This is a genomic window from Paenibacillus sp. 4624, from assembly GCF_050435065.1.
In the GTDB taxonomy this organism is placed as follows: domain Bacteria; phylum Bacillota; class Bacilli; order Paenibacillales; family Paenibacillaceae; genus Paenibacillus; species Paenibacillus amylolyticus_D.
Window position 1 is genome coordinate 576,715 of record NZ_JBNDJR010000002.1, and the last position, 57,671, is coordinate 634,385.

A 57,671-nucleotide genomic window follows, 5' to 3' on the forward strand; every position below is an offset into this window, starting at 1 on the left:
CAGATGTGTAGCCATCTTATTGACCGTAAGGGAAGGCATTTCGGTAAACCAGATTTTGACGTACGACAGGAAAAGTCCATGTGTCAGCAGGATAAGATCAATCGTATAAGGCTCGATCTCGGAGCCGTACAGATCTTCCAGTTTACTTTTGAACCAATGCAACGTACGTATCTCAATATCTCTTTGCTGAGGGGTGCAGTGCTCCTTGCGCTGTTGTTCATCATCCATCATCATGCTGCGTAGCTGGACACGTAAAAATTCCTTCAATTCCGCGACATGCGTTAGCAGCACCTCAATCTGTTTATGTAGCCGTTCTCTGGAAGTCAGGCTGCTTTCATGTTCAATCTGGGACATCTCGTCCATAAGAATGTATACACAGTACTCCAGCGTACTGGCCTCCAGTTCCTCTTTGGATTTGAACATCAGATATAAGCTGCCTTTAGACATCCCGCATAATTCGGCAATCTCCTGCATGGAGGTTGCGGCGCTGCCCTTGGCCGAAAACAGCTTGAGTGCTGTGGTGATAACCAGTTTTCTTTTTTCATTCATCCCATGGATCGGGTTCATTAAGGGTATGTTCACCTCGCTGGGAACTCTTGAGTTCTTATATTGACTTTGTGGTCAAACTAAGTATAAACGATGTGTATGGAGGATTACAAATGTGCACGATATAGGGGGGGAGAATCGAAAAGTCGATTCAGAGAAGAACGGAGAATAGAACTCAGAAAGAATTGCTAAAGAATTGCTAAAAAACTGAGAAAAGAATTGAGATAAGACATCTAGAAAAGAACTGAGATAAGAATTGAGAAAATAAAGTACATTATACAAGATACAAGCCGTAAACTTATACGTTGCACTTTTGGGAGATGGGGATGGAAGAATGCATAAAGGGCGCATCGAAGACGCATAAAGGAAGCATCGAAAACGCATCAAGAAGGATTCAAGTATGCAGGCCTGGCCGCACGGCTGATCATCTTGATGCGCCAAACTCATTACATCACGTGCCAGGAGATGCGTACGGTGCAAACACAACGAAAACACATCAACACATCAATAACATCAAGAACGTTAAGAACACATCAAGAAAGCTTCAAGGGCGACTCAAGAACATATCGAAAATTTATTCTAACGATCACGGCAGAGCTTATTTGAGCAATATACATCCTTTTGAAATTCTAACGATCACCAGAAACCTTATTTTGCAGAAAACACAAGTTAAACGTGCACTTTCGCATCAAAATCCTTAAATAAGCTCTCCTGTGATCGTTAGAAATATAAAACTTGTAATTTGGCCCAAATAGCGTTACTGGTGATCGTTAGAATTAAAATGCATGCACCGCGCTACTTCGGAAAGGAAAGGAAAAGAGAGAACAAATGAAGGAATATCGAATGAAGGGAAGTAAGCCAAGCAAAACAGAAAAACAAGAAAGGGTAAGTAAAGTAAAGTAAAGTGAAGTATAGAAGTAAAGTGAAGTACAGAAGTATAGAAGTATAGAAGTATAGAAGTATAGAAGTATAGAAGTAAAGAAAAGAAGAACAGAAGAAAAGAAAAGAAGAAAAGGAAGTGGGGCGAAAGCGAAGGAGAGCGCAAACAGAAAGAAATGAAAGTAAACCAATGTAATTAAAATAGATTAGAGTAATTAAAGAAGATATAGAAAGAAGATATAGTACAGTCTCAATAAAAGAAATTAAAAAATAAAAAAGGAATAAATGAAAATCCAAGCAAAGCATTGCGAGTCTAAGCAAAAAGAGCAAGTAAACGGAAGAGAAGATGAAAGGAAAGACAGAGAAGCAGACTATGTTCCTCCCTGGAAATCGTATATAGCGAGCATGATAATCACTGCCAGGAAGAAGAGATAGAAGAGTGCCAGTGCGATCAGGAACGAATAACCGGTATATGCGCCGATACGTACCAACCATTTTTTCATAAAAATTACCCTCCTTCATTCCCATCAGCTTAATGGCAAGACTATTTTTTATATTACATTATACCCCAAATTACCTGTTGTACTTAAAACATTTCGCCCAAAATTTGTACCTGCATAAAAGAACCTAAACAAACCTATCTCCACAAACCTATCTCCATAAATGTATCTACACAATCGCACTTAAGCAATCGTACACAAAAAAGACGACTCCCTGAATGAAGTCGCCTTTCTTAGTGTTAAATTACATCCATTATGTTGAATGGTATTCATTACATTACGTAATGATTTTCAATCCTACTGCTGCTACCAAAATCATTGCAATGAACAGCAGCCGCTTCGCTTCTTTCCGTTCACCAAATAGAAGCATGCCCGTCACCGTACTTCCTACTGTACCAATTCCTGTCCATACCGCGTAGGCTGTGCCCATAGGGATAGATGTCATAGCGTAAGATAACAGCGAGAAGCTGAATACAAACGATACCAGCATCAGGACAATGTAAGGCCAACCCTTACGCGTAGAAGCTCCATTGATGCCGATGACTCCAAATATTTCACATATCCCAGCACCTACTATAGCAAGCCAAGCCATCAGACGGCACCTCCTTTAACTTGGGGTTTCTGGCTTTCCTGCTGATCGGTGACCAGCTTCAGTCCGATGACGCCACAGAGCAACAGTCCAATCAGCAGCATTTTAGCCAGACGGAACGGCTCGCCGAACAGCAGCATTTCGGTCAACACCGTACCAGCTGTGCCGATCCCGGTAAACACGGCATAGACCGTACCCACGGGCAGTCTTTTGGCAGCAGCAATAATCAGGCCAAAGCTGATAAATATGGCGAGTCCCGTCAATGCCCATTCCCAAGCATTCGAGGCATGTTTAAGTCCGCTAACCCAGACAATTTCAATGATGCCTCCTACAAAAACGTATAACCAGTTGCGGTTCATGATGTTCAATCTCCTTCTGTCACAATAGGGCGTGCCTGTTCATTCAAGCTGTGTATACCATTCCAAAAGACGGGCCAGGACGCATCCAGCCGTCTCTTGTACCGACGTGAGCTTCCATAGATAATTTCAACCGTAATGCCATCGAGAAAGGTCATAAAAGCAATGGCGGCCTGCTCGGCAGGAATAGGTGGAACATCCCCCCCGCGAATCGCTCGCTGCAACAGCCGAGACAATGTACGCTCCATGCCGTCCAGAAATGGATACACCAGATCCATCACCTGGCTGTACAGATCGGGAGGTGGATAATAACAATTGCGCAACATCAACCTGGCAGAGGCATGATCCTGATACTCCTGCTCGAACCACGTGAGCAACCCTCGCAACCGTTCTTCCAGTGGCAGGTGGGCGTGGTCGCGGAAATACTCCAAGGTATGTCGCCGCACTTCGTCAAATGCATACTCAAGCGTGTGCATAAACAAGTCTTCTTTACAACTGAAATGCGCATATATAGAGGGTTTCTTAATCCCCACTTCATCAGCTATCGCTCTTAGCGAAGCCCCTTCATAACCGTCTCTAGCAAAATGAAACAGGGCCGCATCCCGGATAGAATAACCAGTCATTATATTCACCTTCCTAACGGTCGTTAGGTAACATCTTTTCACACATTACATCCTCTGTCAAGACAGAACAGCAATCACAAAATACACCCGCCGCACATAAAGATTACAGACGGATGCATTTAGTTAAATGGATGTATGGGTTAAGTTGTGATCTGGAGTCACTGTATAGGCTGAACGAATCATTTACCAAAAACGGGCCTTCATTCAAGCGGAAATAAATACGTCAATTAGAATGTTGTAAACCCAAGAATGAGCTGCAGTTTATACAGAATGCCTTTCAAGAAGGTGGTCTTCTCCTGGAATTCTTCCAGATTCAGAGTGAATTCAGCATCCTCGTTTGTCCAAATGCGCTTGAAATAATTCGCAACGTCTAACGTAAACTTGTTGTCTGCCGGAGCTGCAATCCACACATTGTTCTCTAGATTGTAGTCATTCAGATTCCGGGGAGTGAAGTTGGTTGATCCACCGAGCACGATATGATCTCCGTTAGCCTTCGCGATATACATCATTTTGGTATGGTATTGCTCTTTGGTCGTGTTGTACCAACGAATCTGGATTTTGCCGTTCGATTTATCATGTAATTCGGCTGCTACGGGACGATTGGGAATGCCGATTTTCTCCTGACCAAAGGCATTTTCATTAGGATCGAGCACAAGCCGAATGTCCGTTCCTCGCTCTGAGGCATCCAGCAATGCTTCCAGTACTTTCGGTGAAGCGATATAGAACATTCCCATCCATAGGGTATCCCCTTTCCCGACCTGGCTTAACTCATCGAGCAAGGCATCATTGACTTTGCCTTCGGTCACATAACGAAGGCGAATAGGCCCATCATTTTCACTCGATTTCCCGGATGGGAAGGCCTTGGAAGTTTCGGTATAGTCGGGGAGTTGACCTCCTCCGGATATGTCCACAACAGCTTGCTCCGATTGAAGGATATCCCCAATAATCGGGCCAGTAATCTCAAATCCAATATTGGAGTGATATGCACTTGGATCATGAATGTTGCCTGATGACACGATAGCGGTTTTTTCGCTGACAACAACCTTGCGGTGATTTGCCTTCACATTGAGTAATTTCAGGTAAGATCTCACCGTAACATCCGGGCCATCGGTCGCCATCAGGTTAGGAATCCAACCTTTCCCTGACTGACCGAACCATTGGAAAAACGTACGCCAGACCGCAGAATACACCGGTGTAGAATCCCTCAGTGGAGCATCATTCGTGACGACGACATGAATGTTAGCCTGTTTCATCTGTTCCAGCAGCGGATTGGGGGCCGAGTTATAGTTGGTGTTCACCTCATCGGTAATGAACCAGATGTCCATGTCGGGATGCTGCATTTTTTTGCCTACGAGTGCATCCGTAAACTCCTGACTGACAGGTGGAAAGTTCTGTCCCTTGTGCTGGTAGTTGTTGAACAGAAACATATCTACAACGACAAACTGCTCGGCATCCTCAACTACCTGAAGCATCCGCTGGAAAATCTGCTGTTCATGCTGCATCTGTCCATCGGCAGATGGATACGTGAGATCATGCAGAAACTGCACGTTTTTCACCCGGTATTCCGGGCTCTCATAGGAGATCCCTGGCGGCAGGGGTTTATAGGTCTGATAGAGCATAACAGCAATAAGCCAAAGGATCATTACTGCCAATGCTGTACGTATGTATGGGAATTTGCTGCGAGAAGTTTTGCGGTTAGAGGTATGACGGCGTAATGAGAACAAGGCTGGACTCCCCCTTTCTATCTGTCTATGCTTGCTGACGTTTATTACCACAGGTGCCGCGATGTTGACGCAGGAGCCCTTGAAGGATGTTTATGACAAGCTGGTTCCACAATTTGGGCGTGTTCATCGACAGGTGCAAGGCCGTTGTGTATAATGAACGTATTATTTTTGTAGAACGTTTATGGAGAGAAAGTAGGTAATCACGTGTATTCCATCAAACAAGTCGTTGCCATGCTGGGCATTCAGGCGGTCACGCTCCGGGCTTGGGAAAATCGGTATAATGCAGTCACCCCTGAGCGGACAGAGTCGGGTTATCGCATGTATACGGAAGAGAATGTGGCGGATCTGCGTTGGCTGAAGGAGCAGATTGATCAGCATCAGGCCAATATTTCCGAGGCCGTACGCATGTTGAAGATTAGTAAAGCCAAACGGCCCGAGTCTTCTTCACCTGCGCCGATGGTGCCCCCGGTACCCGTGATGGAAGAGGCTTATGCACAGATGGCTGATCAGATCTATGACTCCCTCTATCATTTTCAGGGCGAGCGTGCCAACGGTTTGATTGATTTTGGTTTCACGATGTACGGATATGACAGCATGTTCTACCATGTGCTTGTTCCAATCTTGGTTCGGGTCGGAGACGCATGGGAAGCAGGACGTGCAACGGTAGCGCAGGAGCATTTCATGACTCAATTGATCTCCCAGCGCTTTTATCAGTTTTTCCATCTGTTCCCGATCTATCCGCATCTACCCAAAGTACTTGCTCTCTGTCCGGAAGGGGAGCATCATCAGGTTGGTTTATTGTTGTTCTCTTTATTTATGCGCAAAAATGGAGCGGAAGTCCTGTATCTCGGAGCCAATACACCGGAAGAAGGGGTATTTCCAATTCTCCGTGAGCAGAAAATCAAACTGGTTTGCCTATCGATCACGAGCCCTGAGCTTGTAGAAGCCTGTGACCAGTTGATTGGGCGGATTCAGGACGAGTTTCCTCATATCCGTTTTGTGCTGGGCGGCAAAGGGTTTGAACGTGCGAAGCATGCTCGTTACCCAGAGTGGATTATGCCTGAAGATTCGGCAGACTGGCAGTCTTGGATTGAACGGGAATATTTTACGGATCGCCCACCAGGTGCGGGATAATGATTGTATAGCAATCACACATAAAGCAGATAATGCGGGAATAGATTCATAACATAGCGGACATCCTTTGATCCAATGATCAAGGGATGTTTTTTTATATATCCATACATAGAAAAGATGATTAATTTGACCCGTGGGTCATTTTATGTTTTACTTGTCGTATAATATTTGTACACCATTTGTATAATGTTTTTTAGTTTACCCGCTTGAAGTGTTTCAATGCGGTTTAATAATAGGTTAGGGGCTTAAGAACTAGAGATATTCCCTACATAGAAAGGTGAGTGGCATGATACCGAATCAACAACGCAAACGTGCAGCTGTCATTGGCGCAGGCCCGGGTGGACTCGCGGCAGCCATGTTACTGTCCGGTCAGGGATACGAGGTCGATGTATACGAGAAACAGCCAGCCATTGGCGGACGATCTTCCCGTCTGGAGCTTGGTGAATACAAGTTTGACCGCGGGGCTACCTTTTTGATGATGCCTCAGTTGATTGAAGAGATGTTTGATGTGGTCGGACGCAAGCTGTCGGATTATGTAGATATGAAAGAACTGACCCCGCTGTACGCTTTGAACTTTGGAGATAAGGTGTTCACGCCTTCACGCAATCGGGAGGATACAGCAGCGCAGATCAAAGAGCTGTTCCCCGGCAATGAAGAGAATTACCTCCGGTACATGCGGGACGAAGAAGTAAAGTTTGGCAAAGTGATGCCACTGCTCCGCCGTCCGTTTGGCAAGCTCACCGATTATTTACGTAAAGATGCGATTACGGCTCTACCTAAACTTGATATAAATAATACGGTTTACGGCATTCTTTCCCGGTACTTTACCGACGAACGCCTGCGTTGGGCCTTTACATTCCAGTCCAAATATTTGGGGATGTCCGCATGGGATTGTCCGGGAACATTTACGATATTGTCGTTTATCGAACACCAATATGGACTGTTCCATCCGATCGGCGGCGTGAATCGGGTATTCCAGGCGATGGCCGATGTCGTTGAGGAGAATGGCGGACGTATTCACACGAGTACACCTGTGAAGCAGGTTATTGTTCGTGATGGTCGCGCCGAGGGTGTACTGCTTGAAAACGGAGAACGGATCGAAGCCGATCATGTCGTAGTCAATGCCGATTTTGCCCATGCAGTGAACCATTTGTTCGAACCTGGCGTACTGAAGAAGTACACACCTGAGAAAATGAAACGCAAAAAGTATTCCTGTTCTACAGCGATGTTGTATCTAGGCGTAGACGGCGAGATTGATCTGCCGCATCACTCCATCTATTTTCCAGAAGATTACCGGGTGAATGTGGATGAGATTACGAAGCACAAAATATTATCCGCTGATCCGTCTCTATATGTTCATAACCCATCCAGACTCGATCCGACACTCGCACCAGCAGGAAAATCTGCACTTTATGTACTGATGCCGACACCAAACCTTACAGGAGACATCGACTGGGAGGCTGAACGAGCGAAGGTACAGGAATCGATGTTGAAGCGGCTTGAAGCGATCCCTGAGCTGGCAGACATCCGTGGGCGGATTGAAGAATGCATGATGTTTACACCGCTGGATTGGCAAAATGAGCTGGATGTATACCAGGGAGCAACGTTTAATATGGCACATAACCTGGGTCAGATGATGTATCTCAGGCCGCACAATCAGTTCGAGGAATTGGAGCATGCCTGGCTGGTTGGTGGAGGAACGCATCCAGGCAGCGGTTTACCGACTATTTTTGAATCCGCACGAATCAGCGTGAGACTCATTCAGGAAGAGGATGCGCGAAGACGTACGAAACCATCCTCTTATGTGAAAACAGCGGAAGCTGGAGGCCACTCATGAAACGAGCTGCTGTTGTAGGTGCAGGGATTGGGGGACTGACCTCAGCTCTGCTGCTGAACCGTCAGGGATGGGATGTTACGGTGTACGAGCGGGGCTCCCGCGTGGGTGGCCGGATTGCTTTTGAACAGGAAGGCGAGTACCGGATTGATCAGGGGCCGACCATTGTACTGCTGCCCGAGATGCTGCTGGGCATTCTGGAAGAGGCGGGTGTCGATCGCTCCAAAGTCGAGCTGTTGCGCTGTGACCCGTTATACCGGGTGCACTACCACAGCGGACGTGTCATGACCAAGAAGACAGACCGGGCGGAGCAGACCGCCGAGATTGAAAGGTTATTCCCGGGAGAAGGCAGGGGCTTCAACAGGTTTATGAAGGATATGGACACGTTGTTTCCCGCAGGCCGAGCGGCGTTTCTGGAACAGATGTTTCCGCGCAAACGAGATTTCTTCACCCCTTCGCTCATGTCGCTTATGGGCAAGCTGCGTGCACACAAGAGTGTGCGGAAGGCTGTAGGGGATTACTTTGAACATGAAGAATTGCTGGATGCCTATTCGCTGCAAAGCTTGTATATCGGTGGGTCACCCTTTGGTACGCCGGGCATTTATTCATTGCTTCCTTACGCCGAGCACGAGTATGGCATCTGGATGGTGAAGGGCGGATATGCGGCTCTGCCCGCTATTCTGGAGCAGGAACTGCTCTCTCGCGGCGGCAAGATCAAGCTGAATACAGAAGTTACTGGATTGAAGATAAGTAATGGAGTGTGCGAAGGAATTGAAACGGCTGACGGTGCTGAAAAGGTGGATGCCGTGATCTATAACGGGGATTTTCCGAACTTGAATGGGCTACTGAAGCAGGTGCCGGAAATACCCGTGAAACGCAAGCCCTATCGCCCTTCATCGGGGTGCGTGCTGATCTATGCCGGAGCAGACAAAAGGTGGGAGGAGGCCACAACGCATCAGTTTTTCCTGCCACCAAGCCTGGATGGTAGCTTACGCCAAGTGTTCAACGAGCGCCGTATTCCGGCGAAGCCATCATTTTACGTATTCAACCCGGCTGCGGTGGACGAGACAGCTGCACCTCCGGGACAGAGTGTACTGTATTTCCTCATTCCGGTACCGGATGCAGAAGGCGTGAACTGGGAACACGAGAGTGAGGCACTGGCAGAACGTGTGCTGGAAGAGGCGGAGCGGCGGGGATTCCCGGGTTTACGTGCAGCGCTGCAATGGAAAAAGGTACGTACACCTGCTGACGCCGCGCGTGATGGTCTTTATGGTGGAGGAAGCTTTGGCATTGCTCCTGTCCTGTTTCAGTCAGGAGTATATCGCCCGCAGCCCAAGCCGTTTCCGAAGATACAAGGCTTGTACGCTGCCGGGGCTTCGGTACATCCAGGAGGCGGCGTGCCTATTGTGATGCAGGGCGCTAGGATGGCTGTCAATCAACTCATGAAGGAGATGGGGAAATGAACGAAGCAATTTTGAGCAGGTGTGAAGAGTTGATGCAGAAGGGTTCCTCGTCTTTTTATCAGGCATTTAAGGGCCTGCCGAGTCCCCGCCGCGAAGCGGTATATGTCATCTATGCGTTTTGCCGCATGATTGACGACAGTGTGGATGAGCCGGAGCAATCGACATATACGATTCATGAGATTCGTGATTTATTTGAACATCTCGAAGAAGCCGAGGGACATTTTATCTGGCCGGCACTGAGATGGCTGTTCGGCAGTTTTCCCCATCTGGACAAAGGTCCGTTTTTTCGTCAGATGGAGGGACAATTAACCGATCTGGAAGTGACCCACTATACAACACTGGAACAGCTGGAACACTATTGTTATCTGGTTGCCGGAACTGTTGGTGAGATGTTGCTGCCTGTGCTGCGTAATGATAACGGCGCAGAAGTGGCGATGAACGGCATTGCGCTGGGCAAAGGCATGCAGATTGTGAACATTATTCGAGACGTAGGAGAAGACCGGGCCAGAATGCGCCGCTATGTACCGCTGGAGATCATGGAGAGACACGGTTACTCCGAACAGGACTGGGAAGACGGTATTGTGGATGACCGATTTATTGCTATCATTCAGGATTTGAAAGCTGCAGCGCTTAACTGGTTCAGGATCGGCATGGATCGTCTGGACACCTATCCGGTTGAGAGTGCCTTTTCGATTGAGTTAGCCGCGGCCTTCTATTCAACTATCCTGCACGTCGTGGAGCGTAACGACTACGATGTGTACACGAAACGAGCGTATGTCAGCGATGAATTGAAACTGGAGATGCTGGGTGCGATTGTGAAACGTTATCCGATGCTGGCGTATCAAGCTTCCCGAATGGCGGTATCCTGATGGTTCAGTGGGTGTACTGGGTATGGTACGCCATTGGTGCTATCCTAATGCTTACAATTGGTGTGCCTGAGGCGTTATCCTTCTCTAATGGGCTATTTCTAGTGTTCTACTCGTTGTATGTGCTTGACCTTATATATCAGCAACATCGCCGATCTGACCTGTCCGACCAGTCAGTCAAGTGGCTACGGCCCGGCCTCTGGATATCGTCCTTTATCATCTGGCTGGGCGGTATGGGTGTGGAATGGATCGGTGTACATACACACTGGCCTTTTGGCGAGTATGCCTATTCCGACTTCTTTGGCATCCATCTGTTCAGTGTACCGGTAACACTTGGATTCGCCTGGATCGCAGTCGTTGGCAACTCGGCGCTGATTAGCGGCGGTGGATCGACTTGGGGTGGTAAGTTGGTACGGGCAATCAAGACGGGATTTTGGGCAATTGTGCTCGATTTCGTGCTTGACCCTGTCGCTCATGCAAGGGGATTCTGGGAATGGCAAGCACCGGGCGGATTTTACGGTGTCCCGTGGACAAACTACATCAGTTGGTTCATTATGGGTGCATTTCTGTCTCTCTTTTTGCCGGCCATGCCGAAGGATCGACGTTCCCTGCTACGGGCAAAATGGCTGTACCAACTGTTTATCCTTCTGTTCGGCCTGCTTGCGCTAGAAGAAGGCATAACAGGCAGCTTCATCATTGCCATCGCAGGTGTACTGCTTGCCGAGGGGAGCTGGCTGTATGATTCGCGCCGTAAAGTCCAAAGCGTTTGACCGGGTGTTCTCGCTGTACAACCATTATTATCTGCTGCGCAGACGCTTTCGTTCTTTCACGCTCTCGGGTTCCCTTGACCCGCAGATGATGGATGGCAACGGCATGGGCGGGATGGAGCCTATGGCGCCGGAACAGCCCGTTGTCTATTTCATGAACCATAGCTCGTGGTGGGATGGTCTGTTGCTGTATCATGCGGCGAAGCAAACTTCACGCGGGGATCATTATGTGATGATGGAGGAGCGGCAGCTTCGGCAGTATGCTTTTTTTCGCAAACTCGGAGCGTATTCAATCAACAAGGACAGTGCATCTGGTGTTCGGACATCGTTGCAATATACGAATGAGTTGCTGGCTGCTGGCAAAAGGGTCTGGATATTCCCGCAGGGTGAAATTCTACATCAGGAGGCTCGGCCGATTCAGTTCCGTCCGGGCATTGGACTCGTGCTTCGTCGTTTTCCGCAGGCTATTGCCGTGCCGGTCACCTTATGTCATGGCATGGTTCAGCATGACCTGCCTGAAATCTCAATGAAGGCTGGCCCGCCGATCGTGGAAGATTGGAACGTGTGGAAGAGCGAAGAGATTGCAGAGCGGCTGGGACATGTGCTGGAGCAACAACTGAATGATCATAGAGCAACGTTGATTCGACTTGGACAAGGAAGTCTGCCAGATGCAAGGTCATTGATTCGGGGCATGCGTTCCACTAGCGAAAAATATGATGAGGCACGAAAGCGGGTGAACCGATAACATGAATGAGAGTATGAATGCATCTGAGATATTGTGGATGTGTCTGGTGGGAGGGTTGCTGCTGCAACTGCTCTTTGCGGTGTGGAATGCCTCTTGCCTTCCCAAAGTACGATCATTCCGTAAGGGGAACATCGTGCCGCCCGATCAGCTTGTTTCGGTATTGATTCCCGCGCGAAATGAACGAATACATATTGAAGAATGTTTGCACAGTGTGCTTGCCAGCCAAACGAATGGGTTCCGCATGGAGGTACTTGTACTGGACGACCGCTCCGAAGATGAAACTGCCGCTTTGGTTCAGGCGATGGCTGATCGAGATTCACGTGTACGTTTGCTGCGTGGTACGGAGCTGCCTGCGGGTTGGATGGGTAAATCCCATGCCTGTAACCGATTGGTTCAGGAAGCGCAAGGAGACTGGTTTATGTTCGTGGATGCAGACGTCCGGGTCAAGCCGGATGCCATTCGGCATACACTTGCTGCCGGGTGTGCGCAGGGCGGCGGGCTGCTTACCGGCTTCCCGTATCAGGTTGCGAAGACCTGGATGGAAAAGCTTGTCGTGCCGATGATGATGTTTACGATCATCAGTCATTTGCCTATTTTCATGATACGCAGGTCAGCCAGTCCAATGTTTGTCGCCGCTACGGGGGCTTTTTTGCTTATTCATCGAACAAGTTATGAAGCATCCGGCGGTCATGCAGCGATTCAAGGGCATCTGGTGGATGACATGAGTCTCGCCAAAGCGGTGAAACGTGCGGGTCATCCCGTCATGCTTGCAGATGTCCACGATGTGACGAGTACACGAATGTATCAGAACGGTGCAGAGGTATGGAACGGATATAAGAAAAATATGTATGAAGGCATGGGGCGCAAAGACGTGCTGTTGCTGGGTACGATGCTAATGTATTTTGTTATGTATATCGTGCCGCCACTGGGTCTGGTTATAGGGCTATTAACGGGCAACGAAACGTCATTTCTGTATGGTTTCATAGGCATGTTGCTTGGCATGGCTGTAAAACGGGTATCCGATCATATCGGAGGTCAGCCGTGGTGGCTTGCTCTTTTGCAACCAATCAGTATGGCTTGTGTGATTGCTATTGGTCTAGCCTCATGGCAGGCAGGTCGATCTGGTAAAGGGTACGTATGGAAAGGCAGGCGGTATAGCTGATGCAGAGTGTACAAGGAAATGGTGAAGGTTCGGAAGGTGCAGGGAAAGGCAAAGGTACAGAGACAGGTCGAGGTATCACGGGAGGTAGTACAGGGACGGGGACAACGCTGGAAAAAGGAACGGAAATGCACACCTGGCACCAAGGGGAAGCTTCAAGTGGGAACTTAAAACAGGATGTCATTATAATCGGGGCAGGCTTCGGAGGTCTTTCCTGTGCGATTCGCCTTGCTACGGCTGGCTTGCGGGTAACGATTCTGGAGCGCCAGGCGCATGTGGGCGGCAAGCTGCAGCAGATCCAGCAGGACGGTTATCATTTTGACCGCGGGCCGAGCACGATTACGATGCCGGATGCGTTTCGCTCTGTTTTTGATCAGGCGGGAGTGGTGATGGAGAACTATGTGCAGCTGTACGAGCTGGAACCTCGGACACGTAATGTTTTTGCGGATGGAACGGTGGTCGATCTGTCTAGAAATCGCGGCTGGATGAAAGAGCAGATTGCTGTGTACAGTCCAGAGGATGCCTTGCGTTATGATGCGTTTATGGATGAGTCTGCTGCATTGTATGCGGAGGCTAATCGTCATTTTCTCGGCAAACTGCTGCTGAACCCGTCTGATAAATACAACTTCCAGATGCTGCGCAGTCTGCTTCGGGTGCGGCCTACGGTCAGGCTGGATAACCTGCTGCGCAAGTATTTCAGCCATCCGCATACACTCGCGATGTTCGGGCGGTACGCTACATATGTAGGGTCATCGCCGTATCTCTCTCCCTCCATTTTTGCCATGATGGGTCATGTGGAAGCAGAGGTAGGCGTCTATGGGGTCAAAGGCGGAACGTATCAGCTGATTGAAGGCATGACCCGGCTCGCGCAGGAAAAAGGCGTGCAGATTATGACGGGGGTAGAGGTACACCAGATCGCGGTTCGGCATGGCAAGGTGGTCGGCATGGATACGGATCGGGGCTTTATGGAAGCAGAGCAGGTTGTGGCTAACGGAGATGTGCTTAGTGTAAACAGGCTACTGCTCGCGCCGGAGCATCGGAAACGAATGAGTGATGCCCGGATTGCAAAATATGAACCGTCCATTTCAGGCTTTGTCACCCTGGCCGGGGTACGCAGGAAATACGATCAGTTGTTGCATCACACGGTCTTTTTTCCAGAACAGTACAAGCCGGAGTTTGATGATATTTTCCGTGACCGCAGGATGCCTTCCGATCCAACGATATACATCTGTTACTCCGGTTACTCCGAAGCAGGCATGGCTCCAGAAGGAGCCAGCAATCTGTTCATTCTGGTGAACGCGCCATATTTGTCTCAAGCGTGGAACTGGGAAGAGCAGAAGTATCGTTACGGTGAGTTTGTGCTGGAGCAATTGGAGGCGCGTGGTATTGGCGGGTTGATGCAATCGGAAGTGTTAATTTTTTATACACCGCGACATATTGAACGGGATACTCTTGCTCATCAAGGGTCGATCTATGGCATTTCCTCCAATTCGGTGAAACAGACTTTCATGCGGCCAGGCAATCAGAGCAAAGATGTTCAAGGGCTCTGGTACGTTGGCGGCACAACCCACCCTGGCGGCGGAACCCCGATTGTTACGTTGTCCGGACAGCTTGTGGGGGAGCAACTTGCAGCCGAGCTGGGGAGGTAGGGCAGGGTACGTGGAGGGCAGGTGTGCCGAACCTCGATTCTTTTAATCAATTCAATGAATTTAATGAGGCAGAACGAGGTGTTGCAAGACTCTAATGAAATACAATAGCTGCTCCATTGTTTGACTGAATGAGAACAAGGGTTGCAAGGACTAACAATGCAGCATAGTTGATCCGAGCTTTAATAAAGCAAATAGCTGCTCCAAAACTCTAATGAGTTCATGTTTGAGATCATGGGGTTTTGGAGTGTCCTTTCATTAGGTTGAGAGGAACGGTATACTAGATAGAGTTGTCCATTGATGGGCGCTACCCTATAGGGTTTGTCTAAGAACCGAATGGATAAGCCGAGCGGTTAGCGACACAGGATGATTTATTGGATAGGCGTGAGTAGATAGGACGATGAGTGATTGCCACTAGTCCATTGCACCGCATTTACATAGAAACAAGAGTTACAGAGCAACTCAGCATGGGGTAGGGAGTATGAAGCAAAACAACGCAAACAAGCCTATCCTGCACATCATTCTCACATAGGAGGTCTCATCATGAACGAACAAGAGCGAGCCGGCAAACGGCTGCTGCCCGAAGTGGCAACGGGGGAACGGAAGCTGGAGCACGTGCGCCTCTGTCTGGAGGAGAATGTGGCAGGAGAAGGCATAACGAGCGGATTGGAGAAGTATGCGTTTCGTCATCATCCGCTGCCGGAGCTGGACTTTGAAGAGGTTCATCTGGACACTTCGTTCCTTGGTAAAAAAATGCGTACACCCTTGCTCATCAGTTCGATGACGGGTGGAAGCAAAACGACAGGCGCCATCAATGAACGCCTGGCAAGGGTAGCCAACGCCAGAGGCTGGGCGCTCGGCGTAGGCTCGATCCGGGCTGCGGTGGAGCAGCCGGAACTCGCAAGCACATTTGATGTCCGCCGCTGGGCACCGGACATCCCGGTCATCGCGAACCTGGGCGCGGTTCAGCTGAACTACGGCTTCAGCACAGCTGATTTCCAGCGTGCCGTGGATATCGCCGGCGCAGATCTGCTCGTGCTGCATCTGAACACGCTGCAGGAAGTATTCCAGCCCGAAGGCAATACGAACTTCAGTGGTCTGTACCAACGAATCGAGAAATTGTGTCGTGAGCTGGAAGTGCCTGTTGGTGTCAAGGAAGTTGGTTTTGGCATCGATGGCGTGACGGCACAGCGACTATACGAAGCGGGCGTAGCCTTCATCGATGTGGCTGGTGCGGGCGGGACAAGCTGGGTACAGGTGGAGAAGTATCGTAACAATAACCCGGTACGCCGGGCGGCTGCGGAAGCTTTTGCCGATTGGGGCATTCCAACGGCTGAATGCATCCAGGACGTGCGCGCGCTGAACCCCGATGGGGCGATGATCGGTAGCGGCGGACTGTATACTGGCGTGGATGCCGCCAAAGCCCTCGCGCTCGGTGCCGACCTCGCAGGTTTTGGTCGCTCTTTGCTCGAATCCGCCGTCACCTCCGACGAAGCGCTGTCCGAACGGCTAGAGCAGGTCGAATTCGAGCTACGCACCGTCATGTTTGGCATCGGCGCAGGCAGCGTTGCAGATGTGAAACGGACAGAACGTCTGGTTGAGCGGCGGTAATGTTGGTGGACGGGGACGCCGAGGAGTCGGAGTGGAGGAACGAAGGTTAGTGAGCGGTGTGTTTGTATCGGTTCAGTAGCTCTAACGATCCCACAGAACCTTATTCTGCGCTTTTTGAGGTGTTTATAAATCTAACGATCACCAGAAGCGCTATTTGTGTGAAAACCTTCAAAAGTGGGCGAAAAACGTGGCTTTTCAAGTAAATAAGCTCCCTGGTGATCGTTAGAATCTCAAAGTGACCAAGAAGGGGCAAATAGCGTCGCTGGTGATCGTTAGAATTCGTGGAGTCCCATCGTAGCAATCGCTGATCGTTCTAAATCCGCTCAACTGGTATGGGGCGGTTTTTTTTGTATATTAAAGTAAAATATTTACAAGTAAAATATTGATGATACTTACCAAAATATTGTATGATCGCATTAAGCTTTATTTCTTGGGAAGGCGGTGTCCCGTTGAGCGAAAAAACTACAATTCGTGACCATTTAGAACATTTTTTAAAAAGGAATCGAATGACCATCAATCGCTTTTCCGAGATTTCTGGCGTGAATTCCGGGACATTGAGCGGCACGTTGAAAGGAAATCGTCCAATCGGGTTAAATCAATTGGATCGCATTACGGCTGGCATTGGGATGCCTGAAGGCGAATTATATGAACTGTACATAAATGAATATTTAGTGGACTCTAATCTGGATTGGAGAAGGCTTAGACCTTTTCTATATCGTTGTGCAGAGCTAGGCCATATAACACATATGGAGACAGCGGTGAACTATGTGATGGATAACCTTTCCTACATACCTATGTTGTTTGAATTGGCAGAGCAGCTGCATAGCGAAGGCAAGATGGAGGCTTGTAAACCGTTGTACCGCTGTGTCGCTGAAAGTGAGAAATTGCAACATTCGGAACGTCTGGCTTTATGCCAATATCGTCTGTTTTCGATAGGACTTTCGAATGACCAGGTTCATAATCTTACGCTAGCCACACGATTCGAACTATTTGTAGAACGTCTTGATGAGCAATATCAATTCGATGCGCTGAATGAACTGATCAATGTGTATGCATCCTTGCGCCGCTGGGGCAAAGTGAAAGAATTTGCCGACCAGTTACAGATCAAAGCTTTTATTCAATATGACGCCAAGAAAACATTACGAGAAGTGGAGACTAAAACGAAAAAGAAGATTGTGTATTATGCTTTGTATTCGTATCTTGCTCTTGCTGAGGTCAGTTATCAACATGGGAAATATGAAGAAACGCTTCAGTATGTCTCAAAATATGCTGATTACAGCTGGATCAAAGATCCTACAGAAGAGGAAAAGATGGTGATTCTTCAGTTTCAGGATTGGTCAGAAGGAAATAACTACTATTTCAGATTGCTGTCAGGTGAAACAGAGTTGATTCCAGAATATTTAACGTATATCTCTGACCGAAAAAAAGAAATATTTCCTGCACTATGCGCAATTGTGACCGCAGCAAATCGATATAATGTCAATATTGACGATGTACTTGAGCAGTATCAATCTCATCTGGATTACGAGGAACAGAGCAGTTGCTTCGGAAAAATGAGCAAACAATACACCAATGATCAATATGGTATTTTGCTTGCAGGGTTAGGTACGTATTATTTAAGAAATAACCACTATGACAGAGGCGTAGCTTATATTCGTCAAGGCATGGAATTTGCGATTGAAAACATGAATAAAGATGGACTTCTCGATTGTCTAGGCCTGTTTGATGATTTGCAGTACGTCGTCACTGGACTAGGGGTCAAGCCTAGCGCCGAGTTGCTTATTGAGAAGATACAGAGATTGTACAGTCCGGAACGATGAAAGGGTACAAAAAGTAGACAATAGATAAGGCTGAGTAACGTATCCACATGTAAGTATAGGCTAGGTGCTATCCCCTAAGGTCAAAATAGATTAGGCTCGTTGCACTCTGATGCATCCTCCGCTTTGAAATTCCTTATACAGACAGTTGCTTAGATTGTCAAAAGGTGTTTCAGAAAAGGGTGTTTTTTTGTCGTTTTCACTGTTGGAGTTTATTTGAATTTTTGCTAATTAGCAGGATGTTCTAAAATAATACAGCAGGGAGGGGTGTTATGGAGCGAGACGAACTCAAACTGCGGATCGAAGAAGCAAGGGAGAGACTCCACCAATTAAAGACGGAGTACGGCGAGCTTCTTCACCCTCAGGTGATCCGCCAATCTATGGTGCTGGATGAACTTATTAATATGTACAATCATGTTAAAAGGATAAAGCCGATGGAGTAATCCATCGACCTCTGGGCGAGAAACTTTGGCCGGTCGCTCGCCCTTCTATTTTAACATAAGTGGATGTGTAGAAAGAGAAACATTCAATTTAAGTACAATTTTCCTTCACAGTCACATTCTCGTTAGTTATCGTGATGAGGGAAGTTCCTGACACAGATTCTGTATATCCACAGGCTGTTTTTGTATAGGTATTGCCGCGACTGTCCTTAAATATGACGTAGACGGAACTTTCGCCTAAAAAATGCAATTTTGGAGTATACTTAATTTTTTTTCCGCTAACGATTTCTTCGCTAAAGGTATAGAGCAGGTCGGAATCTTCTTTTTTATCTGCTGTGCTCGAATCGAGAATGGGTTGCTTCCAATTCGTTATGCCTGTCTTAATCTGAGTAATGTCATAGTCTGACTGATTATCAATTGTAATTCTGAGTTTGCGGAACGGATCGATGGCATTTAGAAAACTCATCACTACAATGGTGCCCAGTGCAAGGAACAGGCCAAGGGCAATCATTATTTTTATTTTGGAAAAGGGACGACGTGGTTTGGTGTGCATGGTTAAACCGTCCTTTCAATTCGATTGTTTTATACGGGTGTCTCGTATTAAAGATATAAACGCAGGAATGCATGCAAAAGTTGGTGCAGGAGCATTATTTTACAGTGTATGTTCAATGAATAAGGTATAATTACGAAGGTGATACGAAGGAGAAACGGCAGATCAACAGGATATATGTTTGGAACGTGTGAAGTCGAATAGGATGAGTGCTCAAGATAATAAAAAGTTGAGGTGCCTGGAATAGGGTTCATTTGATGAGATTCATGCAATGCGGTGCTTTGAGGCGGTTCTTGAACTGTACATAAAGATAATTGTAGATCATCCTAACATTCACACCGAAGTGACCACACCTAGATCAGGAGGAAATAACATGGAACTGTCTCCAATGAATAAAGAACAATTTGCGAGTTTCCGCAGCCGTTCAATTGAAGATTTTGCACAGGAAAAAGTAGAAGCAGGAACGTGGGCGCCGGAGGAGGCGCTAGGACAGGCAGAGGAATCGTATGAGCGTTATCTGCCGGAAGGGTTAGAGACTCCAGGGGCATATGTGTTTAATCTGGTGCATCCGGTGGACGGCATTGTAGGATACATCTGGTTTAACATTACGGAGAATCGCCGGGGGAAAGAAGCCTTTCTGCTGGATATCGTGGTGGAAGAAGCATATCGCGGCAAAGGGTACGGTACAGAAACGATGAATGCACTCGAAAAGACCGCGAGAAGTCTTGGGGTGAATCGCATTGGGCTGCATGTGTTTGGACATAATGAGCGGGCAAGCAGCCTGTATCGCAAGATGGGTTATGAAGTGACGGACTTGACGATGTACAAGGAAATCAAAGGCTAGCATGAACCAGGGATTTGAAGAAGGAGATGGCTGCGGGTGAATCGGCGAAGTTCCTTGATGCCTTGGGGTTTGTCATATATAATGGATAGGATTATCCATACCGAACAAGTAATGAATGAGGAGTTGTCATATACATGGCTTTGAAAGCAGGAATAGTGGGGCTTCCGAACGTCGGAAAATCTACGTTGTTTAATGCAATTACACAAGCAGGTGCCGAGTCGGCAAACTATCCATTTTGTACGATTGACCCGAACGTGGGGATCGTCGAAGTACCAGACGAGCGTTTGGACAAATTGACAGAACTCGTTGTACCGAAAAAAACAGTGCCTACCGCATTTGAGTTTGTTGATATCGCCGGTCTGGTGCGCGGAGCGAGCAAAGGTGAAGGCCTGGGTAACAAGTTTCTTGCCCACATCCGTGAAGTGGATGCGATTGTGCACGTTGTACGTTGCTTTGTGGACGAGAACATCACTCACGTCGATGGCAAGATTGATCCTGTAAGTGACATTCAGACGATTAACCTGGAGTTGATCCTGGCAGATATCGAGAGTGTTGAGAAAAAAATCGACCGTTCCAAGAAAAACATGAAGGGTGGCAACAAAACGGCTGCTCAAGAAGTGGAAGTATTGGAGAAAGTCAAAGCGGTCCTTTATGAAGACAAGCCGGCACGCAGCATGGAGCTGACAGACGAAGAGCGTCTGATTGTACGTGACCTGCACTTGCTTACGCTGAAACCCGTTCTGTATGCGGCCAATGTGGCTGAAGACGAAATTGGTGATGTAGCGAACAATGCATATGTGCAAAAGGTAAGAGAGTTCGCAGCTGCTGAAAATGCCGAAGTGGTGCCGATCAGTGCAAAAGTGGAGGAAGAAATCTCCGAACTGGAAGGCGAAGATAAACAAATGTTCCTGGAAGAGCTCGGTATCGAGGATTCCGGTCTGAACCTGCTCATCAAAGCAGCTTATAAATTGCTCGGATTGTATACGTACTTTACAGCGGGTGTACAAGAGGTTCGTGCATGGACCATCCGTAAAGGAACAAAAGCGCCTGGCGCAGCGGGTGTTATTCACACGGACTTCGAACGCGGATTCATCCGTGCAGAGGTTGTTTCTTATGACGATCTGGTTGCTGCGGGCTCCATGAACGGTGCCAAAGAGCGCGGTCAACTGCGTCTGGAAGGTAAAGAGTACGTGGTGAATGACGGCGACGTTATGCATTTCCGTTTCAACGTGTAATTTTAAAAAGCGAGATTAAAGACGGGTCAGCCTTCAGAGGCTTACCGGTTAAAATAAAGAACAGCACTACTCTCTTTAGCGGGGGAATAGTGCTGTTTTTGTTTGCATTTCACTCCGAAACGACAGGTCAGTTTATGCAAGTTCGATTACGTTTTCACTGGATTGTTTACCCTTGATGGATATAATAAAAGAAAGAAGTACCCTTGGAGGAGGTGGCAAGAGTGGATATAACGTCCCGGTGTATTCGATACGATCCTCTGCTTGTAGAAAAAGCAAATTTATCCGAAGAAACGCAGGAGTTACTGCTTCATTCTGGCTTGTCACAGCCCACGTTGGACGGTGAAGATGTACTTGGTATTAGGTTCAACTCGTTGCCGGATATGGGGTTGATGAGGACATCGGATGATCTCAAAATGCTGTTACCCATCGGTTATGAATGGGATGAGCAGACGGCCATTCTTGGGGTGGAAGCTGGAACGGGCATACTGTATAGAGTAGATGTGCAGACCGAAGAGTATGATGTAATGAACAGCAGTCTCCATCTGTTTCTGGCGTTTCTGAGCAGGTACACGGCAATCGTACAGGAGTACTCCAAAGCCTATGAACCCACTGTCATGACACTGGAACAAGCGCAAGCGAAGCTGGAAGCATTTCGACGCGGAGAGATTAAACCTCGTTTACCGCAAAGTGAGCAATCTGGAAGAGATGATGCGGTGAAGCTACTCCGTTTATTTTATACAGAACAAGACCCTGTAAGTATGATTGATGAGGAAACGTGGTGGAGTGTTGTGCTGGAGCAGTTGGAGGACGAATTGCTCTAGCGACGCTGACAAGGAAGGCTGTTTCCAGGGGTGATGAAGGCTAAGTTGCAAATATTTCTTGTGGCTTTGTGGTTTTACGTAACAATATTCATGTTTGCACCATGAACTATTGCTGTTCAGAGGCATAAGAATATGCTATAATTAAGAGTCGTATACCCATGATGAACTATTCGTTGTAATCGATAAGATGAGGCGGCGGTCTTCAGGAGGTAGGCGATTTCTTTATATCACTTTAAAAGTAAAGGATTTGATGACGTTGTAGCGAGGTTATACGTCGATCATATAACACGGAATTCGAATGAGATGCTGCGGTCAGGGGATTCAGAGAATCCTGTGGTTTGTGGAATTTTGAATGATAGATATATACAGCAAATGTACATGTGGGATCGTTATGAAAGACGGGCATGTGCAAAGACAAAATAAAACGTGAGGTGACTATACATGTTGGATAAATTGCAGGCATTGGCCGATCGTTATGACAAGCTGAGCGAGCTTTTGTGTGACCCGGATGTAGCTAGTGATAACAAAAAGCTGCGTGAATATTCGAAGGAGCAATCCGATCTTCAGCCGACATACGATGCGTACAATGAGTACAAACAGGTAAGCGAGGATTTGGAAGCGGCGAAGGAAATGCAAGGCGAGAAGCTGGATGATGAGATGCGCGAGATGGTCAAAATGGAGATTGAAGAATTGTCCGCTCGCCAGAAAGAACTGGATGATCTGATTCGTGTACTCATGCTGCCCAAAGATCCGAATGACGACAAAAACGTTATTGTGGAAATTCGCGGCGCGGCTGGTGGAGATGAAGCGGCATTGTTTGCGGCGGATCTGTACCGGATGTATACCCGTTATGCGGATGCTCAGGGCTGGAAAGTCGAGCTGATGGATGTGAACACGAATGACCTCGGTGGGTTCAAAGAGGTTGTATTCATGATCAACGGACGCGGCGCGTATAGCAAAATGAAATACGAGAGCGGCGCACACCGTGTGCAACGTATCCCGACAACGGAATCCGGTGGACGGATTCATACATCGACTTCAACCGTAGCCGTAATGCCGGAAGCGGAAGATTTTGATATCGAAATTCATGATAAAGACATTCGTGTGGATACGTTCTGTTCCAGTGGTGCCGGTGGACAATCGGTTAACACAACGAAATCGGCAGTACGGGTAACTCACGTACCTACAGGTATCGTAGCAACATGTCAGGATGGGAAATCCCAGAACTCCAACAAAGAAAAAGCGTTGCAAGTTTTGCGTACACGTATCTTTGATATGAAACGTATGGAAGAAGAAGCGAAAATTTCCGTAGAGCGCAAAAGCAAAGTGGGAACGGGTGACCGCAGTGAGCGGATTCGTACGTACAACTTCCCGCAAAGCCGTGTAACCGATCACCGCATCGGCCTGACGATGCACAAGCTGGATCAAATCATGAACGGTGAGATTGAAGATATCTTGTCTGCACTGACGATTGCTCAGCAGACCGAGATGATGGACAGAGGAGAATAATCTGTGACGGGCGGACAATTTGTAATGACGCCGGAGCAGAGTTGCCGGGAAGCCTTCGTAGAGGCTTCCTCTTTTTTGGAGAAGTGCGGCGTGTACGAGCCGCATAACAATGCACGGCTGCTGCTGGAGCATGTGCTGGGCGTCTATGGCGCCCAGTATTACATGATGCAGCCGGAGCCGTTCCCCAGCGAGCTGCGCAGCCGCTGGGAAGACGCCGTCACGCGCAAGGCCGCGGGTGAGCCGGCGCAATACATTATCGGCAGCCAGGAATTTTACGGGCTGCCGTTCGAGGTCACGCCGGCCGTGCTGATTCCGCGGCCGGAGACCGAGCTGCTGGTCGAGGCTGTGCTACGCGCAGCAGACCGCGTGTTTGCCGGCGGTGCGGTGCGCGCCGTCGATATTGGCACGGGCAGCGGCACCATCGCGGTAACGATGGCTTCGCTTCGCCCGCAGTGGCAGGTGGCCGCCGGGGATCTCTCGGCGGATGCCCTGCAAGTGGCCGCGCGCAACGCGGCCGCGAACGGCGTGCAGATCGACTTCCGCGAAGGCGATCTGCTTGCTCCGTTCGCTGGGGAGCGGTTGGACATTCTGGTGTCCAACCCGCCCTACATCCCGGCGGACGATATCGCCGGGTTGCAGCAGGAGGTGCGCGATCATGAGCCGCGCCTCGCGCTGGATGGCGGTCCGGACGGGCTCGCCCCGTACCGCATCATGGTAGAGCAGCTGAAGCTGCTGCCTGCGCCACCGCAGATTGTCGGTTTTGAGCTGGGCATGGGCCAGGCTCAGGACGTGGCGGCATTGCTGGAATCGGCGGGGCACTGGCCGGAGATTATCATCGTTCCCGACCTTGCCGGAATTGAGCGGCATGTCCTGGGTGTTCGACCTTCGGAACAGGTGACAAAAATGTAAGGCAACTTAAGTTTTCTTTTTGCCGTAAAATCCTCTACAATGGGGTATGCCGAAGATTTTCTGAATGCTTGGGGGAACATAATTACATGCTGCACAAATTCAAAAAGATCGATTACTCCATCGTTTTTATTCTAATACTCCTGATGGTTATCAGCATTTTATCTATTTATAGCACCACGTTTGGTCGTCCGAAGCTGGAAGGTCTGACACGAAGTGCAGTTATCTTTTATATTCTGGGCTTCATCGTTTTCTTCGGAATGTCGATGATCAACTACAAATTCATTATTAAAAACTATTTGTATATCTACGGCGTGGGCATGCTGCTGCTGATCTTTGTCATGTTTTTTGGTAAAGAATATTATGGTGCCAAAGGCTGGTTATCTGTATTCGGTGTCAGCTTGCAGCCTGCTGAATTATTTAAACTATGTCTTATCGTTTTTTTGTCTGCCCTATTGGCTCGAAAGAAAAATCGGCCCTTGTATTTTGGACGTGATGTGATTCCGGTTTCTCTGTGCGTTTTGCCGCCTTTGCTGCTTGTGCTGCTACAAAATGACTTGGGTAACGCCCTGAGCTATATCATTATTCTGATTGGTCTGCTCTGGATCGGTAATATCAAGTTTACCCATGCATTAATCGGTTTTATGATTGCTGTAGCTGCATTTGTCGGGGGCACGCAGGCATACATCCATTATCATGATGAGATCGTGAAATTCCTTAAGGATATCGGCCGTTCGCACTGGGCGGATCGTTTTGACCCATGGCTTGTGCCAGATCAGACATCCCGGGATGTGCTGTGGCAGACATATAATGCGAAGCTGGCTATCGGTTCCGGCGGAATTACGGGCAAAGGGTACATGGAAGGCACAACCATCCAATCCAACCGTGTGCCACTGGCGTATGCCGATTCGATCTTTGTTCAGATCGGAGAAGAGTTTGGTTTTATCGGCGCCTCCGTGCTGTTACTCCTGTATTTTATCCTGATCCACCGGTTGGTTTTAATTGCATTGGAGTGTAAAGATCGAGCGGGGCCATACCTTATCGTAGGCATTATTGCCATGTTGCTCTATCAGATCTTTGTCAACATTGGACCCTTCATTGGACTGATGCCACTGACGGGGATTACGTTGCCGTTTATCAGCTCAGGGGGTACGTCACTCGTGCTGAATATGATCAGTATGGGCATTGTGATGAGCATCAAGGTGCATACTGAGGAAAACGAAGATATTCTGGGATCGGCGGAGCAACCGAGTATTTCAGAGTTGGTGATGAAGCTGTTTAGACGCAAACCTGTGCAGCAGGATCAACCGGAACAGTGAATCGAACTATCGTACACGAAGTCAGATCGACCTTGGAACCGTTCTTCCCGGCATTTGCTGGGGAACGGACTTTCAAGGTTTTTTGGTTATTTTACAGGCAAACCTCTGTGCAGGAACTTAAATCATTACGTTAACCACACCACATGTAAAAGTTAAAGTGAACCGGATTTCCATTCTCCCATCCAATTAGGTACAATGGTAATATTGATCAATATTGGTAAAGCGCGAGGTGTGAACTAGGGGGATATTCAAACATCATGTGGAAAATGGTAAAGAAGCTGGATGGCGTCATACTTTTTGTTCTGTTGTTGTTAATGATTATAAGTATACTTGCGATTTACAGTGGAACACGCTTTGATCCCAAGTTGGCCAATCACCATGTGAAAACGATCTATTTCTATGTGGTCGGATTCATCGCAATCATTGGAATTGGTTTGTTTAATTACAAGTTGTACGTGAAATATGCGTTTCTACTATACGGTATAGGCATTGTTTTTCTAATATTGGCAAATGTGGTTGGAAGTACGGTGAATAATGCGAATGGTTGGCTGAAGATCACCGAAACCATTTCGTTTCAACCTGCAGAATTGTTCAAAATGATCCTTGTTCTGTTCCTCGCCCATTTAATTGTGAAGCGTAAACGTGGGGAACTCGGGTTCTGGAGAGATGTCGTGCCGATTGGGCTCTGGACGTTTATTCCGTTTGCACTCGTTATGGCACAGAATGACCTGGGTAACGCTCTCGGTTATGTGGTTATTCTGGTTTCCGTTTTATGGATCGGCAATATGAAGCTGAAACATGCGTTAATCGTGCTTACGATTGTGGGTGCATTCTTTATTGGTTTCATCAAATCGTACACCTTCTACCATGACGAAGTGTTTACCTTTCTGGAAAAGATTAAACGTGAACACTGGGCTGAACGGATCGATCCGTGGCTTGTCCCCGAGAAAGCTACAGCCAAAGCGATGTGGCATACGAAAAATGCAGGGCTTGCCATCGGATCGGGCGGAATTACGGGCAAGGGATTTTTGGAAGGAACCTCGGTTCAAAGCGGACGTGTGCCTTATACGTATTCGGATTCCATCTTTGTGGTGGTGGCAGAAGAATTTGGTTTTGTCGGAGCTTCGCTGTTAATCCTGTTATATTTTATCCTTATCCACCGGATGGTATTGATCGCACTGGAGTGCAAAGAACGGGCTGGGCCCATTATCATTGTGGGCATTATCGGGATGCTGCTCTATCAGGTGTTTGAAAATGTAGGTGCATTTCTTGGCCTTATGCCGCTGACGGGCATTACGCTGCCATTTATTAGTTATGGCGGTACGTCTTTGCTGATCAACATGGCCTGTATTGGGCTGGTGATGAGCATTAAGCTGTATGGTGATGAAGACGAGGATGAATGGCTGCCGGAGGAACAGTCTCCGTCGTTGATACAGCGGATTTGGAGTCTACTGAAAAAGAAAAAAGAGAACAGCGCGATGTAGTTGTGTTTTTCACGAGTTGGAGGGATTATTCATGATGAATAATTTTCAAAAGATTGTGTCTGTATTACTCGTGTTAATAACGGTTTTACTGTGCCTAATCTATGTGGAAATGAAACATAGTAATCAAATGCAAGAGAGTGTTATCCACCACCTGTATAATTCAAATTAAAACGGCACTCTAATCCGTTGCTGTCCTCAAAGAAAGCTTAGTGAATACTAGGCTTTTTTTGTATGTCCAAGAAGAATTGTTCAGGGATGTTTACGAGTTGCTTGCAGGTCTATGGATAAGTCGGGGGTCGCCTCTTATCTATAGGGATTGAGGGGCTGGATTGTTCAAATGAGCTACATAAGAGATTGCATGTGTGCAGCGTTTAGAGTAGATAAGTAAGAATTTGATAAGGGTGCTCTTTTCGTGACGGGGATAATGAGTATGTCTGTGTTTCTGTATTTCTGTGCCCTGTTATGAAGCTGGTTCATCCGTTTCTATGAATAAATTTAATAGATTTCAGGCTTATACTAGGTTTACTTCTTCCTCTACCGGGCATACTGATAGACATGAGAGAGTTGCAGCTGGATATCGGAACCGAGGGGGAGAACGGGATGAACAGACGAATTGTAAAACAAATTGGACTTATCCTTGTATGTCTTATGATGATCATTATGATGTGGGAAGGTCAGAAAACCGATGCGGCTGTTGCTGCTACTACTATTCCGGAGCAGTCGATTCGTTTGCGGATTCTAGCGAATTCCGATGCGGCCGGAGATCAGCTCGTGAAACGTGAGATTCGGGATGCAGTCGTTGCACAGATGGGCGAATGGGTTGGAGCGCTGGAGAATCCGCAAAGTCTGGAGCAGGCAAGGCATGTCATTCGGGAGCATCTGTCCGAGATTGAGAATCGGGTAGGGGAAGAGTTAATGAAACGTGGTCTAACTTATGAATATCAGGTGGAGCTGGGCACGGTTCCTTTTCCAACAAAGCTCTATGGTGGTACGGTGTACCCTGCTGGCGAATACGAAGCAGTACGGATTACGCTGGGCGAAGGCAAAGGACAGAACTGGTGGTGTGTGTTGTTCCCGCCGCTCTGTTTCATCGATGCAAGCACAGGCGATGCGCTGGCGAAACCATCGACAGTCTCTGCGGCATCCGCGGATGCAGTAGAGGTGAAGGCAACTGTGCAAGGTGAGACGCCCGAAGCTAGATTTTTTCTATGGGACGTTGCCGTGAAAATATGGGATTGGGTAGCAGGATTATTCGCTTAACAACCAATTAGTGATATATTTATATGCAGTGCGATATAAAATAAAAACTAAGGGATGGAAGTTTCGTTGCAGGTGTGCAGGGAGCTTCCTTTTTACGTGAACAGGATATGCGGAGGAAGTACCTTATGATTGGATCGAACCTGAAACGTGACAGATATGGTATACTTATATGTACTGAAATTGAACCTACTTGAAGTTTAGGGATGATGATATATATGACCAGAGAGCACGAAAAGGTACAACAACCCTCGTTTGAGGACAAGCCCGATAATGCGGCGGTAGAGAGAGCCAAGGTGGAACACAACACAGCCTTTTGGGATGTCAGAGCACTGTTGCATGAGCAGGGTGAGGCCGAGAACATAAATGTGCACGTGCAAGAGATTTCCCCAGTATCGGATGTGAAAAAGGCGAGTGCCGCCCGCGAAGCGGCGCTCGCTGACTTGCAGGCAGCCGCGGCCTGCCTTCGTCAAGGGAAGACGGTTGCCTTCCCTACCGAGACGGTCTACGGCCTCGGCGCAGACGCGCGCAGCACAGAAGCGGTGGAGGCGGTATTTGCCGCCAAAGGGCGGCCATCCGATAATCCGCTGATTGTGCATATCGCGCACCGTGACCAGCTGCATGAACTGGTCACTGAGGTAAATGCAGCGGCGGAAGCGCTGATGGCAGCCTTCTGGCCAGGCCCGCTTACGCTGGTGCTGCCGGTTAGGCCAGGGGCAGTGTCCCCGCGGGTCACTGCCGGACTGGACACGGTGGCCGTGCGCATGCCCGACCACCCGGTGGCGCTGTCACTCATCGCGGCGGCGGCATGCCCCGTTGCTGCGCCAAGTGCGAACCGCTCCGGGCGGCCTAGCCCGACCCTCGCCGCACATGTGCGGGAGGATCTGGATGGCCGCATCGGCGGCATTGTGGACGGCGGCCCCACCGGGGTGGGCGTCGAGTCCACCGTGGTGCAGGCCGGTGACGACGGTACCGTCACCATCCTGCGCCCAGGCGGCATTACGGCGGAACAGCTGTCCGCCGTGGCCGCCCGTGTCGCCACGGACCCGGCGCTTCTCGCCGAAGGGTCCGGTGGCGACAGCAACAGCCCGGCGCCGCGCTCGCCGGGCATGAAGTACACGCACTACGCACCCGCAGGGTCGCTGTGCGTGGTAGAGGGGCCGCCCGTAGCGGTAGCGGCCTGGACCCGCGCCGCCCTGGCGGAGGCGGCGCAGCGCGGAGAGCGCACCGCGGTGCTGGCGTTCGCCGAGCACGCGGAGCAGTACCGCGCCAATGCCGTGTTCTCGCTGGGCGATGCCAGCGAGCTACAGGAAGCTGCGCGCAGGCTATACGCCGCGCTGCGCAGCTGCGATGAGCAGGGCGCCACATATATCGTGGCGGAAGCCTGCTCACGCGAAGGGCTGGGAGCAGCCGTTATGAATCGGCTGCTCAAGGCGGCAGGCAACCAACTTATTCAAGTTGGCTGAGCCGCCCACCTAAGCGCTCCTGCCGACAGGATCAGGAGAGAACCTCAACTTTCGCAAGCAGTCAACACGTTTGCAAGCAGACGTAATGTTTAACGTAACACTCTATTATTTTCATGTTAGCAAGGCGCACTTGATCTGTTTTTCAACGGAACGCTGTATCGACACTTCTGCCCTCCAGTTTCTCTGTATCCGTCATGTTTGAGTCCTTGTCCGCATATCGTGTACAAGAACCTTTATGTGACTTGGGGGTATGAGGATGTGGGATGTGTCTGCCCATGTAGGGCAGTTGGTAACCATTCTGATTATGGCGGTTGCGCTGGGGCTTGATGCATTCTCGCTGGGCATCGGCATCGGCATGAAGGGTATACGGCTGCGGGATGTATTGAAAATTAGTACCGTTACGGCACTGTTTCATGTCATCATGCCGTTTGCTGGCATGTATATGGGTAAGTATGTCAGTTCCTTGCTGGGCAATATTACGAATTATGCAGCAGGCGGACTGCTGGTACTGCTAGGCGGTCACATGATTTTGAATGCATTTCGTGAAGGGGAGACCAAGCTGGTTGATCATCGATCTTTGCTGGGTATTCTTTTGTTCTCGCTTAGTGTCAGCGTCGACTCCTTCTCTGTTGGGGTATCGCTCGGCATGTTCAGCAGTGATCTTGTCCTGACCATCTTGGCCTTTGGTTTCTGCGGCGGTTTGATGTCAATCATGGGGCTGCTTCTCGGACGTAGGGTGAGTCAGAATTTGGGGGATTACGGTGAAGCTGTAGGCGGGGCCATCTTGCTTGCCTTTGGACTTTTGTTTATATTTTAAAAATAATACATGTAGACGATAGGATAGGTAGTTCACATCTTGATCAATGGGGAGGCTAACATAATGAAACATATTTTATTCGTATGTACAGGCAATACGTGCCGCAGCCCCATGGCAGAAGGGCTTATGCGAAAACTTGCATCCGAGCGCGGCATTGAGGTACAGGTTCGTTCCGCAGGTGTGGCTGCGTCGTCAGGTATGCCGATATCACGCCATGCCGAAGCAGTTTTGAAAGATCATCAGGCAGAGGGTCCATCCCAGTCTACACAGCTTAGTGAAGAGTTGATCGAATGGGCAGATCTGATTCTGACGTTAACGAGGAGCCATAAGCAACATGTGATGCAGGTGTTCCCGAATTCTATTCAGAAGACGTACACGCTGAAAGAATATGCCGAGAATGATGCACAAGTGCTTCAAGACCTGGAGGAGTTGGACAGCCTTTTTGCTACACTGGAAATGAAACGAGCCTTGGGACAGGAAATTCTGGCATCAGAGCGAGAACGTGCGATTGAAATTCGGCAGCGCATCCCAAGTTTCGATATCTCCGATCCGTTTGGTGGTAGCCGGGACGATTACAATATTGCTGCGGCAGAGATTCGTACAGCGTTATCCAAGCTTTTGGATAAGCTTGAATAATTCATCTGCACAGAGACAAGATATAGAACATGGAATGTAAATTAACCATTGATTTTCAAGTAGGGTTGATTTATGATGAAGGGGAAAACAGGGATCCGGTGTAACTGGCGACGAAGTGGGCACAACCACAATGGAGCACCGGAACAAACGGCCGGTCGCCTGGGCAAAAGAGCAATTCTGCGATACCCGCAGACTGCTCTTTTTTTCGTCTTTCATCTGATTTTTCGCTATAATAGTACCTGAAATGCCATGCAGCGCATATGTAGAGCAAATATTCACTATAAGTTGAACTATTCATTTACACGTTAACGGAGAGGACAAAAAAACCGAAAGCGTAGCGGTCGCCTGAAAGCTTTCTGCAAGAAAGCTACATCGGAAGCATACGCTTATCTCCGGATTTTCCCCTTTGGAAAAGGGAATCGAAAAAAATCGGGGATAACAGCTACTCTCCAGGTTATTCTGTCATTGGAGTGGACTGTGTAAAATCTTTAATTCAACTTATATAGATAGCGGGCATGATTTTATCGGGAGGCGATAGGATGACTATTGAATTGGATTCGGAACAACCCGGATTGCAGCAACAGACCGCATCGATCCTGCGCGAACTGGCAATTGCCGGTAAGCTTGGGTCTGGCCATGTTGTTGTTATCGGCACGAGTACAAGCGAGGTAGCTGGCCAGCGCATTGGAACAAGTGGTGCCGTCGAAGTGGCAGAGCAGTTGCTTGCAGGAATTCGTGAGGTGCAGACGGAGTTTGGTTTCGACACTGTATTCCAGTGCTGTGAACACCTGAACCGGGCGCTTGTCATGGAACGTGCATTGCTTCATCGGCTCGGACTGACAGAGGTTGGCGCTGTACCTGTGCCAAAAGCGGGTGGTTCCATGGCATCTACCGCCTATCGTTCACTTTCCGATCCATGTCTGGCTGAACATATTCAAGCCCATGCAGGTCTGGATATCGGAGAGACAATGATTGGCATGCATCTTCGCCATGTCGCGGTTCCTTTTCGGACATCGCTTCGTTACATTGGAGAGGCTCGTGTCACAGCAGCACTTACACGTCCGAAGCTGATTGGCGGCGAACGTGCGGTTTATCGAATGGAAGAAGAGCCTAATGCTACTTTTTGTGACTAACGTATAAAGCAAAATGATGTTTACACGAAAACGGAGAGTGCAACACCAATCTGGAGAAGCGAAGCGCTCGCCTAAAAGCTTTCCGAAGGAATGCTACATCGGAAGCATAAGCTATCCCCAGATTTCCCCTTATATATAAGGGTTCAAAGAAATCTGGGGATAGCAGCGATCGTAAGATGGTGATGCAATTGAAGTCAGAAGTGTAACCTGATGATTTGCTTTATAACTTCATTATAATTTAGGAGGAATTTAATCATGGAACAATTGCGTAAAAATGACCCTGCAGTATTGGAAGCGATGAATCTTGAACTGAAACGTCAACAGAACAACATTGAGCTGATCGCATCAGAGAACATCGTAAGTGAAGCGGTAATTGAAGCACTCGGCTCCGTTCTGACGAATAAGTACGCTGAAGGTTATCCAGGCAAACGTTACTATGGCGGCTGTGAGCATGTCGATATCGTTGAAGATATCGCGCGCGATCGTGCGAAAGAATTGTTTGGTGCGGAGCATGCGAACGTGCAGCCGCACTCTGGCGCACAAGCAAACATGGCTGTATATCTGGCAGCATTGAAGCCTGGTGATACCGTTCTGGGTATGAATCTGGCACATGGCGGTCACTTGACGCATGGTAGCCCGGTTAATGCTTCTGGTTTGTTGTACAACTTCGTTGCGTATGGCGTTCAAGAAGACACATTCCTCATTGATTATGATGAAGTTCGCAAAGCGGCATTCAAACACCGCCCTCGTCTGATCGTAGCAGGCGCAAGTGCATACCCACGTACGATTGATTTTGAAAAGCTGGCTTCCATCGCCAATGATGTTGGCGCGCTGTTCATGGTCGATATGGCACACATTGCAGGACTTGTTGCAGCTGGACTGCATCCTAACCCGGTGCCTCATGCGCACTTCGTTACAACAACAACACACAAAACGCTGCGCGGACCCCGTGGCGGTATGATCCTGTGCCGGAAGTCATGGGCAGCTGCCATTGATAAAGCGGTATTCCCAGGTTCCCAAGGTGGACCTTTGATGCATGTGATCGCTTCAAAAGCTGTAGCGTTTGGTGAAGCTTTGCAGCCTTCGTTCAAAACGTATGCTCAGAACGTGGTAAAAAACGCACAAGTGTTGGCTGAAACATTGATCGGTGAAGGATTGAACATCGTATCCGGCGGTACAGACAACCACTTGATGCTGATCGATACTCGTAGCGTAAACATCACGGGTAAAGAAGCAGAACATGTGCTTGATTCCATCGGTATTACCGTGAACAAAAACGCGATTCCGTTTGATCCAACAAGTCCGTTTATCACGAGCGGTATCCGTATTGGTACACCTGCGGCGACTTCCCGCGGTATGGATGAGAAAGCAATGGTAGCGATCGGTAAGATCATTGCCAAGACGCTTAAAAATCCAAAAGACACAGCAACACTTGATCAGGCACGCGCAGAGGTAACTGCCTTGACTGACCAATACCCGCTCTACACCGACCTTAAATACTAGTATTACTTATAAATATTGCTCGTGCTGTTTGTCTTTGAAGGTTGTTAAAATGGAATACAAAGTAACGAAGTGAGCAGAATGAGGCCGTAGAAGCGGAGCGCTCGCATTTATCCCCGAATTTTCACCTTTCTAAGGTGATCATAAAATTTGGGGATAACGGCGATCGAAGGAGCATTCTGGTGGCGGAGTGGTATTGTATTTAACATTTTGCTATTCAACTCACACAACAGCACGAGCAAACAGGACCGGATGAATCATTTTCCGGTCCTATTTTTGTAGGATTTGCTTTTCTGTAATGATTAGGTGCCCTTTGATGGTGTAATTCAGTGTGGGTGATGATATAATATACAGGATTTATCGAGCCTGTGAATGACGGCTAGGTATATTTGGAAATGCTTAACTCATGAAGAACTTACCGGAGGGACAATTTAATGGGAAAATTAGTAATATGTGATCACCCCCTGATTCAACACAAACTGACGTTTATACGCGACATGCGTACAAATACGAAAGATTTTCGTGAATTGGTTGATGAAGTAGCCACGTTGATGGCTTACGAGATTACAAGAGATGTAGAACTGGAATCGATCGACGTACAGACACCTGTAGCGGCAACACAAGGAAAGGTTATCTCTGGACGTATGCTTGGACTGGTGCCAATTCTGCGTGCAGGACTGGGGATGCTGGATGGCGTAGTAAAATTGCTGCCGGCGGCAAAAGTGGGACATGTTGGCTTGTTCCGTGATCCGGAAACGTTGCAACCTGTTGAATACTACACCAAGCTGCCTACAGATGTAACTGAACGTCAACTTATTGTGATTGACCCGATGCTTGCAACAGGCGGATCAGCAATCGCAGCGATTGACGTGCTCAAAAAGCGCGGTTGCACTCAGATCAAAATGATGAACTTGGTTGCAGCGCCAGAGGGAGTAAAAGCAGTACAAGATGCACATCCAGATGTAGATATCTATGTAGCTGCGCTTGACGACCGTTTGGATGATCACGGATATATCGTGCCAGGACTTGGCGATGCAGGAGACCGTCTGTACGGAACGAAATAAGCATATTTTCATGCGGATTAGAAAAGGGGCTTTGCTCAAATGTCCAAAAAAATTAAAGTTATGACTATTTTCGGGGTGCGTCCAGAAGCGATCAAGATGGCTCCGCTTATTCTGGAATTGCAAAAACATCCCGAGTCTATTGAGTCGATTGTTTGCGTAACTGCGCAGCATCGCCAGATGCTGGATCAGGTTCTTGAAGTTTTCGACATTCATCCCGATTATGATTTGGATGTCATGAAGGATCGTCAGACCCTGAACGAAATCACCATTCGTGTTCTTGGCGGTCTGGAGCCGGTTTTGCGTGAAGCTAAACCCGATATTGTGCTCGTTCACGGTGATACGTTGACTACATTTGTAGCCAGCTATGCAGCGTTCCTGCAACAGATTCAGGTTGGACATGTGGAAGCTGGTCTTCGGACATGGAACAAGCTGTCGCCGTACCCGGAAGAGATGAACCGCCAGCTGACGGGTGTTTTGGCTGATCTGCATTTTGCACCAACGGACTGGTCTTCTTCCAATCTTGCCAAGGAAAATAAATCGAAGTCTAGTACCTACGTCACAGGCAACACGGTAACGGATGTGTTTCAATATACAGTACGGGAGGATTACAAACACCCGGTACTTGATTGGGCACAAGGCAAACGCCTAGTGTTGATGACTGCTCATCGCCGCGAATCTCAAGGCGAGCCTCACCGCAACATTTTCCAGGCCGTCAAACGTATTGCTGACGAATTTGAAGATATTGCCATCGTGTACCCGGTGCACCCTAGTCCTGCTGTGAAGGAGCCGGCTCACGCGATTTTGGGGAATCATCCCCGTATTCAGTTAATTGATCCGCTAGACGTAGTGGATTTGCATAACTTTTACCCGCACACTCACTTGATCCTGACTGATTCAGGCGGTCTGCAGGAAGAAGCGCCTTCGTTTGGTGTGCCTGTTCTTGTATTGCGCGATACAACAGAGCGCCCAGAAGGCATCGAAGCGGGTACGCTCGAATTGGTAGGGACGGAAGAGGAACGTGTATATGAACGGACCAAGGCTCTGCTTACAGATGAAGCGCTGTATGCAAGCATGAGTCAAGCTGCTAATCCATACGGTGATGGACATGCATCGGAAAGAATTGTCAATGCGATTTTGCACCATTTCGGCGTAAAAAGTGAGCGTCCGGATTCATTTCACAGAAAGTTCAAAAAATAATTCACATTTTCTGTTGGATTTATAGAGGGGATAGCATACAGTTAAACTGTACGGTTTACGCGGGTTTATGGGCTTTATTGAGCTGTAGACCCGTCGTTTCTCCCTTTAAAACGCTAAAATCAATCAATTGACAAAGGCTCTCATCATTCAGTAAAATTAACTGGGATTGCAAGGGTGGCGAGGAAAATGGCCGATTCGAACAAACCAAATTCATCCCGTAACCATGATGATAAGGTCTGGAAAGCAATGGGGCTCGTGACAGCTTTTGGGATCGAGATTGCCTTGCTCGCTGTTGCCGGATATTACGCTGGCTCGTGGTTGGACAGGACCATTGGAGGCAACGGAATATGGATCGCCGTAAGCGTTCTCTTTTTTCTTGCGGCAGGCGGGGTAAGCATTTACTTTATTGCTAAAAAATTCATGGGGGAAAGTGATGAGTGAACTAGCCAGATATCGCAGATGGATGACCGTTTCCGTCATGTATATTCTCATGATTTGTTTTCTAACGGCTGCGTTTGTACCTCGTTTGGAAACGATTGCTTTGGGACTGGCCCTGGGTGTTAGCATTAGTTTGATTAATGCATTTTACCTGGGCTACAAGGTGAGGAAGATGTCCGATGATGCGGCAGAAGGTAATCTGAAGCGTGTGAACCTGGGATTTTTGACAAGAGCGGCGCTCGCAGTGCTTGGTATTTACATATCGATGCGCTTTCCGCAGTACTTCAATACATATGCGGTTGCAGGCGGTCTGGCCATTGCGCAATTTTCCCTATTAATTATAGGGATCATCATGTCCCGCAAAGCAGAGTGATTTTGAGTGTGGCAACTTTCAGGTAGAGAAAGGGGTGAGAAAAAAATATGCATGAAGCTCCAGTGATTATGCTTGGTGGATTTCATCTGGACTTGTCCGTACTATTGATGTTGATTGTAACCAGCGCCATTGTCTTCATTTTTGCCATCATCGCTACACGGAACCTGTCGGTGGATAATCCGGGAAAGCTGCAAAACTTTATGGAGTGGGCTGTTGAGTTCGTTCGTAATCTGATATCCAGTACGATGGACATGAAGAAAGGCAAACACTTTATTTCTCTCGCACTTACGATGATTTTGTTCATCTTCGTAGGAAATATGCTTGGACTTCCATTCCAGGCCGTTACCGATGTTAAGGATGTTAATGCAGCTACCGTTTTCGGGAAACCAATCGTTACAGCGGTTGAGGCTTATGAAAAGGCTCACGCGAAGGATCCAGAAGCGCATCCACATATCGAGCTGGCTTGGTTCAAATCGCCAACAGCTGACTTGTCTGTAACGATGGGACTAGCTCTCGTAGCTTTCCTCGTAGCACATGGACTGGGACTGTTCAAGAACACTAGAGGTTATCTGAAACACTATGTGCAGCCGTACGCGTTGTTCCTTCCGATTAATATTATCGAGACCGCGTCCAAGCTGCTCACGCACGGCATGCGTTTGTTCGCGAATATTTTTGCGGGTGAGGTGCTGATTGCAACCATCCTCAAATTGACCAGCTTCAAAGTGCTGGGCGCAATTTTCGCAATACCGCTGCTTGCAGTGTGGCAAGGTTTCAGTATCTTTATCGGCGGGATTCAAGCTTTCGTTTTCGTCATTCTAATGATGGTGTACATTTCACAGACCATCGAAACGCACGAAGAACATTAAGTTTTAGACCTGCGGGGATCTCTCCATCAGGCTGAACAATAAAATTGATTTATAATTTTAAGGAGGATATACAAATGGGAGCAATGGCATTAATCGCAGCAGCAATTGTTGCAGGATTGGGCGCTTTCGGCGCAGGTATCGGTAACGGTATGGTAATCAGCAAAACAGTGGAAGGGATCGCGCGTCAACCAGAAGCGAAATCCACACTGCAAACAACAATGTTCATCGGGGTAGGTTTGATCGAGGTATTGCCGATCATCGGTGTGGTACTCGCATTCATGTTCTACGGTGCTGCTTAAGACATAACACAGTACGGCGGGGAAGGCTGTAGCCCTCCGCGCCTTCTTTTTAGCTAGGAACTTATCCTGTAAGGGATAACGGTTTAGGATACCTCCAGGAAGGAGTGAACAGATTGAGTTTCTTATGGGAAAATACGCTTCTTGCGATTATCGCATTTTTGGTTTTATACTGGCTGCTTAGCCGTTATGCTTTCGGTCCGTTGTTCTCCATCATGGAAAAGCGTCGTGAACTCGTAATGAGCCAGATGAATGAGGCTGCTCAGACTCGGGAACAGGCGATTGCTTATGTGGAGGAGCAAAAACAGGCTCTGGAACAAGCACGCAAAGAAGCTCACGACATTATTGAACAGTCCAGACAAACGGGTGGCAAGCAGGCTGAATCCATTCTGGCTGATGCCAAAGCTGAAGCAACTCGTCTCAAAGACGATGCTGTACGTGAAATTGAGAGCGAGAAGAACAAAGCGGTTGCCGCACTTCGCAGCGAACTGGGTACAGCTTCCGTTCAGATTGCTTCCAGATTGATCAAAAAAGAAGTTGAGAACGGTCCAGCACAAGAGGAACTTGTGAACCAATACCTCAATGAGGTAGGGGGCCGACAATGAGCCGCGATACGATTGTTGCCAAGCGTTATGCAAAAGCATTGTTCGAAGTTGCTCTTCAGCAGCAGCAAGTGCTTGAAGTTGAACAGGAACTGCGTGCTGTTGTCAGTGGATTAACCGGAGATCAAGAGATTATCAAGTTTATTGTTTCTCCGAACATCTCTGATGAAGCCAAGCAGAATGTGCTTCATGCAAGCCTTGATGGCAAAGTGTCCGAACCTGTCCTTCGCACGGTTTTGCTTCTGATTGAGCGTGGCCGCGTGGAATTGTTGCAAGACCTGTTGAATGATTATGTGAAAATCGAAGGGGATTCCCTTGGAATCGCCGATGCTCGCGTATACTCGACCTATGCATTGAATGAAGAAGAGAAAGAAGCGGTAGCCCGTGAGTTCGGTGGCCGTGTGAATAAAAAGATCCGTATCGAGAACATTGTTGATCCTGCACTGCTGGGCGGATTGAAAGTCGCCATTGGCGATACGGTCTATGACGGCAGCTTGGCTGGCAAGCTCGAACGTCTTGAGCAGTCTTTTAACAGACGAGTACAGTAGATTGGGGTGAGGACACTTGAGTATCAAACCAGAAGAAATCAGTACATTAATTAAGAGTCAGATTGAACAATATAAGACTGATATCGATGTAGTCGAAGTTGGTACAGTTATTGAGGTTGGTGACGGGATCGCCCGTGTATACGGACTCGAGAATGTCATGTCCAACGAGTTGGTTGAGTTCCCAAGCGGTGTAATGGGCCTCGCCATGAACGTAGAAGAAAGCAACGTGGGTGTCGTTATTCTGGGACCTTACTCGGATATCCGTGAAGGAGACCAAGTAAAACGTACAGGTCAGATCATGCAAGTGCCAGTTGGCGAAGCATTGATTGGACGCGTTGTGAACCCGCTCGGTATTCCAGTGGACGGCAAAGGGCCGATCGCTACAACGGAATTCCGTCCGGTAGAAGGTAAAGCACCAGGCGTTATGGACCGTAAATCGGTTCATGAGCCGATGCAAACAGGGATCAAAGCGATTGATGCGATGGTTCCGATCGGTCGCGGACAACGTGAGTTGATCATCGGTGACCGTCAAACAGGTAAAACATCGATTGCGATCGATGCGATCCTGAACCAAAAAGGTAGCGGCATGAAATGTATCTATGTGGCTATCGGTCAGAAGCAGTCCACTGTTGCTCAGGTCGTAGAAACGTTGCGTCGTAGAGGTGCAATGGAATATACGATCGTAGTAACGGCATCCGCTTCCGATCCATCCCCATTGTTGTACATTGCTCCGTATTCCGGCTGCTCCATGGGTGAGTACTTCATGTACAAAGGCGAGCACGTGCTTGTAGTATATGATGACTTGACTAAACAAGCAGCTGCATACCGTGAGTTGTCCTTGCTGCTCCGTCGTCCTCCGGGCCGTGAAGCTTATCCGGGTGACGTATTCTACTTGCACTCCCGTTTGCTGGAGCGTGCTGCGAAGCTGAATGATGAACTTGGTGGTGGTTCTTTAACCGCTCTGCCATTCATTGAAACACAGGCTTCGGACGTATCTGCATACATTCCGACCAACGTAATCTCCATTACAGACGGTCAAATCTTCTTGGAGTCCGACCTCTTTAACGCCGGACAACGTCCAGCGATCAACGTAGGTATCTCGGTATCTCGTGTCGGTGGTTCTGCACAGATCAAAGCGATGAAAAAAGTTGCAGGTTCCCTGCGTCTCGATCTCGCACAATATCGTGAGTTGCAGGCGTTCTCTCAATTCGGATCTGACTTGGATAAATCCACTCAGGCTCGTCTGAATCGTGGTGCGCGAATGATGGAAATTCTGAAGCAAGGTGTAAACCAGCCGCTTCCTGTAGAACAACAGGTTGTCAGCTTGTACACTGCGGTTAAAGGGTACTTGGATGAAATCCCGACAGGTGATGTAACTCGATTTGAGCGTGAGTTCCTTGCGTTCATGGAGAGCAACCATGAGGAAATCCTTGGGTCCATCCGTGATACAAAAGAATTGACAGCAGACAATGAGAATGCACTTAAAGATGCAATTGAGAAGTTCAGAAAGAGCTTCGCTGTCTCTGTCTAAATAGATTCATGTAGCTGCGGAGTTGTTTAACCGATTCCGCATGTCTGCATGTGTAACTTGTAACGAAGCTTACGAAGTAACTTTGGCTTTGCCAAAGTTTTGAGGTGGTGAAATCATGGCAAAAGGCATGCGCGAAATTAAGCGGCAAATTAAAAGCGTACAAAGCACAAAGCAGATCACCAAAGCAATGGAGATGGTTGCTGCTGCAAAACTGCGTAAAGCGCAGGAAAAAGCAGAGGCTGCCCGTCCCTATTCAGAGAAGCTGAAAGAAGTTGTGGCAAGTATCGCAACAAGCACGCAAGGCATTCAGCATCCTATGCTGGATAGCCGTCCGGTGAAAAAGACAGCATATCTGATCATTACGTCGGACCGTGGTCTTGCGGGCGGATACAATGCGAATATTTTGCGTCAGGTTAATCTGACGCTGAAAGAGCGTCACAACTCTCAGGACGACTATGAATTGTTTGTTATCGGACGTAAAGGGCGCGACTATTTCAGACGTCGTGAAATGGCTATGGCTTCCACGATAACGGATTTGTCGGATTCACCTGCATTCGCCGATATCAAATCCATTGCTCATGAAGCGGTTCATGGATTTGAACTGGCTAAATTTGATGAATTGTACATCTGTTATAACCGCTTTGTAAATGCGTTGACCCAGATTCCAACGGTCGAAAAACTTCTTCCTATGGATACACCTGAGTTATCTGCTGCGGATGGACCGACTGCAAGCTACGAGTATGAACCTTCAGCTGAGGCTGTGCTGGAAGTTTTGCTTCCGCGTTATGCGGAGACATTGATTTACGGCGCATTGCTGAATGGTAAAGCGAGTGAGCTGGGCGCGAAAATGACGGCAATGGGCAATGCAACCAAAAATGCATCGAAGCTCATTAACGATCTGTCATTGACATATAACCGTGCCCGTCAAGCAGCGATTACGCAGGAGATTACGGAAATTGTGGCAGGTGCCAACGCAGCACAAGGCTAACCGTTTTTTATTTAATGAAGGCTTGCACTGCAAAAATGAATGAACGGAACTTTATTTTTGTCAAAGTAGCAGGCTTGTAGGAGGGGAACGTTAAGATGAACAAAGGACGCGTTGTGAGCATCATGGGTCCGGTTGTTGACGTCGAGTTTGATCGCGGCGGTCTGCCGGAAATCCTCAATGCCATTACGATCACTACAGCAACCGAAAGCGGCGTTAGTGTAAATCTTACACTCGAAGCTTCGAAACATCTGGGTGACAACCGGGTACGTTGTATCGCGATGTCCTCCACGGACGGTCTCGTACGTGGCATGGAAGCCGTAGATACTGGAGCTCCAATCTCTGTACCTGTCGGTGAAGCGACACTGGGCCGTGTATTTAACGTACTCGGTGAGGCAATCGATACTGGCGGTACAGTAGCAGCTGAACACAAAAATCCGATTCACCGCTCTGCTCCTGCATTCGATGAACTGACTACCCAAGCTGAAATGCTTGAAACAGGTATCAAAGTTATCGACTTGCTGGCTCCTTACGCAAAAGGTGGTAAAATCGGTCTGTTCGGTGGTGCCGGTGTAGGTAAAACGGTAACGATTCAAGAACTGATCAACAACATTGCGCAGGAGCACGGTGGTATCTCCGTATTTGCCGGTGTTGGTGAGCGTACACGTGAAGGTAACGACTTGTATCACGAGATGAGTGATTCCGGCGTTATCAACAAAACAGCAATGGTCTTCGGACAAATGAATGAGCCACCAGGCGCACGTCTTCGTGTAGCCCTCACAGGTTTGACGATGGCGGAATATTTCCGTGATGAAGAAGGCCGTGACGTGTTGCTCTTTATCGATAACATCTTCCGTTTCACCCAAGCGGGTTCAGAAGTATCTGCCTTGCTTGGACGTATGCCTTCCGCGGTAGGTTACCAACCTACGCTGGCAACCGAAATGGGTCAATTGCAAGAGCGTATTACTTCAACGAAAAAAGGATCGGTTACATCCATCCAGGCGATCTACGTCCCTGCGGATGACTACACTGACCCGGCTCCTGCAACAACGTTTGCTCACTTGGATGCAACAACAAACTTGGAGCGTAAAATCTCCGAGATGGGTATCTACCCAGCGGTAGATCCACTCGCATCCAGTTCCCGGATCTTGTCTCCTGAAGTTGTTGGCGAAGAGCACTATAGCGTTGCACAAGGTGTAAAACGTATCTTGGCACGTTATAACGAACTTCAAGATATCATTGCGATCCTGGGTATGGACGAGCTCAGCGAAGAAGACAGAGCGCTCGTTTATCGTGCGCGTAAAATTCAACGTTTCTTGTCCCAGCCTTTCCACGTTGCTGAAGCATTTAACGGTATTCCGGGTAAATACGTTCCGGTTAAAGAAACGGTGCGCAGCTTTAAAGAGATTCTCGAAGGCAAGCATGACGATCTGCCGGAAGCAGCATTCCTCTTCGTGGGTACAATTGAAGAGGCAGTGGAGAAAGCTAAAACACTGGTATAATCTGAGTCCAGGATTGTCCTTATGAAGCGAGCTATCCTTCGGATAGTTTCAGGAGGGATGGAATTGAGCACCTTTTTGTTGGAAATCGTAACGCCTGAGCGTCTGGTCTATTCACAACAAGTGGACAGCATCATTGCTCGTGGTATTGAAGGGGAACTGGGGATTCTCCCTGGTCATATCCCGATGGTTACACCTTTACAGATTGCACCAATCATGATCAAAAACGGAAAAGAGAACAAGCAGGTTGCCATTGGCGGCGGCTTTATCGAAGTACGCAAAGATAAGGTTGTTGTACTCGCAGAGAGTGCCGAATTCCCGGAAAGTATTGATGTGGATCGTGCGCGTGCGGCTAAAGAACGGGCAGAACGCCGGCTTGCCAGCCAGAGCAATCAGGACCACTTTGATCACCGCCGTGCAGAGATTGCTTTGCAAAAAGCGGTTAACCGGATCAACGTGTACGGCAAATAAAGTGATTCATGGAACCCGGTGGCATAGTCTACCGGGTTCTTTTAATCTTTCACGAGGAAATCAATCCAGTGGAGTACAACGATAGTATGCCACTACATTATTTAATGAATTCGAACGTTAGAGAGTGTTCTCTTTATATAGTATGAATGTACTTTACATGATTAGATTCACCTTTCAATGATAAGGTGAATAACATGTAGGACTTAAGTAGTATAGGCATATCCCCCTGATAGAACTAATTTTACGAGACTTAGTTGAATTATTTCCGAGGAAATGACAGAATCGATATCGTTATAATGCTCTTTGATGTCGTTTTAGTCACACAATACTGGCGGATAATAATTAAAATGTTTTTGAAGTGGAAATCAATGTAGTTGACAAGTAATAGTGAAACAGCCTATATTCCTTAGAGTCGGCAGATGCAAGAAGTTGGATACTAGATTCCTTCATCATGCATAGCTGAATTGCTGTTGCTTGGTCATGTAGGCATCAGATGATCTTGTCAGATCGAGGGATACCTGACAGTTGAACAGACTTGTTTCCTGCTTCGAACATTCCTGTGTACTAACAAGTTATGGGGGCAAGGCATATGATATGCCGATCGTTGCAGCAATGAAGGTGGAGGTAAGAAGATATGGGTAATGATCTGGCAAATCAGGTGAACCAGACATTGAGCACCAACAGCCTGATCTCAATTGTCGTTTCTCTTATATGTATAGCGATTACATGGTGGTCATTGCAAAATCTGAAATTGGATTTAGTAATCAGACAGCCGAAGGGTCCTCAGGGAAGACTGTTACATTTGTTGCTTGCCATTATTTTAGGGCATGCCGTTGCAGGCTTTGTTATTGATTATTTGTCTTGGACTCAAATGTTAAGAAATTTGTTTTAATGTTGAGATGGTTGGTTAATCATCTGTTAGGTTCTTCAAGCGGCTCATTGTCGAATAACATCGATTAATTGTGTTAACAATTAGAGTATGAGCTGTCGGCCAAAATGTAAGAAATAAATGTGAACGTTCAACGGAACGAATTTGAAGTGTTTATGTAAAAAATGCTTGTATCGGACAATTCAACAATGTTATGATGGAAGTTAGGGAATTCACAATTTTTCACTAATTATGTAGGTTATAAAGGGGATATCCGGTAGTTACCGGCTAAAAACCATCCCAATTGGTCTGTTCTGATGCTAAGATGGCCTTTTTAATGAGTTCTCAAGCCATGAAGCAGGATGTACAGTACACATGGTATCATCGATATGAATTATACAAACCAATTCTTTTCTGATCAGACATCTGTGCGTACATGCCAGAATTTGTCGAAATTCCACACACAGCAACAGTCCTTTCTATCACAGTGGGGCTTACGTATTCCGGAATGAGGAAAAGGGAATAAAAGCGCGGAGGGAACCATGATGAGCAAATTTATCGTCCGCGGTGGCAAAAGGTTGACCGGAAGTGTCAAAGTTAGCGGCGCTAAAAATTCTGTTCTTCCGATCATCGCTGCCTCTCTCTTAGGGGAAGAAGGACAAAGCGTTATTATTGACGCACCTCCTCTAGACGATGTGATGACGATTAACAAAGTGTTGGAATCGCTAGGAGCGGGAGTTACATACCGGGACGAAGTGATTACCGTAAATGCGGAGAACCTTACTTCCTGTGAAGCCCCGTATGAATGGGTTAGTAAAATGCGGGCGTCTTTTCTGGTCATGGGGCCTTTGTTGACGCGTTTGGGTCAAACAAGAATCTCACTGCCTGGGGGATGTGCCATAGGTACACGACCGATTGATCAGCATCTCAAAGGGTTTGAAGCCATGGGAGCCGAGATCAGCTTGGGCCAAGGTTATATCGAAGCACGTAGCCAAGGACGGTTGCGCGGGGCGAAAATTTATCTGGATGTGGCTTCTGTAGGTGCCACTCAAAATATTATGATGGCTGCAACTTTGGCCGAAGGTGTAACGGTTCTGGAGAATGCGGCGAAAGAACCTGAGATTGTGGACCTGGCTAACTTCCTGAACGGGATGGGTGCAAAGGTTCGCGGAGCCGGTACAGGCGTCATTCGTATCGAAGGTGTAGAGAAACTGTCTGGCGTTAAGCATACGGTAATTCCGGATCGTATTGAAGCAGGAACGTATATGGCTGCCGCAGCAATCTCTGGTGGCGACGTATACGTTGAAGGCGCCATCTCTGATCACTTGGGTTCCGTCATTGCGAAACTTGAAGAAATGGGTGTAACAGTACAACCTGACGAGAATGGTGTGCGTGTTATTGCAGACCGTCCACTCAAAGCAGTGGATGTCAAAACGTTACCATACCCAGGATTCCCGACAGATATGCAATCCCAAATGATGGCTTTGTTACTTGCATCCGAAGGAACGAGCGTTGTGACGGAAACGGTTTTTGAGAACCGCTTTATGCATGTTGATGAGTTCCAATTGATGAACGCGGAAATCAAAGTTGAAGGAAGATCCTCTATCATTACAGGCAATGCTAAGCTGAAAGGTGCTAAAGTGACAGCTACAGACCTGCGTGCAGGGGCTGCTCTGATTATTGCTGGCTTGGTCGCTGAAGGCACAACTGAGGTAGGTGGCGTACATCACATCGACCGTGGTTATGTACATTTGGCAGAAAAGTTAAATGGCCTTGGGGCAGATATCTACCGGATTTCGGTGGAAGAGCCTAAGCTGGATGCTGTAAAAGCGCCTAGCGAAAAGGTTGAGGAAGAAGTTTCTATGTTCAAAGTACAACCAACTTGGGCGTAAATCCTCATTTATATCACATAGCGTTTATTTCTGTATCGCTACTCTACTGTGGAGATTGCAGGATTAAAATAACGTATCATATTTGTATGATGAAGCTAAGCCTCCGGGCTTGGCTTTTTTGTGTTCTTTATGCAAGTTCGAACGATATATGAGGATGGTCTGTTAAAGACCTGATTCTATTAATACCTGATCCTAACTCTGTATAACATAACATCTAAGTTTGGTTCTATTTTGACCATATGAAAGAGCGGTTATTCCATACCGATTGATCGGGATGCACTGTGTAACCTGCGTAGTAACAGTGCTTTCAAGCATCTACACTAACAAAGGACGAGTTGATTATTAGATAACAACGGTTCTCGTTTCTCTTAAATCCGGTTCTATCAGATCGAGTGAACTCATATCTTAAACTATGGATTTGAGAAAAGAACCAGCCATGATCTGGTTATCGACAACGGAGGGGTATCACGGATGAAAGAAGCTCGTGTACAGGTGAAAGTGCCTCTTGTCCCGCGGCCCGGAATGCTGGGATCAGAGGAGAGTTCAACCCAGGATGCAGAGAAAGACAGGCTCGCTACTGAGAAGAAAAGAGGTAACCCGCTACAGGTGGCGAAAATGCACATAGTAATAGGGAGTAAGCAAGAAACGATACATGCTAAACCTGGGGAATATGTTACAGAGGAACTGAAACAGGAAGCCACAGAGCATATAAATATCCCACTTATTGAATTGGATGCATTTCGTAAGGTGAAACGTCGCCCTATGCGTACCTTCGGTCGCCGTCGCCACTGGGGACGTAACCCAGGGCTTTGGCATCCTGCCACAGCGGTATCAGCACTGCTTGTTCTGGCGATATGCATTCCGGTCATCCTGGTGTGGCCGCGAGCAGGCGAGCAGACAAAACCAACGCCTGCTCCTACAGATGCGAACCCTAGCAAAGGTCTAAATACTCCTAGTCCTGTACCTGCAACGCCTGTAAGCTATCCTGAGCCGAATGTGCGTGTTTACTTGTCGGCTGCCGGGACAACGTTAGAATTGCCACTTGAGTCATATGTGACGGGAGTAGTTGCTGCCGAGATGCCAGCTGAGTTCAGACTGGAAGCTTTGAAGGCTCAGGCGATAGCCGCTCGCACTTTTATCGTGAGAAGACTTGTTGCAAATGATACAAGTGGCGTACCTTCAGGTGCAGCAGATGTCACGGACACGATTAGTCATCAAGTCTTCATTCCACCCGATGAGGTAAAGGCTGATTGGACAAGGCTGGGTAAAGCGAAGGAGTGGGAAAAACTTCAGCAGGCTGTTCGTGAAAGTCGCGACGCAGTTATGACGTATCAAGGCCGCGCGATCACAGCATCATTTTTTTCAACTAGCAACGGATATACGGAAAATGCAGAGGATGTGTGGGGCAACGTTGTTCCCTATTTAAAAAGTGTAGCTAGCCCATGGGACAAACAGCTTGCGCCAGGTTTTGAAGAAACCGTTACGATGAAGCGCAGTGAAATATTGCAGAAGATGAACCTGGATGCAATTCCGGTCTCAGCAGATCAGAATGGTTCTTGGATCAAAGTGTTGTCTACGACCAAAGGACATCGTATTAAAGAAATCCAGATTGCAGGCGAAACGTTCAGTGGCCCGGAAGTCCGCAAACGCCTCGGGCTCAGATCAAGCCAGTTCAGCTGGAAAACAACAGGTGATGAAGTACAGATTACAACGTATGGTTATGGTCATGGGGTGGGTATGAGTCAATGGGGAGCGAATGGTATGGCGCAAGAGGGGCGCACGGCTACCGAGATTTTGAAACATTATTACACCGGAATTTCCTTCGGACAGGCATCCAAGATGCTAGCCTCAAAGTAGGAGGGATAAATATGGTGGATGTTTCTCTACCAACCTCCCATTACGGAGCTTTTAAGATTTGGCTATATATGCGGAGCGGGGCACGCACTAACTACCCATATATAGCATTCTTTGAAAGCTGTGTGAAAATTTTTAGAGTCGCGCGTGTATAAAAGAGTTGCACCCGGTAACACTTGTTACTGAGGTGATCAAGATGAATGAAAACAACAAAAAAACAATCCAAGAAGAAACTCCTAAAACAACTCAAGGAGTACCGGCAGCTCAGCCCTCTTCATGGAGAAAAGCAATGTCCAAACGTTGGGTTTTCCCGGCAGTCTACATCGCAGCAGCAGGCATTATACTAACTCTAGTGTGGGTCTATCAGGGAACAGGCGATAAAGCACTGAACCCGGACTCTCCTAAAGAAACAGTAGAAACAGGTGCAGCGAGCAATGAGGGAGCCGTTACAGGTGGGGATCAGGAAAGTGTGGAAGTTGTTGCAAAGTCGGAAAATTTCGTATGGCCAGTAGCATCCCCGTCCGAGATTTCGGTCGTGAAACCATTCTATGACAACGAGGCTTCAAGTGAAGAGCATGAGGCAGCGATGGTGCAGTACAATGACACATTTATTCCGAATACGGGTGTCGATCTGGCACGCGGTGATAACAAATCATTCGAGGTCAAAGCAGCACTCAGCGGAAAAGTTACACGTGTTGAGCAAAATCCGCTTACAGGTCAAGTGGTGGAGATTACTCACGGCGATAACCTGAAAACCGTTTACCAAAGCCTTGCAGACGTCAAAGTGAAACAGGATGATGAAGTGAAGCAAGGAGATGCGATTGCATCTGCTGGTGTGAGCGAGCTTGGCAAAAACCTGGGGAACCACCTTCACTTTGAAGTTTATGAAGATGGTCAGCCTGTAAACCCGCAAGGATATCTTCCGGAAAAATAAATGATTTTTACCGCACTAACATGATGGGCAGGGGTGAATAACCTCTGCTTTTTTTATGCTTTTCAGAAAATAATGGGACCTTCGAAGCTTGTCACACCTCTAAACCGCGAATATATAGGCATGCTCCTCATATAATGTACCAAACTATCCACACAGTAGGGAGGCGGGAGCGTGCACGATTACATCAAGGAACGGACCATCAAAATTGGTCGCTGCATTGTTGAGACAAGAAATACGGTCCGTACCATTGCCAAAGAATTCGGCGTGTCAAAGAGTACTGTGCATAAGGATCTGACGGAGCGTCTGCCGGAAATCAACCCTGATCTTGCTGACCAGGTCAAACACATTCTGGAATACCATAAGTCGATCCGTCATTTGCGGGGCGGTGAAGCGACCAAAATCAAGTACAAAAAAACGAGTGGAAAAAAACGTGAGGTGCTGGCTTCCGCCAAATCATAAGCAAGTTCTTCGAGAACTAGGCCAAAAAGCTCACAGCATGGATTGAATCCCTCCCCTGAAGTATGATATGTTAAAAGCTGGTACAGGATCGAATTATGACATCTTATCAGCCCGATTTTTACATATATATGTTGCACTTTGTCGAACGAGCGGTGACGTGATAAGAGACACTTTTTCACAGGATACGCTGACCAAATAATATCACTTTGGGGGCTCTTTTATGTTTAGCAAGGATATCGGTATTGATCTCGGCACGGCAAACGTGCTTATTCACGTGAAAGGAAGCGGAGTTGTGCTCAATGAACCTTCCGTCGTGACCATTGAAAGCGATACGAAGCGGGTCCTTGCTGTCGGGGAAGAGGCGCGTCGTATGGTGGGGCGTACGCCGGGTAACATTGTTGCCATTAGACCGCTGCGCGATGGCGTTATTGCGGACTTCGAAATTACGGAAGCCATGCTTAGACATTTCATTAGTCGTGTCGGGGCAAGAAGCTGGTATAGCCACCCGCGAATTTTGATCTGTGCACCAACGAATATCACTTCCGTAGAGCAGAAGGCCATCCGTGAAGCAGCGGAGCGCAGCGGTGCCAAAGAAGTATTTCTTGAAGAAGAGCCGAAAGCGGCTGCTATCGGAGCAGGTATGGATATTTTCCAGCCGAGCGGCAATATGGTCGTGGATATCGGCGGCGGAACGACTGACGTTGCAGTCCTGTCTATGGGCGACGTAGTCACCGCCTCTTCTATTAAAGTTGCTGGGGACAAGTTTGACGAAGCGATAACCAAGTATATCAAAGCCAAGTATAAGCTCATGATCGGTGAACGCACAGCGGAAGATATTAAAATTGCAATTGGTTCCGTGAACCCGGCTGGACATCAGGCGGAGATGGACATCCGCGGCCGCGATATGGTAACCGGTCTGCCGGTTACAGTCACGGTGTCTGGCAGTGAAGTGCAGGAAGCGCTATGGGATTCCGTGCAATCCATTATCGTTGCGGCCAAGTCGGTACTGGAGCGCACACCACCGGAACTGTCTGCGGACATTATTGACCGTGGTGTCGTTTTGACTGGTGGAGGCGCATTGCTGAACGGATTGGATGAACTGTTGTCCAATGAATTGCATGTTCCGGTATGGGTTGCAGAGGATCCGATGCACTGCGTTGTTAAAGGGACAGGCATTATGCTGAATAATTTGGATCAAGTGGTTAAGAAAAAGTTCTAGTCTGCCGATATAAAAAGCAGGCAGGTTCACCGAAAAGGTGAACAGAACGGACAAACAGCCACCTGTTATGCAGGGACAAGCGTTTGAGGAGAGGGGTTCATTCATGTTAAGAGGTCTGTACACCGCTGCTGCGGGAATGATTACAGAGCAACGCCGCCATGACACTGCTACACAAAATATCGTAAATATGAACACAACGGGATACAAACAGGTGAATAGTGTAAACCGCTCCTTCCCTGAAATGCTCATTACTTTAACGGGCGGGGATGCGAATCTTCCAACAAAGCGGCTGGGCAGACTCAACTCGGGCGTATTCGCCGAGGAAAGTTTATCCATGAATGTTCAAGGCGCTCTTATGGAAACGAAGCGTACAAGTGATTTTGCAATCTCATCGAATTTGAGTGTGAATGATCCGCAGACCAACCAACCGGTTCCGTTTGATGCTTCCGGCAAGTTTGTACGAGCAGATGGAACGGTCACGTACCAGCCGCAAGCATACTTTACCGTTCGCGATGCGCAAGGCAACACTCGTTATACACGCGATGGTCATCTGGAAGTGAATGGAACAGGACAACTTCTCAGCTCTACTGGTTCTCAGGTGCTGGACAGTAATGGGCAACCGGTTGTATTGACAGGTTCTGTGGAGCAATTTAAAGTGGATGAGCAAGGCCGCCTTGTTAATGCGGTTACAGGTGTTCCAACAGGCGTTACGCTTGGAATCAGTATTATTGACCAGCCGAATCAGCTTGTTCGCCAAGGTGACGGTAATTTTAGCCTGAATGAAGATGATGGTGCAACGGTTCGGACGATGGGGGCTACTGATAATGTACAGATTCATCAAGGTTATCTGGAAGGGTCGAATGTAGATGCCTCTCAGGCTACCGTTGACATGAATGCGGCATTTCGTGCCTATGAAGCGAACCAGAAGGTCATTCAGTTCTATGATCGCAGTTTGGAAAAGGCTGTTAACGAAGTTGGTCGTGTCTAACACCAATTGTAACCATATAACCGCGTATGATGGGCGATAAGCCCTTTGCGGAGCAAAGCAGGGGAGGTAAAACCACCGCATGAATAATTCCATGATTAGTGCCAAGGTGTCCATGACTGCAATTCAGCAGAGGCTGGATGTCATTTCCGATAATATTGCCAACGTGAATACGGCAGGCTATAAAAGTAAGCAGGCAAGCTTTGAAGATGTATTGACCCGTACACAGCAGCAAGATGACAAGTACAAGCAGGATGGACGTTCGACACCGATGGGATATAACCTTGGTTTTGGAGCACGTCTGGTCAATCTCACCAGAGATATGTCACAAGGTAGCATGAAGGAGACAGGCAACCCGACAGACCTTGCTATTGAGGGAAATGCGATGTTTGCTGTTCAGGCGGATGGTCAGAAAGTATGGACACGTCAAGGCGCATTCCATTTTGTACCCGATATGCGTCCAAAAGCAAATCCGAACGATCCTGACCTGATGGTACTTGTCAACGACGATGGCCATTTTGCACTGAATCGTCAGGGACAGCTGGTTACGGCTCCGAGGGACAGCACGGTTGCTTTTGATGAAAAAGGTAATCTGCTGGTACGTCAGGGTAACGGCAACGCTGTGATTGCAGGACAGTTGCAGATGGTGGATATCGAGCGTCCTGAAGGATTGGTGCAATTAGCTGACAATCTGTTTGGTTTGGATGCAGGATTAACCGAGAATGATGTATTCGGGGCTAATGCAGCAACACGTGTACCTCAGGCATCGATCCGCACCGGTTTCCTTGAACAATCCAACGTGGATATGACACAGGAGATGGCACTGCTCATGCAAGGTCAGCGGACTTATCAACTGGCGGCACGGGCGCTCACGTCCAGTGATTCCATGGCGGGTCTTGCCAATAATATGAGAGCATAAAGGTGAATGGGATGACAGAAACACAGCAGCAGAACAACAAGCCGGAACAGAAGGAAGTCAAGAAAAAAAAGAAGAGTTGGTGGCGCATCGCAAGATGGTTTCTGATTCCGATTTTGCTTGTTCTTGCCCTCGCTGGCGGAATGGTCGCTGGGTATGTGGTACTGGGCAAACAGGATATCGGTTCCGTATGGCAATGGAGTACCTGGAAACATGTCTATGATCTGGTATTTGCTCCATAAGATAACGAGTTCAGCGAAAACTCCTGCACAGGCAGGAGTTTTCTTTTTGGTGTTGAAAACAGTATAATGATGGATGACGTTTAACGTCAGAAGAGGCCTCCCCTGCGAAAGACATTGCTTGTCATCGCGAAGAGAGACCCCTTATCTCAACCTTCACTACTGCAGTCATGAAGGATATAACTAGTGTTAACCCTAAAACAACATTTCATACAACATTAAAATGAAAACTCATTTATATGAGGATCGACTTGATCATACCCGTTTTTTGTGATCACGATAAGTGGAGGGAAGAGAATCGTTCAAAAGAAGCAAAGCGTACGCGTTTGTCCCAGAATTTTACCCATTACAATGGGATCAAGAAAATTCAGGGACAATGGCGATCATAGAACGATCTCTTTCCGGAACGACCCGAGTGAGCACATAAAAACGCTATGATGGAGAGCCTTCGTATAAACACCCCGAGAGGAGATTAAATTGTGCTTGATATCAAACAAATTCAATCCATTATCCCGCATCGCCCGCCGTTCCTGTTGGTGGACAGAATTTTGGAGATGGAGGACGGCAAACGTGCCGTTGGTTTGAAAAACGTAACGATTAATGAACCGTTCTTCATCGGACATTTCCCTGAGTATCCGGTAATGCCAGGCGTATTGATCACAGAAGCCTTGGCTCAGGTTGGCGCAGCAGCTATGTTGAATTTAGAAGCGAACAAAGGCAAAATTGGTTTCTTGGCGGGACTCGACAATTTCCGGTTCCGTGGCCAAGTTGTGCCTGGAGATACGTTGATTCTGGAAGTGGAAATTACACGTCTGAAAGGTTCGATTGGTAAAGGTCAAGCTACTGCTCGCGTGGACGACAAAATTGTTGCTGAAGGCGAAATCATGTTTGCACTGTCAGACCCAAGCTGATTACATAGGCATAAGAATGAATATGCTGATCACTAGAATTTTTATATAGACGGAAGGGGCTTATTGGATATGGAACAGTTAAGCGCAGCAGCTGCTGAGACGTTGCAACAATGGTTGGAGGATGCTTCTATTGATGAAGCAACCAAACAGGAGCTTCGTGATCTGAAGGATCAACCCAAAGAGCTGGAGGAGCGTTTCTACAGAAATCTGGAGTTTGGTACAGGCGGATTGCGCGGTGTTATAGGTGCGGGTAGCAACCGGATGAACAAATATACGGTCGGTCGTGCGACACAAGGCTTTGCCCGTTATTTGCTGGAGCAACATGGAGACAAGGAAGGCAAAGCTTCTGTTGTCATCGCACATGACTCCCGTCACTTCTCACCTGAATTCTCGCTGGATGCAGCACTGGTACTGGCGGCTAATGGTATCGTAGCAAAGCTGTATCCCTCCCTGCGCTCTACACCACAACTGTCCTTTAGTGTGCGCCATCTGCAAGCTACAGGTGGTATCGTTGTAACGGCGAGTCATAACCCACCGGAGTACAACGGATACAAAGTGTACAACCATGAGGGCGGACAACTGGTGCCGCATGAAGCAGAGCAAGTGATTCAGTACATTCAAGAGGTTCCTTCTCTCGCAGATGTGAAAAAAATGACGCGTGAAGAAGCCGAAGCACAAGGTTTGCTGATCTGGCTTGGAGAGCAGGAAGATCAGGCTTTCGCAGATACGGTGGCAAGCCGCAGTCTGAGCCGTGAACTGATCCAATCCGGCATCGGCCGTGAGTTCAAAATTGTATACACACCGCTGCACGGTACAGGTAACCTTCCGGTTCGCCGCGTACTGGAGCAGATCGGGTTCGAGCAATTGTATATCGTTGCTGAGCAAGAGCAACCGGATGCCGAATTCTCTACAGTGAAATCCCCTAACCCGGAAGAGCGTGAAGCATTCACACTGGCGATGAAGCTGGGAGAATCCGTTGGCGCTGACATTCTGATCGGTACAGATCCGGATGCGGACCGTATGGGAGCTGTCGTGAAAGACAAGGATGGCAAATATTTCGTCTTGTCTGGTAACCAATCGGGTGCCATTATGGTACATTATCTGCTCAGTCGTCTTCAAGAGACAGGCACACTTCCAAGTAACGGTGCAGTAATCAAAACGATTGTAACGAGTGAGATGGGTGCAGTCATCGCTCAGCATTACGGTGCAGAAGTGATGAACACCCTGACAGGCTTTAAATATATCGGTGAAAAAATGAACCAGTTCGAAGCAACCGGAAGTCATACCTTCCTCTTCGGATATGAAGAGAGTTATGGCTACCTCTCTGGCAACTATGCCCGTGACAAGGACGCTGTCCTTGCCTCGATGTTGATTGCCGAAGCGGCTGCCTACTATAAGAGTCAAGGCAAAACACTCTACGATGTGTTGCAGGAGCTGTACAATCAGTTCGGATTTTTCCTCGAAAAACTGGAGTCCCGCACACTAAAAGGCAAAGACGGAGTCGCGCAGATTCAGGCGAAAATGACCGACTGGCGTTCTAATCCGCCGAAGGAAGTTGCTGGCATTGCTGTGCAGGATGTGCTGGACTACTCCCTGGGCCTGGACGGTCTGCCGAAGGAGAACGTGCTGAAATTTATTTTGGCGGACGGATCATGGTTCTGCCTGCGTCCTTCTGGTACAGAGCCGAAGATCAAAGTGTACTTTGCTGTGCGCGGTGAGAGCTTGCAAGATGCAGAGGGTCAGATCGAACGGCTGGTTTCGGAAGTCATGTCGCGTGTAGACGCACAATAAAACAAATGGTACTGTAAGAAAAAGATGCAGAAGGCCTCTCCGCACCGTAAGGTTGGTTGGCGGAGGGGTTTTTCTTTGAAATAAAATGGATAGTGTGCTGGCATATTAGAGAGTGTGTTAACACATGCTGAACGTAAGAATTTTAAGAGCAGAACGGGCATTTGGTTCCAACAACTGAGGAGGTACACGTAGTGCGTCAAAAATGGCTTTATTGGAATAACGCTTCCCGGAAGTGGTTGTGGCTCATCGTTATTATTGGTTTGGTGGCATCCATTCCGGTCATCCGTGATCGGGTGCAGACAGAATCTTCTGCGAACAAAGTAGAATTGGTCTTCAACTACCGAGGACTCTTGGATATTTCCGCGTACCAGGCTCACCCGCAAGATTTCATTGATCAACAAATGACACGTCTGAAAGACGCTGGCGTGACAACGATGGCTGTGTTTGAAAGTACGCTGGACGAACTCAAAAAAACACGCCGCTTGATGGTTTACTCAGGTCAGGATCTTGCGAATATGACAAAAGAAGTGATTCCTTCGAATGCGAACTATACCTATGTATTGTTCACATCTGAAGAGAATGCGCAGACCTATACCCCTATTATTGAACAAACGTTCGCTGAGCGTCAGATCCCGGTTCAACCGTGGGAGTATGAAGGTCGCAGCGGCTTAATATTGCAGACACCGCCGGAGAATGCCAACATGCAGCCGATGCAGCCTGACCCGGTTGCGGTGAAAATGCTGCGTGATAAAGGTTTTCATATTTTACCCCGTATCTCTGACACGGTACCTTATAACCAACAATCGATGGAACGTTTGCTCGCCTTCTTCGAAGAGAATGGCGTAACACGTATCCTGTTTGATGGGGATGCAGTGAAAGGGTACAATGATAATGCAGAGATGAAAAGTCTGGATCAGTTTGCTCAGCTGCTGAACAAACATCATATTGGTCTGGCGGCGATCGAAAATCTGAAGAAGCCGCAGGCAGGATTCCAGACGCTGGCTTACAAAATTGATTACAACGTAACTCGTCTCTACTCACTAAGCGATTCGGATGCGAATCTAAAAGAAGATACCATTGCTGACCGTTTTGTGCTGGCAACGAAGGACCGTAATATTCGTATGATCTATATGAATGCTTCACCAAGCCGGAATACGGCCAAAGCGGAGATCACAGATCCGATCGAAAATCTGATCAAAAGTTTGGGCGAGCCAGGACATGCCGTTGAACGTATGGCCAAACATGGCTTTGAGCTCGGACAAGCTGAAGCATTTACTGTGAAAGATTCGTCCATTCAACGGTATGCGAAGCTGATCGCTCTTATCGGGGCAATCGCTTTGATTACACTGATGGTTTCTTATTTTGCACCGGTATTCACCATTGCGGTGTTCCTTCTTGGATTAGTAGGAAGCGCGGGTCTGTTCCTGTTGAAACCTACATTGCTGGAGCAAGGAATTGCCTTGCTGGCGGCCATTGCCGCACCAACTATTGCGATGGTACTGGCTGTTCGTACAGTGAATGCAACACAATTGCGTCAACCGGATGCCCCTGCGGGTC

General features: G+C 47.9%; 55 protein-coding genes and 1 riboswitch (2 of these 56 only partly in view). Of the genes, 48 read left to right on the top strand and 7 right to left on the bottom strand.

Translation table 11 applies throughout. The features are described from left to right. From ABIE27_RS06825 to ABIE27_RS06850, 6 genes are all read right to left on the bottom strand, one after another. Positions 1–549, bottom strand: the 5' portion of a protein-coding gene (locus ABIE27_RS06825; protein ID WP_161556964.1) for a TetR/AcrR family transcriptional regulator. Its footprint begins 381 nt before the window's first position; only the first 549 of its 930 coding nucleotides appear in the window; the start codon lies at positions 547–549; its stop codon lies beyond the left edge, outside the window. 1,247 nt (positions 550–1,796) lie between these two features. Then, positions 1,797–1,928, bottom strand: a complete 132-nt coding sequence (locus ABIE27_RS06830) for a hypothetical protein (protein WP_275670044.1) — start codon at positions 1,926–1,928, stop codon at positions 1,797–1,799. Between the two features lie 274 nt (positions 1,929–2,202). Continuing rightward, positions 2,203–2,517 (bottom strand): DMT family transporter, encoded by a 315-nt coding sequence (locus tag ABIE27_RS06835; protein ID WP_090922789.1) that lies wholly within the window; start codon positions 2,515–2,517, stop codon positions 2,203–2,205. Then, positions 2,517–2,873 carry a DMT family transporter gene (locus ABIE27_RS06840; RefSeq protein ID WP_123065281.1) on the bottom strand — a complete coding sequence of 119 codons (357 nt, stop codon included), beginning with the start codon at positions 2,871–2,873 and terminating at the stop codon, positions 2,517–2,519. The genes ABIE27_RS06835 and ABIE27_RS06840 overlap by 1 nt, the downstream gene beginning before the upstream one ends. Positions 2,874–2,878: 5 nt before the next feature. Beyond that, positions 2,879–3,493 carry a TetR/AcrR family transcriptional regulator gene (locus ABIE27_RS06845; protein WP_123065282.1) on the bottom strand — a complete coding sequence of 205 codons (615 nt, stop codon included), beginning with the start codon at positions 3,491–3,493 and terminating at the stop codon, positions 2,879–2,881. Between the two features lie 227 nt (positions 3,494–3,720). Continuing rightward, entirely contained in the window at positions 3,721–5,217 is a 1,497-nt protein-coding gene (locus ABIE27_RS06850) for a phospholipase D family protein (protein WP_240036972.1), read from the bottom strand. A gap of 204 nt (positions 5,218–5,421) precedes the next feature. Between ABIE27_RS06850 and ABIE27_RS06855 the strand changes: the two genes are divergently transcribed. The 11 genes from ABIE27_RS06855 (at position 5,422) to ABIE27_RS06905 (ending at position 18,702) form a co-directional block, all read left to right on the top strand. Further along, positions 5,422–6,351: a MerR family transcriptional regulator gene (locus tag ABIE27_RS06855; RefSeq protein ID WP_123065283.1), complete on the top strand. Its 930-nt coding sequence runs from the start codon at positions 5,422–5,424 to the stop codon at positions 6,349–6,351. A 286-nt stretch (positions 6,352–6,637) separates the two neighbouring features. Then, positions 6,638–8,188: a phytoene desaturase family protein gene (locus ABIE27_RS06860; RefSeq protein WP_429350179.1), complete on the top strand. Its 1,551-nt coding sequence runs from the start codon at positions 6,638–6,640 to the stop codon at positions 8,186–8,188. Beyond that, entirely contained in the window at positions 8,185–9,648 is a 1,464-nt protein-coding gene (locus tag ABIE27_RS06865) for a phytoene desaturase family protein (protein WP_429350180.1), read from the top strand. Before ABIE27_RS06860 ends, ABIE27_RS06865 begins: the two co-directional genes overlap by 4 nt. After that, complete coding sequence (locus ABIE27_RS06870; RefSeq protein ID WP_123065286.1) at positions 9,645–10,517, top strand: phytoene/squalene synthase family protein; 873 nt, start codon at positions 9,645–9,647, stop codon at positions 10,515–10,517. Before ABIE27_RS06865 ends, ABIE27_RS06870 begins: the two co-directional genes overlap by 4 nt. Continuing rightward, positions 10,517–11,284, top strand: coding sequence for a carotenoid biosynthesis protein (locus ABIE27_RS06875; protein WP_429350181.1), 768 nt, complete (start codon positions 10,517–10,519; stop codon positions 11,282–11,284). Before ABIE27_RS06870 ends, ABIE27_RS06875 begins: the two co-directional genes overlap by 1 nt. After that, complete coding sequence (locus ABIE27_RS06880; protein WP_429350182.1) at positions 11,253–12,026, top strand: lysophospholipid acyltransferase family protein; 774 nt, start codon at positions 11,253–11,255, stop codon at positions 12,024–12,026. The genes ABIE27_RS06875 and ABIE27_RS06880 overlap by 32 nt, the downstream gene beginning before the upstream one ends. A gap of 13 nt (positions 12,027–12,039) precedes the next feature. Further along, on the top strand, positions 12,040–13,188 hold the full coding sequence (locus ABIE27_RS06885; protein WP_429350183.1) for a glycosyltransferase: 1,149 nt from the start codon (positions 12,040–12,042) through the stop codon (positions 13,186–13,188). Positions 13,189–13,313: 125 nt separating this feature from the next. Continuing rightward, positions 13,314–14,834, top strand: a complete 1,521-nt coding sequence (locus ABIE27_RS06890; RefSeq protein WP_429350258.1) for a phytoene desaturase family protein — start codon at positions 13,314–13,316, stop codon at positions 14,832–14,834. Between the two features lie 540 nt (positions 14,835–15,374). Further along, the gene (gene fni / locus ABIE27_RS06895; protein WP_123065289.1) at positions 15,375–16,442 is read left to right on the top strand and encodes a type 2 isopentenyl-diphosphate Delta-isomerase; all 1,068 of its coding nucleotides are present in this window, start codon (positions 15,375–15,377) and stop codon (positions 16,440–16,442) included. Positions 16,443–16,948: 506 nt separating this feature from the next. Then, positions 16,949–18,262, top strand: a complete 1,314-nt coding sequence (locus ABIE27_RS06900) for a transcriptional regulator (RefSeq protein WP_429350184.1) — start codon at positions 16,949–16,951, stop codon at positions 18,260–18,262. A gap of 269 nt (positions 18,263–18,531) precedes the next feature. After that, entirely contained in the window at positions 18,532–18,702 is a 171-nt protein-coding gene (locus tag ABIE27_RS06905) for an aspartyl-phosphate phosphatase Spo0E family protein (RefSeq protein ID WP_123065291.1), read from the top strand. An 88-nt stretch (positions 18,703–18,790) separates the two neighbouring features. On the opposite strand, the gene ABIE27_RS06910 is transcribed toward ABIE27_RS06905, so the two are convergent. Further along, the gene (locus ABIE27_RS06910; RefSeq protein WP_429350185.1) at positions 18,791–19,252 is read right to left on the bottom strand and encodes a hypothetical protein; all 462 of its coding nucleotides are present in this window, start codon (positions 19,250–19,252) and stop codon (positions 18,791–18,793) included. A 370-nt stretch (positions 19,253–19,622) separates the two neighbouring features. On the opposite strand from ABIE27_RS06910, the gene ABIE27_RS06915 reads away from it, so the two are divergent. The 37 genes from ABIE27_RS06915 to ABIE27_RS07095 all read left to right on the top strand — a co-directional run. Next, positions 19,623–20,093, top strand: a complete 471-nt coding sequence (locus tag ABIE27_RS06915; protein WP_429350186.1) for a GNAT family N-acetyltransferase — start codon at positions 19,623–19,625, stop codon at positions 20,091–20,093. A 134-nt stretch (positions 20,094–20,227) separates the two neighbouring features. Further along, positions 20,228–21,328, top strand: a complete 1,101-nt coding sequence (gene ychF, locus ABIE27_RS06920; protein ID WP_123065294.1) for a redox-regulated ATPase YchF — start codon at positions 20,228–20,230, stop codon at positions 21,326–21,328. A gap of 221 nt (positions 21,329–21,549) precedes the next feature. Then, the gene (locus ABIE27_RS06925) at positions 21,550–22,149 is read left to right on the top strand and encodes an SUKH-4 family immunity protein (protein WP_429350187.1); all 600 of its coding nucleotides are present in this window, start codon (positions 21,550–21,552) and stop codon (positions 22,147–22,149) included. A gap of 441 nt (positions 22,150–22,590) precedes the next feature. Next, positions 22,591–23,658 carry a peptide chain release factor 1 gene (gene prfA / locus ABIE27_RS06930; RefSeq protein WP_123065296.1) on the top strand — a complete coding sequence of 356 codons (1,068 nt, stop codon included), beginning with the start codon at positions 22,591–22,593 and terminating at the stop codon, positions 23,656–23,658. A 24-nt stretch (positions 23,659–23,682) separates the two neighbouring features. Beyond that, positions 23,683–24,567 (top strand): peptide chain release factor N(5)-glutamine methyltransferase, encoded by an 885-nt coding sequence (gene prmC / locus ABIE27_RS06935; protein WP_429350259.1) that lies wholly within the window; start codon positions 23,683–23,685, stop codon positions 24,565–24,567. A gap of 86 nt (positions 24,568–24,653) precedes the next feature. Next, complete coding sequence (locus tag ABIE27_RS06940) at positions 24,654–25,883, top strand: FtsW/RodA/SpoVE family cell cycle protein (RefSeq protein WP_123065297.1); 1,230 nt, start codon at positions 24,654–24,656, stop codon at positions 25,881–25,883. 257 nt (positions 25,884–26,140) lie between these two features. After that, entirely contained in the window at positions 26,141–27,367 is a 1,227-nt protein-coding gene (locus ABIE27_RS06945) for an FtsW/RodA/SpoVE family cell cycle protein (protein WP_429350188.1), read from the top strand. A gap of 600 nt (positions 27,368–27,967) precedes the next feature. Continuing rightward, entirely contained in the window at positions 27,968–28,627 is a 660-nt protein-coding gene (gene spoIIR / locus ABIE27_RS06950; RefSeq protein WP_123065299.1) for a stage II sporulation protein R, read from the top strand. Positions 28,628–28,842: 215 nt separating this feature from the next. Next, on the top strand, positions 28,843–30,090 hold the full coding sequence (locus tag ABIE27_RS06955; protein WP_429350260.1) for an L-threonylcarbamoyladenylate synthase: 1,248 nt from the start codon (positions 28,843–28,845) through the stop codon (positions 30,088–30,090). A gap of 256 nt (positions 30,091–30,346) precedes the next feature. Beyond that, the gene (locus ABIE27_RS06960; RefSeq protein ID WP_123065300.1) at positions 30,347–30,907 is read left to right on the top strand and encodes a manganese efflux pump MntP family protein; all 561 of its coding nucleotides are present in this window, start codon (positions 30,347–30,349) and stop codon (positions 30,905–30,907) included. 63 nt (positions 30,908–30,970) lie between these two features. Beyond that, positions 30,971–31,543 (top strand): low molecular weight protein arginine phosphatase, encoded by a 573-nt coding sequence (locus ABIE27_RS06965; RefSeq protein WP_123065301.1) that lies wholly within the window; start codon positions 30,971–30,973, stop codon positions 31,541–31,543. Between the two features lie 90 nt (positions 31,544–31,633). Beyond that, a riboswitch (ZMP/ZTP riboswitch) is annotated at positions 31,634–31,715 on the top strand. Between the two features lie 367 nt (positions 31,716–32,082). Then, positions 32,083–32,676: a TIGR01440 family protein gene (locus ABIE27_RS06970; protein WP_123065302.1), complete on the top strand. Its 594-nt coding sequence runs from the start codon at positions 32,083–32,085 to the stop codon at positions 32,674–32,676. A gap of 255 nt (positions 32,677–32,931) precedes the next feature. Continuing rightward, entirely contained in the window at positions 32,932–34,179 is a 1,248-nt protein-coding gene (glyA, locus tag ABIE27_RS06975) for a serine hydroxymethyltransferase (protein WP_192895124.1), read from the top strand. Positions 34,180–34,610: 431 nt separating this feature from the next. Next, a complete protein-coding gene (gene upp, locus ABIE27_RS06980; protein ID WP_090922856.1) occupies positions 34,611–35,240 on the top strand; it encodes a uracil phosphoribosyltransferase in 630 nt (209 codons plus the stop codon). Between the two features lie 39 nt (positions 35,241–35,279). Next, positions 35,280–36,437: a non-hydrolyzing UDP-N-acetylglucosamine 2-epimerase gene (gene wecB, locus ABIE27_RS06985; RefSeq protein ID WP_123065304.1), complete on the top strand. Its 1,158-nt coding sequence runs from the start codon at positions 35,280–35,282 to the stop codon at positions 36,435–36,437. Between the two features lie 186 nt (positions 36,438–36,623). Further along, entirely contained in the window at positions 36,624–36,878 is a 255-nt protein-coding gene (locus tag ABIE27_RS06990; protein ID WP_090922860.1) for an AtpZ/AtpI family protein, read from the top strand. Beyond that, on the top strand, positions 36,871–37,248 hold the full coding sequence (locus ABIE27_RS06995; protein ID WP_145334442.1) for an ATP synthase subunit I: 378 nt from the start codon (positions 36,871–36,873) through the stop codon (positions 37,246–37,248). The genes ABIE27_RS06990 and ABIE27_RS06995 overlap by 8 nt, the downstream gene beginning before the upstream one ends. A 47-nt stretch (positions 37,249–37,295) precedes the next feature. Then, positions 37,296–38,114, top strand: a complete 819-nt coding sequence (atpB, locus tag ABIE27_RS07000) for a F0F1 ATP synthase subunit A (protein WP_090922864.1) — start codon at positions 37,296–37,298, stop codon at positions 38,112–38,114. A 74-nt stretch (positions 38,115–38,188) separates the two neighbouring features. Next, positions 38,189–38,413, top strand: coding sequence for a F0F1 ATP synthase subunit C (gene atpE, locus ABIE27_RS07005; protein WP_090922866.1), 225 nt, complete (start codon positions 38,189–38,191; stop codon positions 38,411–38,413). A gap of 113 nt (positions 38,414–38,526) precedes the next feature. After that, positions 38,527–39,015, top strand: a complete 489-nt coding sequence (gene atpF / locus ABIE27_RS07010; protein ID WP_090922868.1) for a F0F1 ATP synthase subunit B — start codon at positions 38,527–38,529, stop codon at positions 39,013–39,015. Beyond that, positions 39,012–39,560 (top strand): F0F1 ATP synthase subunit delta, encoded by a 549-nt coding sequence (locus ABIE27_RS07015; protein ID WP_429350189.1) that lies wholly within the window; start codon positions 39,012–39,014, stop codon positions 39,558–39,560. The genes atpF and ABIE27_RS07015 overlap by 4 nt, the downstream gene beginning before the upstream one ends. Before the next feature lie 16 nt (positions 39,561–39,576). Next, positions 39,577–41,091: a F0F1 ATP synthase subunit alpha gene (gene atpA, locus ABIE27_RS07020; RefSeq protein WP_123065307.1), complete on the top strand. Its 1,515-nt coding sequence runs from the start codon at positions 39,577–39,579 to the stop codon at positions 41,089–41,091. A 115-nt stretch (positions 41,092–41,206) separates the two neighbouring features. After that, positions 41,207–42,079, top strand: coding sequence for an ATP synthase F1 subunit gamma (gene atpG / locus ABIE27_RS07025; protein ID WP_123065308.1), 873 nt, complete (start codon positions 41,207–41,209; stop codon positions 42,077–42,079). A 95-nt stretch (positions 42,080–42,174) separates the two neighbouring features. Then, positions 42,175–43,578, top strand: coding sequence for a F0F1 ATP synthase subunit beta (atpD, locus tag ABIE27_RS07030; protein WP_123065309.1), 1,404 nt, complete (start codon positions 42,175–42,177; stop codon positions 43,576–43,578). A 63-nt stretch (positions 43,579–43,641) separates the two neighbouring features. Further along, complete coding sequence (locus tag ABIE27_RS07035) at positions 43,642–44,046, top strand: F0F1 ATP synthase subunit epsilon (RefSeq protein ID WP_123065310.1); 405 nt, start codon at positions 43,642–43,644, stop codon at positions 44,044–44,046. A gap of 634 nt (positions 44,047–44,680) precedes the next feature. Further along, positions 44,681–44,938, top strand: a complete 258-nt coding sequence (locus ABIE27_RS07040) for a DUF1146 family protein (RefSeq protein WP_090922880.1) — start codon at positions 44,681–44,683, stop codon at positions 44,936–44,938. Positions 44,939–45,459: 521 nt separating this feature from the next. Beyond that, positions 45,460–46,806: a UDP-N-acetylglucosamine 1-carboxyvinyltransferase gene (gene murA / locus ABIE27_RS07045; protein WP_192895125.1), complete on the top strand. Its 1,347-nt coding sequence runs from the start codon at positions 45,460–45,462 to the stop codon at positions 46,804–46,806. Positions 46,807–47,277: 471 nt separating this feature from the next. Further along, entirely contained in the window at positions 47,278–48,663 is a 1,386-nt protein-coding gene (gene spoIID / locus ABIE27_RS07050; protein ID WP_429350190.1) for a stage II sporulation protein D, read from the top strand. A 193-nt stretch (positions 48,664–48,856) separates the two neighbouring features. Beyond that, complete coding sequence (locus tag ABIE27_RS07055) at positions 48,857–49,594, top strand: M23 family metallopeptidase (protein WP_123065313.1); 738 nt, start codon at positions 48,857–48,859, stop codon at positions 49,592–49,594. 171 nt (positions 49,595–49,765) lie between these two features. Continuing rightward, positions 49,766–50,053 carry a sporulation transcriptional regulator SpoIIID gene (spoIIID, locus tag ABIE27_RS07060; RefSeq protein WP_024632710.1) on the top strand — a complete coding sequence of 96 codons (288 nt, stop codon included), beginning with the start codon at positions 49,766–49,768 and terminating at the stop codon, positions 50,051–50,053. A 220-nt stretch (positions 50,054–50,273) separates the two neighbouring features. Beyond that, complete coding sequence (locus ABIE27_RS07065; protein WP_123065314.1) at positions 50,274–51,272, top strand: rod shape-determining protein; 999 nt, start codon at positions 50,274–50,276, stop codon at positions 51,270–51,272. A 103-nt stretch (positions 51,273–51,375) separates the two neighbouring features. Next, positions 51,376–52,260 (top strand): flagellar hook-basal body protein, encoded by an 885-nt coding sequence (locus tag ABIE27_RS07070; protein ID WP_123065315.1) that lies wholly within the window; start codon positions 51,376–51,378, stop codon positions 52,258–52,260. 79 nt (positions 52,261–52,339) lie between these two features. Then, on the top strand, positions 52,340–53,176 hold the full coding sequence (locus ABIE27_RS07075; RefSeq protein WP_123065316.1) for a flagellar hook-basal body protein: 837 nt from the start codon (positions 52,340–52,342) through the stop codon (positions 53,174–53,176). Positions 53,177–53,187: 11 nt separating this feature from the next. Further along, positions 53,188–53,415, top strand: coding sequence for a DNA-directed RNA polymerase subunit beta (locus tag ABIE27_RS07080; RefSeq protein WP_123065432.1), 228 nt, complete (start codon positions 53,188–53,190; stop codon positions 53,413–53,415). Between the two features lie 476 nt (positions 53,416–53,891). Beyond that, positions 53,892–54,323, top strand: coding sequence for a 3-hydroxyacyl-ACP dehydratase FabZ (gene fabZ / locus ABIE27_RS07085; protein ID WP_090922893.1), 432 nt, complete (start codon positions 53,892–53,894; stop codon positions 54,321–54,323). Positions 54,324–54,392: 69 nt separating this feature from the next. Further along, on the top strand, positions 54,393–56,114 hold the full coding sequence (locus ABIE27_RS07090) for a phospho-sugar mutase (RefSeq protein ID WP_429350191.1): 1,722 nt from the start codon (positions 54,393–54,395) through the stop codon (positions 56,112–56,114). 191 nt (positions 56,115–56,305) lie between these two features. After that, positions 56,306–57,671 carry the 5' portion of a DUF5693 family protein gene (locus ABIE27_RS07095; RefSeq protein ID WP_123065318.1) on the top strand. The gene runs 656 nt beyond the window's last position, so only the first 1,366 of its 2,022 coding nucleotides appear in the window; its start codon is at positions 56,306–56,308; its stop codon lies beyond the right edge, outside the window.

Excerpts from the sequence above, each read along its gene's own strand:
- ABIE27_RS06830 (WP_275670044.1), bottom strand. The coding sequence starts at position 1,928 with ATGAAAAAATGGTTGGTACGTATCGGCGCATATACCGGTTATTCGTTC.
- ABIE27_RS06835 (WP_090922789.1), bottom strand. The coding sequence starts at position 2,517 with ATGGCTTGGCTTGCTATAGTAGGTGCTGGGATATGTGAAATATTTGGA.
- ABIE27_RS06840 (WP_123065281.1), bottom strand. The coding sequence starts at position 2,873 with ATGAACCGCAACTGGTTATACGTTTTTGTAGGAGGCATCATTGAAATT.
- ABIE27_RS06845 (WP_123065282.1), bottom strand. The coding sequence starts at position 3,493 with ATGACTGGTTATTCTATCCGGGATGCGGCCCTGTTTCATTTTGCTAGA.
- ABIE27_RS06860 (WP_429350179.1), top strand. The coding sequence starts at position 6,638 with ATGATACCGAATCAACAACGCAAACGTGCAGCTGTCATTGGCGCAGGC.
- ABIE27_RS06865 (WP_429350180.1), top strand. The coding sequence starts at position 8,185 with ATGAAACGAGCTGCTGTTGTAGGTGCAGGGATTGGGGGACTGACCTCA.
- ABIE27_RS06870 (WP_123065286.1), top strand. The coding sequence starts at position 9,645 with ATGAACGAAGCAATTTTGAGCAGGTGTGAAGAGTTGATGCAGAAGGGT.
- ABIE27_RS06875 (WP_429350181.1), top strand. The coding sequence starts at position 10,517 with ATGGTTCAGTGGGTGTACTGGGTATGGTACGCCATTGGTGCTATCCTA.
- ABIE27_RS06880 (WP_429350182.1), top strand. The coding sequence starts at position 11,253 with ATGATTCGCGCCGTAAAGTCCAAAGCGTTTGACCGGGTGTTCTCGCTG.
- ABIE27_RS06885 (WP_429350183.1), top strand. The coding sequence starts at position 12,040 with ATGAATGCATCTGAGATATTGTGGATGTGTCTGGTGGGAGGGTTGCTG.
- ABIE27_RS06890 (WP_429350258.1), top strand. The coding sequence starts at position 13,314 with ATGCACACCTGGCACCAAGGGGAAGCTTCAAGTGGGAACTTAAAACAG.
- fni (WP_123065289.1), top strand. The coding sequence starts at position 15,375 with ATGAACGAACAAGAGCGAGCCGGCAAACGGCTGCTGCCCGAAGTGGCA.
- ABIE27_RS06900 (WP_429350184.1), top strand. The coding sequence starts at position 16,949 with ATGACCATCAATCGCTTTTCCGAGATTTCTGGCGTGAATTCCGGGACA.
- ABIE27_RS06905 (WP_123065291.1), top strand. The coding sequence starts at position 18,532 with ATGGAGCGAGACGAACTCAAACTGCGGATCGAAGAAGCAAGGGAGAGA.
- ABIE27_RS06910 (WP_429350185.1), bottom strand. The coding sequence starts at position 19,252 with ATGCACACCAAACCACGTCGTCCCTTTTCCAAAATAAAAATAATGATT.
- ABIE27_RS06915 (WP_429350186.1), top strand. The coding sequence starts at position 19,623 with ATGGAACTGTCTCCAATGAATAAAGAACAATTTGCGAGTTTCCGCAGC.
- ychF (WP_123065294.1), top strand. The coding sequence starts at position 20,228 with ATGGCTTTGAAAGCAGGAATAGTGGGGCTTCCGAACGTCGGAAAATCT.
- prfA (WP_123065296.1), top strand. The coding sequence starts at position 22,591 with ATGTTGGATAAATTGCAGGCATTGGCCGATCGTTATGACAAGCTGAGC.
- prmC (WP_429350259.1), top strand. The coding sequence starts at position 23,683 with ATGACGCCGGAGCAGAGTTGCCGGGAAGCCTTCGTAGAGGCTTCCTCT.
- ABIE27_RS06940 (WP_123065297.1), top strand. The coding sequence starts at position 24,654 with ATGCTGCACAAATTCAAAAAGATCGATTACTCCATCGTTTTTATTCTA.
- ABIE27_RS06945 (WP_429350188.1), top strand. The coding sequence starts at position 26,141 with ATGTGGAAAATGGTAAAGAAGCTGGATGGCGTCATACTTTTTGTTCTG.
- spoIIR (WP_123065299.1), top strand. The coding sequence starts at position 27,968 with ATGAACAGACGAATTGTAAAACAAATTGGACTTATCCTTGTATGTCTT.
- ABIE27_RS06955 (WP_429350260.1), top strand. The coding sequence starts at position 28,843 with ATGACCAGAGAGCACGAAAAGGTACAACAACCCTCGTTTGAGGACAAG.
- ABIE27_RS06960 (WP_123065300.1), top strand. The coding sequence starts at position 30,347 with ATGTGGGATGTGTCTGCCCATGTAGGGCAGTTGGTAACCATTCTGATT.
- ABIE27_RS06965 (WP_123065301.1), top strand. The coding sequence starts at position 30,971 with ATGAAACATATTTTATTCGTATGTACAGGCAATACGTGCCGCAGCCCC.
- ABIE27_RS06970 (WP_123065302.1), top strand. The coding sequence starts at position 32,083 with ATGACTATTGAATTGGATTCGGAACAACCCGGATTGCAGCAACAGACC.
- glyA (WP_192895124.1), top strand. The coding sequence starts at position 32,932 with ATGGAACAATTGCGTAAAAATGACCCTGCAGTATTGGAAGCGATGAAT.
- upp (WP_090922856.1), top strand. The coding sequence starts at position 34,611 with ATGGGAAAATTAGTAATATGTGATCACCCCCTGATTCAACACAAACTG.
- wecB (WP_123065304.1), top strand. The coding sequence starts at position 35,280 with ATGTCCAAAAAAATTAAAGTTATGACTATTTTCGGGGTGCGTCCAGAA.
- ABIE27_RS06990 (WP_090922860.1), top strand. The coding sequence starts at position 36,624 with ATGGCCGATTCGAACAAACCAAATTCATCCCGTAACCATGATGATAAG.
- ABIE27_RS06995 (WP_145334442.1), top strand. The coding sequence starts at position 36,871 with ATGAGTGAACTAGCCAGATATCGCAGATGGATGACCGTTTCCGTCATG.
- atpB (WP_090922864.1), top strand. The coding sequence starts at position 37,296 with ATGCATGAAGCTCCAGTGATTATGCTTGGTGGATTTCATCTGGACTTG.
- atpE (WP_090922866.1), top strand. The coding sequence starts at position 38,189 with ATGGGAGCAATGGCATTAATCGCAGCAGCAATTGTTGCAGGATTGGGC.
- ABIE27_RS07015 (WP_429350189.1), top strand. The coding sequence starts at position 39,012 with ATGAGCCGCGATACGATTGTTGCCAAGCGTTATGCAAAAGCATTGTTC.
- atpG (WP_123065308.1), top strand. The coding sequence starts at position 41,207 with ATGGCAAAAGGCATGCGCGAAATTAAGCGGCAAATTAAAAGCGTACAA.
- atpD (WP_123065309.1), top strand. The coding sequence starts at position 42,175 with ATGAACAAAGGACGCGTTGTGAGCATCATGGGTCCGGTTGTTGACGTC.
- ABIE27_RS07040 (WP_090922880.1), top strand. The coding sequence starts at position 44,681 with ATGGGTAATGATCTGGCAAATCAGGTGAACCAGACATTGAGCACCAAC.
- murA (WP_192895125.1), top strand. The coding sequence starts at position 45,460 with ATGAGCAAATTTATCGTCCGCGGTGGCAAAAGGTTGACCGGAAGTGTC.
- spoIID (WP_429350190.1), top strand. The coding sequence starts at position 47,278 with ATGAAAGAAGCTCGTGTACAGGTGAAAGTGCCTCTTGTCCCGCGGCCC.
- ABIE27_RS07055 (WP_123065313.1), top strand. The coding sequence starts at position 48,857 with ATGAATGAAAACAACAAAAAAACAATCCAAGAAGAAACTCCTAAAACA.
- ABIE27_RS07065 (WP_123065314.1), top strand. The coding sequence starts at position 50,274 with ATGTTTAGCAAGGATATCGGTATTGATCTCGGCACGGCAAACGTGCTT.
- ABIE27_RS07070 (WP_123065315.1), top strand. The coding sequence starts at position 51,376 with ATGTTAAGAGGTCTGTACACCGCTGCTGCGGGAATGATTACAGAGCAA.
- ABIE27_RS07075 (WP_123065316.1), top strand. The coding sequence starts at position 52,340 with ATGAATAATTCCATGATTAGTGCCAAGGTGTCCATGACTGCAATTCAG.
- ABIE27_RS07080 (WP_123065432.1), top strand. The coding sequence starts at position 53,188 with ATGACAGAAACACAGCAGCAGAACAACAAGCCGGAACAGAAGGAAGTC.
- ABIE27_RS07090 (WP_429350191.1), top strand. The coding sequence starts at position 54,393 with ATGGAACAGTTAAGCGCAGCAGCTGCTGAGACGTTGCAACAATGGTTG.